Annotated in this window: 53 protein-coding genes (2 of these 53 only partly in view); 20 read left to right on the top strand and 33 right to left on the bottom strand. The window is 58.8% G+C overall.

Annotated features, from left to right (window positions below):
- Nucleotides 1–17, bottom strand: partial view of a 23S rRNA pseudouridine(1911/1915/1917) synthase RluD gene (rluD, locus tag AC1RKH_RS17080; RefSeq protein ID WP_123423611.1) — the 5' end (the start) only. The gene continues 946 nt to the left of window position 1, outside the view; only the first 17 of its 963 coding nucleotides appear in the window; its start codon is at nt 15–17; the stop codon falls past the left edge of the window.
- Between the two features lie 151 nt (nt 18–168).
- Between rluD and AC1RKH_RS17085 the strand changes: the two genes are divergently transcribed.
- From AC1RKH_RS17085 to AC1RKH_RS17100, 4 genes are all read left to right on the top strand, one after another.
- A complete protein-coding gene (locus AC1RKH_RS17085; protein ID WP_493064443.1) occupies nt 169–1,185 on the top strand; it encodes an outer membrane protein assembly factor BamD in 1,017 nt (338 codons plus the stop codon).
- Nucleotides 1,186–1,311: 126 nt separating this feature from the next.
- Complete coding sequence (locus AC1RKH_RS17090) at nt 1,312–1,548, top strand: PP0621 family protein (RefSeq protein ID WP_493064444.1); 237 nt, start codon at nt 1,312–1,314, stop codon at nt 1,546–1,548.
- Entirely contained in the window at nt 1,538–3,127 is a 1,590-nt protein-coding gene (locus AC1RKH_RS17095; protein WP_493064445.1) for a sensor histidine kinase, read from the top strand. The genes AC1RKH_RS17090 and AC1RKH_RS17095 overlap by 11 nt, the downstream gene beginning before the upstream one ends.
- Nucleotides 3,124–4,470, top strand: coding sequence for a sigma-54-dependent transcriptional regulator (locus tag AC1RKH_RS17100; RefSeq protein WP_493064446.1), 1,347 nt, complete (start codon nt 3,124–3,126; stop codon nt 4,468–4,470). The genes AC1RKH_RS17095 and AC1RKH_RS17100 overlap by 4 nt, the downstream gene beginning before the upstream one ends.
- 118 nt (nt 4,471–4,588) lie before the next feature.
- Here AC1RKH_RS17100 and thiO read toward each other — a convergent pair whose 3' ends face one another.
- From thiO to AC1RKH_RS17135, 7 genes are read right to left on the bottom strand one after another with little or no spacing between them, the layout of a single operon-like run.
- Nucleotides 4,589–5,689, bottom strand: coding sequence for a glycine oxidase ThiO (thiO, locus tag AC1RKH_RS17105; RefSeq protein WP_493064447.1), 1,101 nt, complete (start codon nt 5,687–5,689; stop codon nt 4,589–4,591).
- 57 nt (nt 5,690–5,746) lie between these two features.
- On the bottom strand, nt 5,747–6,148 hold the full coding sequence (locus tag AC1RKH_RS17110) for a type IV pilin protein (protein WP_123423605.1): 402 nt from the start codon (nt 6,146–6,148) through the stop codon (nt 5,747–5,749).
- Nucleotides 6,149–6,163: 15 nt separating this feature from the next.
- Entirely contained in the window at nt 6,164–9,325 is a 3,162-nt protein-coding gene (locus AC1RKH_RS17115) for a pilus assembly protein (RefSeq protein ID WP_493064448.1), read from the bottom strand.
- Nucleotides 9,312–9,797, bottom strand: coding sequence for a pilus assembly PilX family protein (locus tag AC1RKH_RS17120; protein WP_404942505.1), 486 nt, complete (start codon nt 9,795–9,797; stop codon nt 9,312–9,314). The genes AC1RKH_RS17115 and AC1RKH_RS17120 overlap by 14 nt, the downstream gene beginning before the upstream one ends.
- A 5-nt stretch (nt 9,798–9,802) precedes the next feature.
- On the bottom strand, nt 9,803–10,513 hold the full coding sequence (locus tag AC1RKH_RS17125; protein WP_493064449.1) for a PilW family protein: 711 nt from the start codon (nt 10,511–10,513) through the stop codon (nt 9,803–9,805).
- Nucleotides 10,510–10,953: a type IV pilus modification protein PilV gene (gene pilV, locus AC1RKH_RS17130; RefSeq protein WP_493064450.1), complete on the bottom strand. Its 444-nt coding sequence runs from the start codon at nt 10,951–10,953 to the stop codon at nt 10,510–10,512. The genes AC1RKH_RS17125 and pilV overlap by 4 nt, the downstream gene beginning before the upstream one ends.
- Nucleotides 10,950–11,423, bottom strand: a complete 474-nt coding sequence (locus AC1RKH_RS17135) for a GspH/FimT family pseudopilin (RefSeq protein ID WP_123423600.1) — start codon at nt 11,421–11,423, stop codon at nt 10,950–10,952. The genes pilV and AC1RKH_RS17135 overlap by 4 nt, the downstream gene beginning before the upstream one ends.
- 123 nt (nt 11,424–11,546) lie before the next feature.
- Between AC1RKH_RS17135 and AC1RKH_RS17140 the strand changes: the two genes are divergently transcribed.
- Nucleotides 11,547–12,095, top strand: coding sequence for a GspH/FimT family pseudopilin (locus AC1RKH_RS17140; RefSeq protein ID WP_493064451.1), 549 nt, complete (start codon nt 11,547–11,549; stop codon nt 12,093–12,095).
- Here AC1RKH_RS17140 and ispH read toward each other — a convergent pair.
- From ispH to murJ, 6 genes are all read right to left on the bottom strand, one after another.
- Nucleotides 12,072–13,019, bottom strand: coding sequence for a 4-hydroxy-3-methylbut-2-enyl diphosphate reductase (gene ispH / locus AC1RKH_RS17145; RefSeq protein ID WP_493064452.1), 948 nt, complete (start codon nt 13,017–13,019; stop codon nt 12,072–12,074). The two genes, AC1RKH_RS17140 and ispH, sit on opposite strands and share 24 nt — an antisense overlap.
- 192 nt (nt 13,020–13,211) lie before the next feature.
- Nucleotides 13,212–13,649, bottom strand: coding sequence for an FKBP-type peptidyl-prolyl cis-trans isomerase (fkpB, locus tag AC1RKH_RS17150; RefSeq protein ID WP_185015279.1), 438 nt, complete (start codon nt 13,647–13,649; stop codon nt 13,212–13,214).
- 7 nt (nt 13,650–13,656) lie between these two features.
- Nucleotides 13,657–14,169 (bottom strand): signal peptidase II, encoded by a 513-nt coding sequence (gene lspA / locus AC1RKH_RS17155; protein ID WP_019691622.1) that lies wholly within the window; start codon nt 14,167–14,169, stop codon nt 13,657–13,659.
- A complete protein-coding gene (gene ileS, locus AC1RKH_RS17160) occupies nt 14,162–16,993 on the bottom strand; it encodes an isoleucine--tRNA ligase (protein WP_493064453.1) in 2,832 nt (943 codons plus the stop codon). Before ileS ends, lspA begins: the two co-directional genes overlap by 8 nt.
- 13 nt (nt 16,994–17,006) lie before the next feature.
- Nucleotides 17,007–17,945, bottom strand: a complete 939-nt coding sequence (gene ribF / locus AC1RKH_RS17165; RefSeq protein ID WP_493064454.1) for a bifunctional riboflavin kinase/FAD synthetase — start codon at nt 17,943–17,945, stop codon at nt 17,007–17,009.
- A 118-nt stretch (nt 17,946–18,063) separates the two neighbouring features.
- Nucleotides 18,064–19,602 (bottom strand): murein biosynthesis integral membrane protein MurJ, encoded by a 1,539-nt coding sequence (gene murJ / locus AC1RKH_RS17170; RefSeq protein WP_493064455.1) that lies wholly within the window; start codon nt 19,600–19,602, stop codon nt 18,064–18,066.
- A 250-nt stretch (nt 19,603–19,852) separates the two neighbouring features.
- Between murJ and rpsT the strand changes: the two genes are divergently transcribed.
- Nucleotides 19,853–20,131, top strand: a complete 279-nt coding sequence (gene rpsT / locus AC1RKH_RS17175) for a 30S ribosomal protein S20 (RefSeq protein WP_003185593.1) — start codon at nt 19,853–19,855, stop codon at nt 20,129–20,131.
- 186 nt (nt 20,132–20,317) lie between these two features.
- Here the strand turns inward: rpsT and AC1RKH_RS17180 are convergent, their stop codons facing one another.
- The 5 genes from AC1RKH_RS17180 to rplU form a co-directional block, all read right to left on the bottom strand.
- Nucleotides 20,318–20,782 carry a CreA family protein gene (locus AC1RKH_RS17180; protein WP_493064456.1) on the bottom strand — a complete coding sequence of 155 codons (465 nt, stop codon included), beginning with the start codon at nt 20,780–20,782 and terminating at the stop codon, nt 20,318–20,320.
- Between the two features lie 11 nt (nt 20,783–20,793).
- Entirely contained in the window at nt 20,794–21,912 is a 1,119-nt protein-coding gene (gene proB, locus AC1RKH_RS17185; RefSeq protein ID WP_123423591.1) for a glutamate 5-kinase, read from the bottom strand.
- Nucleotides 21,913–22,120: 208 nt separating this feature from the next.
- Nucleotides 22,121–23,344: an Obg family GTPase CgtA gene (gene cgtA / locus AC1RKH_RS17190; protein WP_123423590.1), complete on the bottom strand. Its 1,224-nt coding sequence runs from the start codon at nt 23,342–23,344 to the stop codon at nt 22,121–22,123.
- Between the two features lie 195 nt (nt 23,345–23,539).
- Nucleotides 23,540–23,797, bottom strand: a complete 258-nt coding sequence (gene rpmA / locus AC1RKH_RS17195; RefSeq protein ID WP_003176049.1) for a 50S ribosomal protein L27 — start codon at nt 23,795–23,797, stop codon at nt 23,540–23,542.
- Between the two features lie 35 nt (nt 23,798–23,832).
- The gene (rplU, locus tag AC1RKH_RS17200) at nt 23,833–24,147 is read right to left on the bottom strand and encodes a 50S ribosomal protein L21 (protein WP_003176051.1); all 315 of its coding nucleotides are present in this window, start codon (nt 24,145–24,147) and stop codon (nt 23,833–23,835) included.
- A gap of 240 nt (nt 24,148–24,387) precedes the next feature.
- Here rplU and AC1RKH_RS17205 point away from each other — a divergent pair, with 240 nt between their 5' ends.
- The 3 genes from AC1RKH_RS17205 to AC1RKH_RS17215 all read left to right on the top strand — a co-directional run bounded on the left by AC1RKH_RS17205 (nt 24,388) and on the right by AC1RKH_RS17215 (nt 26,345).
- A complete protein-coding gene (locus AC1RKH_RS17205) occupies nt 24,388–25,356 on the top strand; it encodes a polyprenyl synthetase family protein (RefSeq protein ID WP_123423589.1) in 969 nt (322 codons plus the stop codon).
- Between the two features lie 183 nt (nt 25,357–25,539).
- Complete coding sequence (locus AC1RKH_RS17210) at nt 25,540–25,881, top strand: zinc ribbon domain-containing protein YjdM (protein WP_078050159.1); 342 nt, start codon at nt 25,540–25,542, stop codon at nt 25,879–25,881.
- A 206-nt stretch (nt 25,882–26,087) separates the two neighbouring features.
- Nucleotides 26,088–26,345: a PA4570 family protein gene (locus AC1RKH_RS17215; RefSeq protein WP_493064457.1), complete on the top strand. Its 258-nt coding sequence runs from the start codon at nt 26,088–26,090 to the stop codon at nt 26,343–26,345.
- A 130-nt stretch (nt 26,346–26,475) separates the two neighbouring features.
- On the opposite strand, the gene bamJ is transcribed toward AC1RKH_RS17215, so the two are convergent.
- The 3 genes from bamJ to AC1RKH_RS17230 form a co-directional block, all read right to left on the bottom strand.
- Nucleotides 26,476–27,093: a BamJ family beta-barrel-assembly machinery protein gene (gene bamJ, locus AC1RKH_RS17220; protein ID WP_054595509.1), complete on the bottom strand. Its 618-nt coding sequence runs from the start codon at nt 27,091–27,093 to the stop codon at nt 26,476–26,478.
- Between the two features lie 130 nt (nt 27,094–27,223).
- Nucleotides 27,224–27,514, bottom strand: a complete 291-nt coding sequence (locus tag AC1RKH_RS17225; RefSeq protein WP_123423586.1) for a DUF6482 family protein — start codon at nt 27,512–27,514, stop codon at nt 27,224–27,226.
- A 134-nt stretch (nt 27,515–27,648) separates the two neighbouring features.
- A complete protein-coding gene (locus AC1RKH_RS17230) occupies nt 27,649–28,137 on the bottom strand; it encodes a TIGR00645 family protein (RefSeq protein WP_123423585.1) in 489 nt (162 codons plus the stop codon).
- A gap of 161 nt (nt 28,138–28,298) precedes the next feature.
- On the opposite strand from AC1RKH_RS17230, the gene AC1RKH_RS17235 reads away from it, so the two are divergent.
- On the top strand, nt 28,299–30,128 hold the full coding sequence (locus AC1RKH_RS17235; protein WP_493064458.1) for a hypothetical protein: 1,830 nt from the start codon (nt 28,299–28,301) through the stop codon (nt 30,126–30,128).
- 3 nt (nt 30,129–30,131) lie between these two features.
- Here AC1RKH_RS17235 and AC1RKH_RS17240 read toward each other — a convergent pair whose 3' ends face one another.
- Nucleotides 30,132–30,473, bottom strand: a complete 342-nt coding sequence (locus AC1RKH_RS17240) for a PA4575 family protein (protein WP_123423583.1) — start codon at nt 30,471–30,473, stop codon at nt 30,132–30,134.
- Between AC1RKH_RS17240 and AC1RKH_RS17245 the strand changes: the two genes are divergently transcribed.
- Entirely contained in the window at nt 30,472–30,633 is a 162-nt protein-coding gene (locus AC1RKH_RS17245; protein WP_185015276.1) for a hypothetical protein, read from the top strand. The two genes, AC1RKH_RS17240 and AC1RKH_RS17245, sit on opposite strands and share 2 nt — an antisense overlap.
- 129 nt (nt 30,634–30,762) lie before the next feature.
- On the opposite strand, the gene AC1RKH_RS17250 is transcribed toward AC1RKH_RS17245, so the two are convergent.
- Entirely contained in the window at nt 30,763–33,213 is a 2,451-nt protein-coding gene (locus AC1RKH_RS17250; RefSeq protein ID WP_493064459.1) for a Lon protease family protein, read from the bottom strand.
- Nucleotides 33,214–33,491: 278 nt separating this feature from the next.
- On the opposite strand from AC1RKH_RS17250, the gene AC1RKH_RS17255 reads away from it, so the two are divergent.
- The 3 genes from AC1RKH_RS17255 (at nt 33,492) to AC1RKH_RS17265 (ending at nt 36,572) form a co-directional block, all read left to right on the top strand.
- Nucleotides 33,492–33,980, top strand: coding sequence for a DUF3015 domain-containing protein (locus tag AC1RKH_RS17255; protein ID WP_123423581.1), 489 nt, complete (start codon nt 33,492–33,494; stop codon nt 33,978–33,980).
- 91 nt (nt 33,981–34,071) lie between these two features.
- Complete coding sequence (locus tag AC1RKH_RS17260; RefSeq protein ID WP_493064460.1) at nt 34,072–35,925, top strand: Lnb N-terminal periplasmic domain-containing protein; 1,854 nt, start codon at nt 34,072–34,074, stop codon at nt 35,923–35,925.
- 155 nt (nt 35,926–36,080) lie between these two features.
- The gene (locus AC1RKH_RS17265; RefSeq protein WP_493064461.1) at nt 36,081–36,572 is read left to right on the top strand and encodes a GreA/GreB family elongation factor; all 492 of its coding nucleotides are present in this window, start codon (nt 36,081–36,083) and stop codon (nt 36,570–36,572) included.
- A 79-nt stretch (nt 36,573–36,651) separates the two neighbouring features.
- Here AC1RKH_RS17265 and ettA read toward each other — a convergent pair whose 3' ends face one another.
- On the bottom strand, nt 36,652–38,316 hold the full coding sequence (ettA, locus tag AC1RKH_RS17270) for an energy-dependent translational throttle protein EttA (RefSeq protein WP_493064462.1): 1,665 nt from the start codon (nt 38,314–38,316) through the stop codon (nt 36,652–36,654).
- A 285-nt stretch (nt 38,317–38,601) separates the two neighbouring features.
- Here ettA and AC1RKH_RS17275 point away from each other — a divergent pair, with 285 nt between their 5' ends.
- The 5 genes from AC1RKH_RS17275 (at nt 38,602) to AC1RKH_RS17295 (ending at nt 47,033) form a co-directional block, all read left to right on the top strand.
- Nucleotides 38,602–42,450 (top strand): sensor domain-containing protein, encoded by a 3,849-nt coding sequence (locus AC1RKH_RS17275; RefSeq protein ID WP_493064463.1) that lies wholly within the window; start codon nt 38,602–38,604, stop codon nt 42,448–42,450.
- Between the two features lie 222 nt (nt 42,451–42,672).
- Complete coding sequence (gene glyA / locus AC1RKH_RS17280) at nt 42,673–43,926, top strand: serine hydroxymethyltransferase (protein ID WP_493064464.1); 1,254 nt, start codon at nt 42,673–42,675, stop codon at nt 43,924–43,926.
- Nucleotides 43,927–44,179: 253 nt separating this feature from the next.
- On the top strand, nt 44,180–45,493 hold the full coding sequence (locus AC1RKH_RS17285) for a C4-dicarboxylate transporter DctA (protein WP_493064465.1): 1,314 nt from the start codon (nt 44,180–44,182) through the stop codon (nt 45,491–45,493).
- A 67-nt stretch (nt 45,494–45,560) separates the two neighbouring features.
- Entirely contained in the window at nt 45,561–46,262 is a 702-nt protein-coding gene (locus AC1RKH_RS17290; RefSeq protein WP_123423574.1) for a FadR/GntR family transcriptional regulator, read from the top strand.
- 48 nt (nt 46,263–46,310) lie between these two features.
- Complete coding sequence (locus AC1RKH_RS17295) at nt 46,311–47,033, top strand: GntR family transcriptional regulator (RefSeq protein ID WP_493064466.1); 723 nt, start codon at nt 46,311–46,313, stop codon at nt 47,031–47,033.
- On the opposite strand, the gene lanM is transcribed toward AC1RKH_RS17295, so the two are convergent.
- From lanM to AC1RKH_RS17320, 5 genes are all read right to left on the bottom strand, one after another.
- Nucleotides 46,996–50,076 (bottom strand): type 2 lanthipeptide synthetase LanM, encoded by a 3,081-nt coding sequence (gene lanM / locus AC1RKH_RS17300; RefSeq protein ID WP_493064467.1) that lies wholly within the window; start codon nt 50,074–50,076, stop codon nt 46,996–46,998. The two genes, AC1RKH_RS17295 and lanM, sit on opposite strands and share 38 nt — an antisense overlap.
- A gap of 58 nt (nt 50,077–50,134) precedes the next feature.
- Nucleotides 50,135–50,284 (bottom strand): hypothetical protein, encoded by a 150-nt coding sequence (locus AC1RKH_RS17305; RefSeq protein WP_493064468.1) that lies wholly within the window; start codon nt 50,282–50,284, stop codon nt 50,135–50,137.
- Nucleotides 50,285–50,573: 289 nt separating this feature from the next.
- Nucleotides 50,574–51,545, bottom strand: a complete 972-nt coding sequence (yjiA, locus tag AC1RKH_RS17310) for a GTPase (RefSeq protein WP_493064469.1) — start codon at nt 51,543–51,545, stop codon at nt 50,574–50,576.
- Between the two features lie 154 nt (nt 51,546–51,699).
- Nucleotides 51,700–51,897 carry a YbdD/YjiX family protein gene (locus AC1RKH_RS17315; protein WP_493138698.1) on the bottom strand — a complete coding sequence of 66 codons (198 nt, stop codon included), beginning with the start codon at nt 51,895–51,897 and terminating at the stop codon, nt 51,700–51,702.
- Nucleotides 51,898–51,912: 15 nt separating this feature from the next.
- Nucleotides 51,913–53,979, bottom strand: coding sequence for a carbon starvation CstA family protein (locus AC1RKH_RS17320; RefSeq protein ID WP_493184047.1), 2,067 nt, complete (start codon nt 53,977–53,979; stop codon nt 51,913–51,915).
- 158 nt (nt 53,980–54,137) lie between these two features.
- Between AC1RKH_RS17320 and AC1RKH_RS17325 the strand changes: the two genes are divergently transcribed.
- Nucleotides 54,138–54,539 (top strand): PilZ domain-containing protein, encoded by a 402-nt coding sequence (locus tag AC1RKH_RS17325; protein ID WP_493063617.1) that lies wholly within the window; start codon nt 54,138–54,140, stop codon nt 54,537–54,539.
- A 139-nt stretch (nt 54,540–54,678) separates the two neighbouring features.
- On the opposite strand, the gene radA is transcribed toward AC1RKH_RS17325, so the two are convergent.
- The 3 genes from radA to katB form a co-directional block, all read right to left on the bottom strand.
- Complete coding sequence (gene radA, locus AC1RKH_RS17330) at nt 54,679–56,046, bottom strand: DNA repair protein RadA (RefSeq protein ID WP_019691594.1); 1,368 nt, start codon at nt 56,044–56,046, stop codon at nt 54,679–54,681.
- Between the two features lie 45 nt (nt 56,047–56,091).
- The gene (locus AC1RKH_RS17335) at nt 56,092–56,646 is read right to left on the bottom strand and encodes an ankyrin repeat domain-containing protein (RefSeq protein ID WP_493063616.1); all 555 of its coding nucleotides are present in this window, start codon (nt 56,644–56,646) and stop codon (nt 56,092–56,094) included.
- Nucleotides 56,647–56,709: 63 nt separating this feature from the next.
- Nucleotides 56,710–57,671, bottom strand: the 3' portion of a protein-coding gene (gene katB / locus AC1RKH_RS17340; RefSeq protein ID WP_493063615.1) for a catalase KatB. Its footprint extends 580 nt past the window's final position; the window shows 962 of its 1,542 coding nt (coding positions 581–1,542); the start codon falls outside the window, past its right edge; its stop codon occupies nt 56,710–56,712.

Here is a 57,671-nt window from a genome sequence, read left to right on the forward strand (position 1 = left end):
TCAATTTTATCGGACATGCTCAGACTAGGCGTCGGCACAGCCTTTGGTTTCGGCTGCGCGCTTGTGGTTAAATACGGCGTCTTTTGCCCCGAGGCTTTTCAACGGGGTACTCATCATAACAGGACGGCCCCGCCCAAGACAGCGGCCGTCATAGGGACGCAAGCCGCCATGCAAGTGAAACACCTGCTGCTGATCGCCATCCTCGCATTGACCGCTGCTTGCTCATCGAAGGAAGTCGTCGACGAAAACCTCAGCGAGGTCGAGCTGTACCAGCAGGCTCAGACCGACCTGAACAACAATAGCTATACCAGCGCCACAGCCAAGCTGAAGGCTCTGGAATCGCGTTATCCGTTCGGTCGCTACGCGGATCAAGCTCAACTCGAGCTGATTTATGCGAACTACAAGAACGCCGAGCCTGAGGCTGCCAAGTCTGCCGCCGAGCGTTTTATCCGTCTGCACCCGCAGCACCCGAACGTCGATTACGCGTACTACCTCAAGGGCCTGACCTCCTTTGATCAGGACGTCGGTCTGATGGCGCGTTTCCTGCCGCTGGACATGACCAAGCGTGACCCGGGTGCCGCACGTGACTCCTACAACGAGTTCGCCCAGCTCACCAGCCGCTACCCGAACAGCCGCTACGCGCCTGACGCCAAGCAACGCATGATTTATCTGCGTAACCTGCTGGCGTCCTACGAAATCCACGTGGCCGACTACTACCTGACCCGTCAGGCTTATGTCGCAGCGGCCAACCGCGGTCGTTATGTGGTGGAAAACTTCCAGGAAACCCCTTCGGTCGGTGACGGCCTGGCGGTGATGGTCGAGGCCTACCAGCGTCTGCACCTGGACGAACTGGCCAACAGCAGCCTGGAAACCCTGAAGCTCAACTACCCGAAGCACCCGACCCTGGTCGACGGCCAGTTCGTGCCGCGCGTTGCCGAAGCCGACAACCGCTCGTGGTTGAGCAAGGCCACCCTGGGTCTGATCGAATCCCGTCCACCGCTGCCGCCGGGCGAAACCCGCGCCAACCAGGACGTGATGAAGCAGTTCCAGGATGCCAAGGACGCGATCCCTTCCGACCTCAAGCCTAAGGAAGGCGATGCAGTTGAAGAACCGCAGCACGAGGCCGAAGGTACCCACAGCGACCGCTCGTGGTTCAGCCGCCTGACCTTCGGTGTGTTCGACTGACACCCGCCAGGTACCAAAAAGGGAGACTTTCGAGTCTCCCTTTTTTATTTCCGCGTTTTATTGCGCTGTGCGCGTCCGTAGTCCTTGGCTAAACTGCCTGATTACTCATCGCAAAGCGGCCTCACCATGCTTCGTTTACTGTTCTGGATTGCCCTGATTGCTGCTGCCGTATGGTTCTGGCGCAAGTTCAAACGCCCCGTCGACACCGCCTCCCGTACGCCCAGCGAACAAGATGCGCCGCCCATGGTTCGCTGCGCCCATTGCGGTGTTCACCTGCCACGCGACCGCGCGCTGAGCCTTCAACAACAGTGGTATTGCAGCCAGGCTCACCTTGAGCAAGGCCCGAGCTCACGTGATCGCTGAGACCTCAAGTCCCGGCGGCAAACAGGCCCAGCGACTGCTGCGTCTCTATCATCTCTACCGTTTAAGCATCGGCATCCTTCTGGTGCTGTTGATCTCCAGCAACCTGGACAGCCAGTTGCTGGAGTTCGCCAACGACGACCTGATGCGCACTGGCAGCTGGGGGTATTTGATTCTGAATATCCTGCTGCTGGTGTTTCTGCAGAACCCCAGACAATCCGCACAAATCTTCAGCCTCGCGCTGGCCGATATCCTTCTGCTGTCGGTGTTGTTCTATGCCGCCGGTGGCGCGCCCAGCGCCATCGGCAATCTGCTGATTGTGTCGGTGGCCATCAGCAATGCGCTGCTGCGTGGGCGCATCGGCCTGCTGCTCGCGGCCGTTGCCAGTATCGGCATCCTCTCCGTGAGTTTCTACCTGAGCGGCAGCCATCCGACCGGCGCCAATCACTACTTGCAAGCCGGCACCCTCGGCGCACTGTGCTTTGCCGCAGCGTTGCTGGTGCAGGGTCTGACCCGACGAGTGGAGATCAGCGAGAGCCTGGCCGAGCAACGCGCCAGCGAAGTAATGGGCCTGGAAGCGCTCAATGCGCTGATCCTGCAACGCATGCGCACCGGCATCCTGGTGCTCGACAGCGAGCGCCGGGTTCAGTTGGCCAATCACAGCGCCTTGAGCCTGTTTGGTCAGGAACGCCTCGACGGCCAGCTCATCGACGATTACTCGACAGCCCTGGTCGAGCGCCTGCAACTCTGGTTCAACAACCCGACCTTGCGCCCACAAAGCCTGAAAGTCGCCCGTACAGGCCTGGAGCTGCAACCGAGTTTTATTGCACTGGGCCTGAACGAACAACGTCAGACCCTGGTATTTCTCGAAGACCTTGCCCAGGTCGCGCAACAAGCCCAGCAACTCAAGCTCGCAGCACTGGGCCGACTGACCGCCGGGATTGCCCATGAAATCCGCAATCCATTGGGCGCCATCAGCCATGCGGCGCAGTTGCTGAACGAGTCTGAGGAACTGATGGGCGCGGATCGGCGTCTGACGCAGATTATTCAAGACCACTCTCAACGCATGAACCGAGTGATAGAAAACGTCCTGCAGCTTTCACGCCGCCAGCAAACCGTAGCGCAACGGCTCGACTTGAAGTCGTGGCTGGAGCAGTTCGTGCGCACGGTGCGCGAGGGTGCGACAGATCGGCAGCACATTCATCTGAGTACCGGCGCAGGGCCGTTCACCACATTGATGGACCCTGACCAACTGACTCAGGTGCTCGACAACCTGCTGCGCAATGCCTGGCGTCACAGCGCCCTTGTGCACGAGCAGGCCGAGGTCTGGCTCAGGCTTTTTGTTGACCCTGACAGCCAGCTTCCCACCCTTGATGTGCTGGACAACGGCCCCGGCGTTTCAGCGGAGCAGCAAGCGCATCTGTTCGAACCTTTCTTCACCACCAGTAGTCAGGGCACTGGCCTGGGTCTCTATCTGTCCCGTGAGCTGTGCGAAAGCAACCAGGCCCGCCTAGACTTCAAACCACGCCAAGGCGGCGGCTGCTTTCGCATCACCTTTGCTCACGGACGGAAACAAAGTTGAAGACAAGCCCACGGCAAAAAGTCCTGATCGTCGATGACGAACCGGATATTCGCGAACTACTGGAAATCACCCTCGGCCGAATGAAGCTCGACACGCTGAGCGCGCGTAATGTCGACGAAGCGCGGAGCCTACTGGCCAATGAACGGTTCGACCTGTGCCTGACCGACATGCGCCTGCCCGACGGCAACGGCCTGGAGTTGGTGCAGCACATTCAGCTGAGCCATCCACAAGTCCCCGTGGCGATGATCACCGCTTATGGCAGCCTCGACACCGCCATCAACGCGCTGAAAGCCGGGGCCTTCGATTTCCTGACCAAACCAGTGGACCTGACTCGGCTGCGGGAGCTGGTGGTCAGCGCCCTGCGCCTGCCGGTCGCCAGCGGCGCTACCAGCGCCATCGAGCGCCGCCTGCTTGGCGACTCATTGCCCATGCGCAGCCTGCGCAAACAGATAGACAAACTGGCGCGCAGCCAGGCGCCGGTGTACATCAGCGGCGAGTCCGGCAGCGGCAAGGAATTGGTCGCCCGGCTGATTCATGAACAAGGTCCACGCAGCAGCCAGCCGTTTGTGCCGGTCAACTGCGGGGCGATTCCGTCGGAATTGATGGAGAGCGAGTTTTTCGGTCATCGCAAAGGCAGTTTCAGCGGCGCCATCGAAGACAAGCCCGGGCTGTTTCAGGCGGCCAACGGCGGCACCCTGTTTCTCGATGAAGTGGCCGACTTGCCGCTGGCGATGCAGGTAAAACTGCTGCGAGCGATTCAGGAGAAGGCTGTACGCAGCATCGGCGGACAGCAGGAAGCCATCATCGATGTGCGAATACTCTGCGCCACCCACAGGGATCTGGACGCCGAAGTGGCCGCCGGGCGCTTTCGACAGGATTTGTATTATCGGCTGAATGTGATCGAACTGCGCGTCCCGCCGTTGCGCGAACGCCGTGACGACATCGAGCTGCTGGCCAGTCATGTACTCAAGCGTCTCGCGGCAGGCAGCGGCTTGCCGGCCGCCCATCTCCATCCGCAAGCCCTCGATGCACTCAAGCAGTACCGTTTTCCGGGCAACGTCCGTGAGCTGGAGAACATGCTCGAACGCGCGTACACCCTTTGTGAAAACAAGCAGATCGAAGCCAGCGACCTGCGTCTGACAGACGGTAATTGCAGTGCCGAAACCGGATTGCCGGACCTGACGAAAATCGACAATCTTGAGCAGTATCTGGAAAACGTCGAACGCAAACTGATTCTCCAGGCCCTGGAAGAAACCCGCTGGAACCGCACAGCAGCGGCCCAGAGGCTGAATCTGTCGTTTCGGTCGATGCGTTACAGGCTGAAGAAATTAGGGCTGGATTGAGGCCTTAAAAGATCGCAGCCTTCGGCAGCTCCTACGGGATTGGGGTCCATCCGCACCATTTTGGGTGTACCCGGTCGGCGTAGGAGCTGCCGCAAGCTGCGATCTTTTGATCTTCGACCTAAATCCGGCCCACTGGCGCATAAGGCGCCGGATCGATAACCGGTTCACGGCCGAGCATCACGTCGGCGAACAGTTGGCAGGAGGCTGGCGCCAACACCAGGCCATTGCGGTAATGCCCGCAATTGAGCCACAACCCGGCAAATCCGGGCACCGCGCCAATATACGGAATGCCTTCCGGCGAACCCGGCCGTAGCCCCGCCCAATGCCCCACCACCTCGGCCTGCGCCAGCGCCGGAATCAGTTCGACCGCCGAAGCCTTGAGGCTTTCCAGCGCCGACTCAGTCGGCGTCTTGTCGAACCCTTCGTGCTCCAGCGTGCTACCGATCAGGATGTGCCCGTCGCGGCGCGGAATGGCGTAACGGCCCTTGGCCAGAACCATGCTCGGCAGGAAGTCCGATGCGCATTTGTAGAGGATCATCTGCCCCTTGACCGGCTCCACCGGCAACGTCAGGCCCAGGGTTTTCAGCAAGTCACCGCTCCAGGCACCGGCCGTCAACACCACCTGATCGCCATGGATCGGGCCTTTTGAAGTTTCCACACCCACCACCGCATCGCCTTCACGAATGAACGCGCTAACCTCGCACTGTTCATGAATAGTCACGTTGGGCAGCGCCAGCAATGCCGCCTTGAGGGATTTCACCAGTCGCGGGTTGCGCACATTAGCCACATCGGCCATGTAGATCGCCCGCGAGAACCCCGGCCCCAACACCGGCACGGCATCGTGAGCGGTCGAGATATCCACTTGGCTCAGCGGACGGTTTTCCCGCTTGGCCCAGGCCAGCGCCTCGGCCTCGTCATCCAGATCCAGCCAATACAGACCCGTGGTATGAACCTCGGGATCGACTCCGGTGGCCGCGAACAAACGTTCGGCCAGTTGTGGATAAAAGTCCTGGGACCAGTGAGCCAATGCGGTGACCGCCGGGCTGTAGCGCCACGGGTACAGCGGCGAAACAATGCCGCCGCCGGCCCAGGACGATTCCTGGCCAACGTTCGAGCGATCCAGCAGAACCACGCTCTGCACGTGCGACGCCAGATTAAACGCGGTCAGCAGGCCGATCACCCCGCCGCCGACAATCACCACTTGCTGTTGTTTGGCCATCATCTGATCCAACAATAAAAAAGACAGAGGGCGCAAATCGCGCCCGAAGAAAGTTACTCAGCGACCCCAGCAATCTTTGGTGGTCAACCCGGTCGTCGCATTGTTCATGCCTCTGACGCCGGTGTTGGTGAGGGTGAAATCCCCGCATTTGTCACTGGCCATGGTTGACCCGGCTTTACGCGTGGCGGTCAGCAGGAAGGTCTGATCAGTCAGCGTCGGGGTGAGGGTGTAGTAGTCGTTGCCGGCACTCAGCCCCGTAGCGTTGGTGTACACATTGTTCTTCGAATAGAACCGCTCAAGGTTTTGCGCCTGCTCGGACAGCAGTCCGGCGATTTCGGTGCGATGGCTTTTCTTCACGTACTCGGTCAGGAGCGGAGCGGAAATAGTCACCAAAATCCCGATGATCGCGATCACGATCATGATTTCGATCAGGGTAAAACCTTGGTTGGATCTGCGCATTGCCTCAACTCTCACTTACTGTATTTGTCGCCACATGATTCGACGACTGCCGCCGCCGGATTTTTCAACCAGGGTGGTGATGCCGCCACTGGAGTCGTTCACGATTTTGCGGGCTGCACTGTTGACGATCGCGTTCAATGTCGGGATACCACCGGTAAAAATCACCCCGCTGGAGATCGTGTCGTTACTGTCGACCAGGGCATCGCCATTGGTGTCGAGCACCGCATAGTTGAGCATCTTACCGCTGAACGCATCGAGTTCGACCAGTTTGCCAGTGCCAAAACTTGAACACGGGTCCGTGGTATCGACGCCGGCCGTGGTAAACACAATCCGTCCGAGCACCAGAGCGGCCTGGTTGATCACCCGCTCACCGGTCAGGACACTGTTGTACACCAGCGGCAAGTACCAACCGTTCTGCGCAGGATAGGTCACGGGGTTCTGCGAGGTGGTGATGAACTGCCCCCCAGCGGTTCCCGTGAACACGCCCGTGACGGCCTGCGCCTGCAAGCTCGACACAGTGATCTGCCCCGAGCCGCCATCGGCATCCCACACCCCATAGAACGCTTGCAGATCCTTACTGAGCTTGTCAGCGGTCTCGTCGAATTTCCCTGTGCCGAAAAACACTTCTTTGCCATTAATGGGATGGTCCGCCAGCAACGGCTGTGCAGTGATCGGCTGAGTCGCACCACCCGGCGTGGTAAACAGTGGCTTGCCGGAAAAGGCCACGCCCCAACTGGTGGGATTCGAACTGCTCAAATCGAACTTCCACAATCGCCCTTTCAAATCGCCGCCATAGGCCGCCTGAACAATACTTTGCGAGTCGACCTTGAGCTTGACCGAAGACAGACCATTGGTGGTTTCGGTGCTGTCGATGACGATTTTCCTGATCAGCGAACCGTCGCGAATATCCACCACGTACAACGCGGCAACGCCCGAGTTGCTGCCATAGCCGTTGGAGATGAAGGCCGCCCAACGACCATCGGCCAAGCGTGCCACTTCCGGCCGCGCATAGGCATAACCCAGATCATTGAAAGCGTTCGCGGTGTTGGCGGTGGCAGGCGCGCTGATTTCCCACAAGGCATTGGTCACGTTTCCCACCGACGCATCGAAAAGCTGCACGGCGTAAAAAGTCTTGCCGCCCGCCCCCACCCCGCCCAAGGCCAGGGTTTTCCAGGCGCTGTTGAGCTGCGCATCGAACACACCAACCTGACCATCGTTGAGAAACTTGTGGCTGGAGCCATTGATATAACCGGTGTCGGCGATGAAGTGCAGCGATGGCAGTACGCTGGAGGGCATGTAGGCGTAACGCCGCGCGCCGTTGCCGGCGTTGATGACATTCACGAAGCCGTCGTTGGCATTCACCACCAGGCTGGTGTTCATGTTCGCGGCCTTGCTGGTCAGGAACGTGCTGTAACTGGTGCTGCCGGCCAGGTCAGAAGCAGTTTTATCGGTGGGTGATGCCAGCGCCAACGGCGAGTTGATGATATCCCCGAGCAGCACGCTGCGGGCCTTCAAGCCGGTTTTGTTGGTGCCCTTGCTCCACTCCACCAGATCGCTGCCGCTGATACCGGTCGGCAGGCTCTGGCTGAGACTGGTTTGCTGGGTGCTGGAGAAGTTGCCATAGGCCAGGGTGACCGCGGCGTTGGTTGCAGTGTTCCAGGACTGATAGGTCGGTGCCGTCGCACCGGGGACGATGGCTGTGTCGGTGGTCCACAGCACCGAGGTGGTGTCCACGGCTCCGCTTGAGGTGAAGCCATAGGCTTTGATCGTGCCGCGCCAGTCCTTGGGGTCGTAGCTGGTCTGAAAATAACTGGAGCCACTGGTCACCGTGTTGCTGCTGGCGACGCCGCTGCCACCCGAGCCGGCCTTGGTGGAGATGTCGCTCAAGGCTGCCGATAACGCAGTGTTGAGGCTGGCGCTGTCGGTTGCCTGATAGTACTTGCCCTGCCCGTAACGGGCGGCATCCGCCAACATCTGATTGGCGGTGGTAAAACCCACGGTGTAGGTGTTCAGGTTCTGCTTGGGGAAGTCTGGTGAACTCCAGCTTTTGCCCGCCAGATCCGTGCCGGTGGAGCGCATGTCGATGTCGAAGGCGAATTTGGCGATATCGTCCAGGTACAGGGTGTCACCCTCGTCATCACCGTGCAGGTCGTTACCGTCATTGTTGATCCCGTCCCAGTTGGGCAGTTGGGTGCCGCCGAGTGGATCGTCGTTCGGGAAAGTATGGTCGTAGGTCGGCAGACCATCGGTGATGACCACCCCGTAGTTCTTCTGGCAGCGGTACTGGATCGGGCTGGTGTAGATGGCTGGCCCTGAGTTGTAGTACGGCGTCATGCCGCGAAAATAGCGGGTGATTTCGTAGTAGGTTTCCGCCAGCGGTGTATTGGATATCGCCGTCAGGGCGCTGATGGCAGAGATCAGCGCGTTGTAGTTGGCGTCCGCCTGGGCTTGGGTCACGTTGCCACTGACCACCGTCAGATCACTGATCGCGTTGACGATGTAACCGCCATTACCCGCATTGTTGTTGCCGATACCATTGCCATTGCCGTTGCCATTGTTGCCATCGCTGTTGCCATGGGTGGTCGGCGAATTAAAGGTTGCCAGACCGAAACGCAGCCCACGATTGCTGGTGATCAGCGCGGTGGCTACGTTGCGCGCCACGTTGATTCGGTAGTCATTGGGTATCGAGCCATCGGTGAAGTCGCGATTGCTGCCATTGGCCAGGCTCACCAGGTAGGAGATGTAGTTATCGGAATAACGGGTGTTGCCGCTGCCCACCGGGTCAGGGAGCTTGAGGCACAACGGCGTCAGGCTGTTTTTGTAGAACGCGTAGTAACCGCTGGAACATCCCGACTGGGGCAAACTGGACAGCAGGATCGGATCGCCAACGATAGCGGAGCCACTCAAACACAAGCCCAAGAGCGCGTTACATTGCTGGGCCGGAGTTCGTGAGACGGTCGGGTCAAACCCCGGGGCATAGATGATGCTGTTCATGCTCCCCGAGTCATCGATCAGCAGCAACACGTTCGGCGCGACTGCCGATGCGCCGAGCAGCGGTGAATCCGATGGCGTGAAGGCATACGCCGGAACGGCCAGATAAAGACCCAGCAGCCAGCCGCAGACTAACTGCGTCAACCAACGGCATAGCTCCCGACGACGAGCCTCAGTATTTCGCATAGATGCTCTCCACCACACTGCGCGAGGTACCCGCCACCCCGACGGCGGTGACCCGATAGAGCGTCGCCGAGGTGTTGCTCGGGACATTCACGGCGCTCAGTGTGGTGCCGATGTTCTGTACACCATAAAAGCCGCTGCCGGCAGCGATCCAGGTCACCCCGGAGGTCGAATTGAACCCGGCAGCCGTGATCACCGAAGACTCCGCCGGCGGTGCACACTGAGTGGTATTGGCGCACGCCGCCAGGGTGTATGCACTCAACTGCACGGCGCTTTCACCGATACGCAACGCCGCTTCTGCGCCCTGGAAAGACTGATTGCGCAGTGTCACGCTGCCGGCCATTTTTTCCTGGAGCGTGGCGTTCTGCATCGAAGAAATGCCGATCAGCGTCAACAGCAGCAGAAACACCAGGCTCATCAGCAGCGCCATGCCGCGCTGAGCGTGTGCCTTGAGAGGAGAACGAATCATCGGCATCGCCTCTACATCAACCGGTTGCGCAAGGCGGCAACCACGTTGAAGGTCTGATTGCGCACGCGGTTGTTGGGATCCGTCAGGGTCAAGGTCAGGCGCACACTGCGGATTCGCGTCGGGTCGGTCGGGTTGCTGCTGTAACTCGATGCGGCAACGTCGGTGGCACTGGTGGCCATGCCGAAGGTCACGTTGAAAGCACTGACGTTGTTCACCAGTACCGCCGATGCGCCGCCGGTGCCCGTGGTCATCAGGATCTGGCCGTTGCTAAAGCTGTAGGCCAGCCGCCGGATCGGAAACGCCAATTGCCCGGCTGTCGGTGTGTGCGCCCCGGTGTAGGCCGTTGCGCTGGTTCGGCAGTCAGACACCACGGTCCAGGTGGGCCCGCCGCCGTTGCCGCCGACATCCGAAGTCACCAGGGTCAATTTGAGCGCGGTGTTATCCCAGCTGATCGGGGTGATCTGGTTGGCGTTGAAGTCACCGGCCGAGCTCGCATCGGTAATCGTCCCCAGGCAACCGAACATGCCGACCATGCGGATTTCCTGAATCATCTTGCTCAGGACAAAACGCGCATCCTCCTGCATCCCGGCAGAGGTGTTCTGGCTGACGTAAGTGCTTTTCGCCGAGATGAAAATTTGCGCGACGCCGAGCACCACGATCAGGCTGATCGCCAGGGCGATCATCAGTTCGATCAGGCCAAAACCTCGGGATGAACGGTTCATGGCGTCACCGGATCAACGGTGGCGCGACTGCTCAGGACAAAACTGCGAGTCGAAGTAGCAGCGGCGGCACGCGAGTCATCCCAGGTGATGGTGATGGTATACACCCGCTGATTCAGGGTAATGCTGCCCGTGGCGGTCGGGCCGCCGAAGCTGGTGATATTGGTGGTGAAGTCATACAGATCCTGATCCCGAGTGACATTCAAATTACCCGAGGTCGGCGGCGTGACGGTGTAGTCGGCTGCAGAATTGGCGCGAATCCGGTCCATCATGTCATAGGCGATAAAGCTCGCCTGGCTGCTCATCAGCGAGCTGTCGGTGTATTTCAGCGCATTGAGCTGAATCGCCGCTGCCCCCAGCAGCCCTACCCCCAGAATCAACAACGCAACCAACACTTCGATCAGTGTCATGCCGTCCTGTGCACGCGATCCCGATCCCGTCATCCGCAGCTTCCACCCAAGACAATCCTTCCGTTCAAACATACGCTGAGCGTCCGGCTCTGCGCCCCTAATACGTAATTGATCAGCACCGCCGTGGCCGGCGCCGACAACCCGCCGAGGTTGTTGAAATCGATGCTGGTCACTCCAGAGGTTAGCGTCAGAGTGGCGCCGCTGCTCATCGCCGGAACAACCCGCAATACATTCGCCGGTGTGCCGGTGCTGTCGTACACCGTCAACTCCCCGGTCCAGACGCTACCGCCGGCAGTTGGCCGGATCCTTGTGGTGATACCACGGTCGATCGCCTCCAGCCGGGCGTAATTGAGTCCTCGCTGCAAATCACTGATCTCGGTGTCGGCCTTGGCGTTTTGCACTGAGCGGGTAAACGCCGGCACCGCCAGGGTGATCAGGATTACCAGCACCGCGAGGGTCACTAGCAACTCGATCAACGTGAAACCTTTTGTACGATGATTCATCGCTGCCCTCCGCTGCCAACGACTACACCTAGCTGTATCAAGCTAGAACATTCAACCGGGGGCCGTCGGGTTGTTTTGACACTCATTGCACAAGCCAGCACCCTCTCCAGGGAAGGAGACGTCATGCATCAGAAGGGTTTCGGTCTGATCGAACTGCTTATCGGACTGGCAATTGCGGCGATCGTTCTGCAACTGGCGAGTCCGCTGCTCAGCGAGTACACACAATCGGTGCACCGCGAGAACGCAGCGCAAACGCTCGCCAGTGGCATGCGCAATGCCCGCACCGAGGCAATCCTGCGTAATCAGACCATCGTCATCCACGCGTTGAATGACGATTGGGGCCAGGGCTGGCGAATCATTCTGGACATCAATGGCGAGGGTCATCAGGACAGCAGCAACCCGCTGCTGATCGAACGTCAGGCAGACGCACGGGTGCCGATCGTGGGTAATCGGCCAGTGAAGAGTTTTGTACGGTTCAGCAGCCTCGGCGAGCCGCTGTTGCCCAGCGGCGCGTTTCAGGCCGGGACGTTGCACATCTGCGCGGGCCGCGAGCCGGTCAGCCATCACCAGGTGGTGCTGTCCCGAAGCGGCCGCGTCAGCCTGCGCAGCGACAAGGCCGAGCAGGCCTTGTGCGCGGGAGGTGAAGAATCAGAGCAGGGAGCGAACGCGTAGCTCTTTGGGCATGGAGAAGGTGACGTTCTCCTCGCGACCGGCCAGTTCATCGGCACCGGTAGCGCCCCAGGCCTGCAGTTGCTCGATCACGCCACGAACCAGCACTTCCGGTGCCGAAGCCCCGGCGGTGATGCCGATCCGCTCGACGCCATCGAACCAGCTGCGCTGCATGTCTTCGGCGCCGTCGATCAGGTACGCCGGGGTGGACATGCGCTCGGCCAACTCACGCAAGCGGTTGGAGTTGGAGCTGTTCGGGCTGCCGACCACCAGCACCACGTCGCATTCGTCAGCCAGTTGCTTGACCGCGTCCTGACGGTTCTGTGTGGCGTAGCAGATGTCGTCCTTGCGCGGGCCGCCAATGGCCGGAAAACGCGTGCGCAAGGCATCGATCACACGGCTGGTGTCGTCCATCGACAAGGTGGTCTGAGTCACGAAGGCGAGTTTTTCAGGGTCGCGTACGTTCAGCGCGGCGACATCTTTTTCGTCTTCGACGAGGTAGATCGCACCACCATTGCTGGCGTCGTACTGCCCCATCGTGCCTTCGACTTCCGGGTGACCGGCATGGCCGATCAGAATGCATTCACGACCGTCGCGACTGTAGCGCGCCACCTCGATGTGCACTTTGGTCACCAACGGGCAGGTCGCATCGAATACCTTCAGGCCACGGCCTGCGGCTTCAGTACGAACGGCCTGGGAAACCCCGTGGGCACTGAAGATCACGATGACGTCGTCCGGCACCTGATCCAGCTCTTCGACAAAGATCGCCCCGCGTGCGCGCAGGTCTTCAACGACGAATTTGTTGTGGACCACTTCGTGGCGCACATAGATCGGCGGCCCGAAGACTTCCAGGGCGCGGTTGACGATTTCGATCGCCCGGTCCACACCGGCGCAGAAGCCACGGGGGTTGGCGAGTTTGATTTGCATGCTGTGCCTCGTGTCTTGCGCGCAAGAAATAGTAATGCCTGCCTGTCATTCGAACACCAGGCTCGAAAACAGTGAAAACTTACTGTGGGAGCGAGCTTGCTCGCGATGAGCGCCTCACATCCAACATTGATGTTGAATGGTACTCAGCCATCGCGAGCAAGCTCGCTCCCACAGTTGATCCCATTGGATCAGTTACAGCGCTTTGACGTTGATGATTTCTACGTCAAAGGTCAATGTCTTGCCAGCCAGCGGGTGGTTGAAATCGATGGTCACCTGAGCATCATCGAAAGCTTTGACCACACCGGGCAGCTCAGTATTCGCCGCATCGTTGAAGATCACCAGCAGGCCTTCGGACAGTTCCATATCCTGGAACTGCGAACGCGGGATGATCTGCACGTTTTGCGGGTTGGGCTGGCCGAAAGCGTTTTCTGGCGCGATGCTCAGATTACGCTTGTCGCCCGCCTTGAAGCCAAACAGCGCGGCTTCGAAACCTGGCAGCAGGTTACCGTCGCCGACCTTGAAGGTCGCCGGGGCTTTGTCGAAGGTGCTGTCGACGGTGTCGCCGTTCTCCAGGCGCAATGCAAAGTGCAAGGTGACTTCCGTGTTCTGGCCGATGCGTTGCTCAGCCAATACCTGTTCAGTCATGAACGGCTTCTCCGGTCTTCTTACTTTTGAACATATCCAGCGCGAGCATCACAGCCCCGACGCTGATGGCGCTGTCGGCAAAGTTGAACGCCGGGAAATACCAGCGGTTCTGCCAATGCACCAGAATGAAATCGATCACATGGCCCAGGGCAATGCGGTCGTACAGGTTGCCCAGCGCGCCGCCGAGCACCAGTGCCAGCGCAATCGCCAGCCAAGTGTCGTTGCGCCCCAGACGCTTGAGCCAGACCACCAGCACGGCACTGACCACGACCGCGATCAGGGCAAACAACCAGCGTTGCCAGCCGGAGCTGTCAGCCAGGAAGCTGAAGGCCGCGCCCGTGTTGTAAGCCAGGGTCCAGCTGAAGTAATCGGGGATCACCACGATTTGCTGGTACATCGTCAGCGAGCTTTCGAAGTGGAACTTGCTGGCCTGGTCGATGACCAGAACCAGCACGCTCAACCAGAGCCAGCTCAGCCGTCCGAAACGGCTAGCAGCATTAGGCATAGTGACGAACCTCGCCGGCACCGCTGATGTTGTCGACGCAACGACCGCAGATTTCCGGATGCTCAGGGTTCACGCCGACGTCTTCACGGCAGTGCCAGCAACGGGCGCACTTGGCGAAGCTCGACTTGACCACTTTGAGTTTCAGACCGCTGACTTCGGTTTCCACTGCGTCGGCCGGCGCTTGCACGAACGGTGCAATGCTCGCTGTCGAGGTGATCAACACGAAGCGCAGTTCGTTGCTCAGCTTGGCCAGGTCGGCGCTCAGCGCCTCTTCGGCAAACAGTGTCACTTCGGCTTGCAGGTTACCGCCCACGGCCTTGGCCGCGCGCTGGATTTCCATTTCCTTGTTGACCGCGACCTTGACCGCCATGATCCGCTCCCAGTAGGCGCGGTCCAGTTCGAAGCCTTCCGGCAACTCGCTGAGGCCTTCGTACCAGGTGTTGAGCATGACCGATTCGTTGCGCTCGCCCGGCAGGTACTGCCACAGCTCATCAGCGGTGAAGGCGAGGATCGGCGCGATCCAGCGCACCAGCGCTTCGGAGATGTGGAACAACGCGGTTTGCGCCGAACGGCGGGCCTTGCTGTTGGCGCCAGTGGTGTACTGACGATCCTTGATGATGTCGAGGTAGAAACCACCCAGCTCCTGCACGCAGAAGTTGTGGATCTTGGAGTAGACGTTCCAGAAACGGTATTCGCCGTAGTGCTCTTGCAGCTCGCGTTGCAGCAGCAAGGTACGGTCCACGGCCCAACGATCCAGCGCGAGCATTTCTTCTGCCGGCAGGATATCGGTGGCCGGGTTGAAACCGGTCAGGTTGGAAAGCAGGAAGCGCGCGGTGTTACGGATCCGCCGGTAGGCGTCCGCACTGCGTTGCAGGATCTGATCGGAAACTGCCATTTCACCCGAGTAATCGGTCGAAGCCACCCACAGACGCATGATGTCGGCGCCCAGGGTGTCGTTGACTTTCTGCGGCGCGATCACGTTGCCCAGGGACTTGGACATTTTGCGGCCGGCTTCGTCGACGGTGAAACCGTGGGTCAGCAGTTCGCGGTACGGCGCGTGGTTGTCGATGGCGCAACCGGTCAACAGCGACGAGTGGAACCAGCCGCGGTGTTGGTCGGAACCTTCCAGGTACAGGTCGGCACGCGGACCGTTGTCGTGGCCCATCGGATGCGAACCGCGCAGGACGTGCCAGTGCGTGGTGCCCGAATCGAACCAGACGTCAAGGGTGTCGCTGATCTTGTCGTACTGCGGCGCTTCGTCACCGAGCAGCTCGACCGCGTCCATCTTGAACCAGGCTTCGATGCCTTCGACTTCGACGCGTTTGGCAACCTCTTCCATCAGCTCAACGGTGCGTGGGTGCAGCTCGCCGCTTTCCTTGTGCAGGAAGAACGGGATTGGCACGCCCCAGTTGCGCTGACGGGAGATGCACCAGTCCGGACGGTTGGCGATCATCGAATGCAGGCGCGCCTGGCCCCAGGCCGGTACGAATTTGGTGTCTTCGATGGCTTTGATCGCGCGTTTGCGCAAGGTGTCGCCAGTCGTCGGCTGTTTGTCCATGCCAATGAACCACTGCGCAGTAGCGCGGTAGATCAGCGGGGTCTTGTGACGCCAGCAGTGCATGTAGCTGTGCTCAATGACGGTGGTGTGCAACAGCGCACCGACTTCCGTCAGCTTGTCGACGATGGCCGGATTCGCCTTCCAGATGAACTGGCCGCCGAAGAACTCCAGCGATGGCACGTAAACACCGTTGCTTTGCACCGGGTTCAGGATATCGTCGTTGACCATGCCGTAAGCTTTGCAGGTCACGAAGTCGTCTACACCGTAGGCTGGCGAGGAGTGAACCACGCCGGTGCCAGCGCCCAGTTCAACGTACTCGGCCAGGTAAACCGGCGACAGGCGATCGTAGAACGGGTGACGGAAGTTGATCAGTTCCAGCGCCGCGCCAGTGGCGGTGGCGATGACCGAACCTTCAAGGTTGTAGCGAGCCAGGCACGACTCGACCAGCTCTTCAGCCAGTACCAGCAGTTTGTCGCCGACATCGACCAGGGCGTAGTTGAACTCTGGGTGAACGTTCAGCGCCTGGTTGGCCGGGATGGTCCACGGGGTGGTGGTCCAGATCACGATCGAAGCCGGTTTGCCCAACGACGGCAGGCCGAAGGCGGCAGCCAGTTTGGCTTCGTCGGCGATCGGGAACGCCACGTCGATGGTCGAGGACTTTTTGTTCTCGTATTCAACTTCAGCTTCAGCCAGGGCCGAACCGCAGTCGAAGCACCAGTTCACAGGCTTGAGGCCTTTGAACACGAAACCACCCTTGACGATTTCGGCCAAGGCACGGATTTCACCGGCCTCGTTCTTGAAATCCATGGTCTTGTACGGGTTGGCGAAGTCGCCAAGCACGCCCAGACGGACGAACTCGGACTTCTGGCCTTCGATCTGCTCGGTGGCATAGGCACGGCACAGCTCGCGGGTTTTATCCGCGGTGAGGTTCTTGCCGTGGGTCACTTCGACTTTGTGCTCGATCGGCAGACCGTGACAGTCCCAGCCCGGAACATAAGGCGCGTCGAAACCCGAAAGGGTTTTCGAGCGGATGATCATGTCCTTGAGAATCTTGTTGAGCGCATGACCGATATGAATGGTGCCGTTGGCGTACGGAGGACCGTCGTGCAGAACGAACTTCGGACGATCCTTACCAATCTCACGCAACTTCTGGTACAGGCCAATGCTGTCCCAGCGCTGCAGAATCTGCGGTTCGCGCTGAGGCAGGCCGGCCTTCATTGGGAAGGCGGTGTCCGGAAGGTTTAGCGTGGCTTTATAGTCGGTCATTTAAGGCTCTTCATTAGCGATTGGCGCTAGGTGCGGCTAGGGCACGGGCGGCGGCGACATCCGCATTGATCGCCGTCTTAAGCGCCTCCAGAGAGGCGAAACGCTGCTCTTCGCGCAGCTTATGGTGGAAAACCACCGTCAAACGCCGGTCATACAGATCGCCGGCAAAATCTAGAATATGGACTTCAAGGTGGGCTTTGCCATCACCTTCAACCGTTGGCCGCACGCCAATATTGGCGACGCCTGGCCAGGTCTTGCCGTCGACTTCGACGCTCACCAGGTAAACCCCGGTCAGCGGTACACGACGACGCTTGAGTTGCACGTTGGCTGTTGGCGTACCCAATTGGCGCGCCAGCTTCTGCCCGTGCAGGACCCGTCCGGCAATCCGGAACGGATGACCGAGCAATCGCTCGGCCATGGCAAAATCAGCCGCGGCCAGGGCGTTACGCACCTGGGTGCTGCTGACACGCAACCCGTCCAGTTCAACGGTCTGGGCCGCTTCGACGGTGAACCCCTGAACTGTTCCGGCTTGTTGCAGGAAATCGAAATCCCCTACCCGATCACAGCCGAAACGGAAGTCGTCACCGACCTCCAGATGCTGCACGCCCAGCCCATCGACCAGAATCGTGTCGACGAACTCGGCGGCGCTGAGCTTGCTCAAGCGCTGATTGAATGCCAGGCACAGAACCCGGTCGACACCTGCGTCGGCCAGCAGCTGCAGCTTGTCGCGCAAGCGCGCCAGACGGGCCGGAGCCGTGTCCGGGGCGAAAAATTCACGCGGCTGTGGCTCGAAAATCACCACGCAGCTGGGTACACCCAACTCGAGCGCACGCTCACGCAGCCGGGCCAGGATAGCCTGGTGACCACGGTGAACACCGTCAAAGTTGCCAATAGTGGCGACACAGCCCCGATGCTGGGGGCGCAGATTGTGGAGGCCTCGAACCAGCTGCATAACGCGCTTCTTGCTCATAAAGTGGTCGATTATAACCACACCCGGCGGCCGACGACAGGCAACACCGTAACCCAAAGTGATCGAGCCGACAAAACCGACGCCCGACCCGTGATTATTGTCAGTCCAGCGCCTTGCGATTGAAGTCCCGCAGACGGAAGCCCATCAACGCCAGCATACCGAAATATGCCACCACACCGGCGCCTACCAAAGCCCCCAGACGCAGCAAGCGTTCCAGCATGTGCCCTTCGCCCCAGGCCGGCATGAAATGCATCAATCCCAGCAACACCGCGGACATCACCGTCACCGCGACCACCAGCTTGAGCCCGAACCGGCCCCAGCCTGGCTGCGGCTGATACATCTTCTGCTTGCGCAACTGATAGAACAACAGACCGGCATTGAGGCACGCGCCAGCACTGATAGCCAGCGCCAGACCGGCGTGTTTCAACGGGCCGATCAAGGCCAGGTTGAAAAGCTGAGTGACGACCAGCGTGAAAATCGCGATTTTTACCGGCGTGCGAATGTTTTGTTGCGCATAAAAGCCCGGCGCCAGCACTTTAATCACGATAATCCCGAGAAGACCGACCGAGTAGGCAACCAGTGCACGCTGAGTCATCGAAGCATCAAACGCGCTGAACTGACCATACTGGAACAGCGAAACGGTCAGCGGCTCCGCCAGAATCCCCAGCGCCAGCGAACACGGCAGCACCAGCACAAAGCACAGGCGCAGGCCCCAATCGAGAATTCGCGAGTACTCGTGACGATCCTTGCTGGCGTAGGTCTTGGCCAGTGTCGGCAGCAGAATCGTCCCCAGCGCCACACCTAGAACACCGGATGGCAACTCCATCAGGCGGTCGGCGTAATACATCCAGGACACCGAGCCAGCCACCAGGAACGAAGCAAAAATGGTGTTGATGATCAGCGAAATCTGGCTGACCGAGACCCCGAGGATCGCCGGCAGCATCTGTGTCATCACACGCCAGACACCGGTATCGCGCAGATTCAGGCGCGGCAGCACCAGCATGCCGATTTTTTTCAGGTGCGGCAGTTGATAGAGCAATTGCGCCAGGCCACCGGCCAGCACCGCCCAGCCCAGAGCCATTACGGGCGGATCGAAGTACGGTGTCAGGAACACCGCGAAGATGATCATGCTGACATTGAGCAGGGTCGGCACGAACGCCGGCACCGAAAAACGGTTCCAGGTATTGAGGATCGCCCCGGCCAGCGAGGACAGCGAGATCAGTAATATATAAGGAAAGGTCACTCGCAAGAGGCTGGAGGTCAGCTGGAATTTTTCCGGCGTATTGGTAAAGCCCGGGGCCGTGACCCAGATCACCCAGGGCGCCGCGATCATTCCGAGAATCGTCACCAGCGCCAGTACCAGCGTCAGCAAGCCCGAAACATAAGCAATGAAGGTTCGTGTCGCCTCCTCGCCCTGCTGACTTTTGTATTCCGCCAGAATCGGTACGAAGGCCTGGGAAAACGCCCCTTCGGCGAAGATCCGCCGCAACAGGTTGGGCAGTTTGAAGGCAATAAAGAAGGCGTCTGTGGCCATCCCGGCGCCAAATATGCGTGCGATGAGCGTGTCACGGACGAACCCCAGAACCCGGGAAAGCATCGTGATAGAGCTGACGGCGGCCAACGATTTAAGCAGGTTCATTGAAGAGTTTTTGCCTGTCGATAAACAGCAGGCGAACAAACCGCCCACTTATGCGATACTCCGCGCCGCAACAGCACAGAGCCAAAGCTCGCGAGTTTACAGGTCGCACGCCGGAAAGAAATATCCCGTCGCTCTCACCTACCACTTAGCGGAACGTCTCAACCGCCCTTGACAAGACTTCAACTCATCGGCATGATTCGCGGCCTATTTTGTTTGCTATTTCCTAAAAAGTCTTTCGAGGAGCTCGACGGTGGCCAACACACCTTCCGCCAAAAAACGTGCAAAACAGGCTGAGAAGCGTCGCAGCCACAACGCCAGCCTGCGTTCCATGGTTCGTACCTACATCAAGAATGTAGTTAAAGCCATCGACGCAAAAGACGCTGAAAAAGCGCAAGCTGCTTACGTTCTGGCCGTGCCAGTTATCGACCGTATGGCCGATAAAGGCATCATCCACAAGAACAAAGCTGCTCGCCACAAGAGCCGCCTGAATGGCCACGTCAAGGCTCTGAACGTTGCCGCTGCTGCCTAAGCGACACGCTCATTAAAAAACCGACCCTAGGGTCGGTTTTTTATTGCCTGCGATTTGGCGAGCGCATACCCAAAACCAATGTGGGAGCGAGCTTGCTCGCGATGAGGCCATAACATTCAACATCATTGCTGACTGCTACACCGCTATCGCGAGCAAGCTCGCTCCCACATTTCAATCCTCGTTAGATTACTGATTGTGCGTCCACGGCAAAATCGGAATCGCGGTCACCGCATTCTGCGGGCTGCCTTCGATCAGGCGGTCGCTGTAGACCAGGTACACCAGGGTATTGCGCTTCTTGTCGAGGAAACGCACCACCTGCATGGTCTTGAACACCAGGGACGTGCGCTCCTTGAACACCTCCTCGCCATCCTTGAGCTCGCCCTTGAAGCTGATCGGCCCGACCTGGCGACAAGCGATGGACGCTTCCGCCCGATCCTCGGCCAACCCCAGACCGCCCTTCACGCCGCCCGTCTTGGCTCGCGACAGGTAGCAGGTCACGCCATCGACCTTGGGATCGTCGAAGGCCTCGACGACAATGCGGTCATTCGGTCCGACGAATTTAAATACAGTCGATACCTGACCGATTTCTTCAGCCGAAACCAGCAGCGGCATCGCCAGCAGCAACCCCAACAATCCTTTTGCCATGCGCATTCGCGTTTTCCTTAAACCAGGATCAGGTTATCGCGGTGAACCAGCTCCGGCTCCGCCATGTAACCCAACAGACCGACAATCGCCTCAGACGATTGACCGATGATTTTTTGCGCTTCAAGTGCGCTGTAGTTAGCCAGCCCACGGGCAATCTCACGACCGTCCGGCGCCACGCACACCACCATTTCACCGCGACGGAAGCTACCTTGAACCAGCTTCACACCGACCGGCAGCAGACTTTTATTGCCCTGCGACAACGCCGTGACCGCACCCTCATCCAGCACCAGCGTGCCGCGGGTCTGCAAGTGCCCGGCCAGCCATTGCTTGCGCGCCGCCAGCAGGCCGCGCTCAGGCGACAGCAAGGTGCCGATGCGCTCGCCTGCCTTCAAACGATCCAGTACACGCTCCAGACGCCCACCCACAATGATCGTGTGAGCCCCCGAACGCGCCGCCAGACGCGCCGCACGCAATTTGGTCTGCATACCGCCACGACCCAATGCACCGCCGGTGCCGCCCGCCACTGCATCCAATGCAGGATCGTCAGCGCGCGCCTCGTAAATCAGCTTGGCATCAGGGTTGTTGCGCGGATCGGCATCGAACATGCCGTCACGATCGGTGAGGATCACCAACAGATCAGCTTCGACCAGGTTGGCCACCAGCGCTGCCAGCGTGTCGTTGTCGCCAAAACGGATTTCATCGGTGACCACCGTATCGTTCTCGTTGATCACCGGAATGACCTTGAGCTCGACCAGCGCACGCAAGGTGCTGCGCGCATTGAGGTAACGCTTGCGGTCGGACAAGTCATCGTGAGTCAGGAGAATCTGCGCCGTGTGCCGGCCATGCTCGGCAAAGCTCGATTCCCAGGCCTGCACCAATCCCATCTGACCGATGGCGGCAGCCGCCTGCAACTCGTGCATCGCACTGGGTCGTGCGGTCCAGCCAAGGCGACTCATACCTGCCGCCACCGCCCCCGAGGACACCAGCACCAGCTCGACACCCGCCTCATGCAGCGCGACCATCTGCTCAACCCAGACGCCCATTGCCGCGCGATCCAGACCCTTGCCGTCAGCCGTCAGCAAAGCGCTGCCGATCTTCACGACCCAACGCTGCGCACCTGTCACCTTGCTCCGCATCATCTTCAACCTATGCCGGCGAGCGGCGCGACCCAGCGCCACCCATGCGATTATTTGTATTACTGCGTTTTGCAGATACCAAAACGCCGCTCTAAAGAGCGGCGCCTTGGAATCTGGCTTGCGGACGATGATAACACTGCGCCCGACCAGATAAACCGTCATCGCGGGCAAGCCTTGCTCCTACAGGAACGAGGTTGCCGCAGATGAATCAGTCGCGGACGTAAATGATTTCCGGACCGTCTTCGTCATCCACATCTTCTTCGTCCCAGTCATCGTCACCGATGTCATGGACCGACTTCACGCCGCTGCGGCGCAGCGCACGCTGGTCATCCAGAGCCTGCAACTGGGCGCGGGCTTCGTCTTCGATGCGCTGATCGAGATCGGCCAGCTCTTCCTTGTAGACAGGGTCGTTAGCCAGACGATCGGCACGATCTTCCAGGTAACGCATGATGTCACGCGTCAGGCGCTCGGTGCCGTCTTTGGCGATAGCCGAGATCACGTAGACCGGACCAGTCCACTCCAGACGATCAACGATTTCCTTGACCCGCTCTTCGTGCTCTTCTTCAAGGATCTGGTCGCACTTGTTCAGCACCAGCCAGCGATCACGCTCAGCCAACGACGGGCTGAACTTGGTCAGCTCGCTGACGATCACTTCGGCAGCATCCGGAGCACTGGTGTCATCCAGCGGCGCCATGTCGACGAGGTGCAGCAGCAGACGAGTACGCGACAAGTGCTTGAGGAAGCGAATCCCCAGGCCCGCGCCGTCGGAAGCGCCTTCGATCAGACCCGGAATGTCAGCGATGACAAAGCTCTTCCAGCGATCGACGCTGACCACACCGAGGTTTGGCACCAGCGTGGTGAACGGATAATCGGCAACTTTCGGCTTGGCCGCCGAAACCGAACGAATAAAGGTACTTTTGCCAGCGTTCGGCAAGCCCAGCAGACCGACGTCGGCCAACACCTTCATTTCCAGCTTGAGGTCACGCTGCTCGCCCGGCTTGCCCGGCGTAGTCTGGCGTGGCGCGCGGTTGGTACTGGACTTGAAACGGGTGTTACCCAGACCGTGCCAGCCGCCATGAGCCACCAGCAGACGCTGACCAGCCTTGGTCAGGTCACCAATGACTTCTTGCGTAGCAGAGTCGATGACGGTGGTGCCGACCGGAACCCGCAGGACCAGCTCTTCACCTTTCTTGCCGGTGCAGTCAGTGCTACCGCCGTTGGCGCCGCGCTCGGCATCGAAGTGCCGGGTGTAACGGTAGTCGACCAGGGTGTTGAGGTTTTCGTCGGCGATCATGTAGACCGAGCCGCCGTCACCACCATCACCGCCGTTAGGACCGCCGTTTTCAATAAATTTTTCCCGACGGAAACTCATGCAGCCATTGCCGCCGTCGCCAGCTTTTACTCGAATCGATACTTCATCAACAAACTTCATAACAAAACGCCTCTCGCCATACGGACGAGCCGAAAAACACTAAGACATAAGACTCTTGCAAAAATGAGCGCAGCGACCTCAATCAACGACCGCACAATCCAGCGCCGGCAGCCCATACAAACAGTTTTGCAAGAGACTCACCCCACAAACGAAAAAGCCCCGTCGCAAGACAGGGCTTTTCCAGCGATCGCGCAATTAAGCCGCGACAACGCTCACGTAACGGCGGTTGAACGCGCCTTTTACTTCAAACTTGATCACGCCTTCGATTTTCGCGAAGAGGGTGTGATCTTTACCCATGCCAACACCGTAACCGGCGTGGAATTGGGTACCGCGCTGACGCACGATGATGTTGCCCGGAATGATTTTCTGGCCGCCATACATCTTCACGCCAAGGCGTTTGGCTTCTGAGTCGCGACCGTTACGGGTACTACCACCAGCTTTTTTGTGTGCCATGAGTTCAATTCTCCTAGTGAGGAATTAGGCTGAAATTAAGCCTGAATACCGGTGATTTTGATCTCGGTGTACCACTGGCGGTGGCCCATACGCTTCATGTGGTGCTTACGACGACGGAACTTGATGATGCGGACTTTATCGTGACGACCTTGGGAGATCACTTCAGCCACAACGGTAGCGCCAGCAACAACTGGAGCACCGATATTCACGTCATCGCCATTGGCGACCAACAGAACGCGATCAAAAGTTACGGATTCGCCGGTAGCGATTTCCAGTTTCTCGATCTTCAGGTATTCACCTGGGGCGACCTTGTATTGCTTGCCACCAGTAACGATTACTGCGTACGACATGGTATTTCTCCGATAATCCTGCTCACCCAGCTCTTTATAAGAAGAGGTATTGGCTGGCATGGCTGCATGGGATGGAACGACCCAAATGCAATTGCGTAAGGCAGGTGCTGCCCAGGAAGTTCAGGGTGCGCGATTGTACGCAAGGCACGAGCACGTTGCAAGTGGCCGTCCATCGCGCCTTGACAGGCCCGGACGTGGGTCCTAGCATGCCGCGCAACCCTTCTGGAGCGACTGTCGCTGATGCAACCCCAAGCTTTCTACCGCGCGGTGGCGGACGATTTTAGCGCCGTCGACGGCATCATCAAGAAGCAGCTGACTTCCCGAGTGCCGCTGGTATCGAAAATCGGCGACTACATTACTTCGGCCGGCGGTAAACGCCTGCGCCCTTTGTTGGTGTTGCTGTGTGGCAAGGCCCTGGGTCGCGAAGGCGACGACATGCGCCTGCTGGCCGCCACCATCGAGTTCCTGCACACCGCAACCCTGCTGCATGACGACGTGGTCGACATGTCCGGCATGCGCCGTGGCCGCTCGACCGCCAACGCCATGTGGGGCAACGCCCCGAGCGTGCTGGTGGGTGACTTCCTGTACTCGCGTTCGTTCGAGATGATGGTCGAACTGGGCTCGATGCCGGTGATGAAGATTCTCTCGCAAGCCACACGGATCATTGCTGAAGGCGAAGTCCTGCAGCTGTCCAAGGTGCGCGACGCCAGCACCACCGAAGAAACCTACATGGAAGTCATCCGCGGCAAAACCGCGATGCTTTTCGAGGCTTCGACCCACAGTGCCGCGGCCCTGGCTGGCGCCACGCCAGAACAAAGCGAAGCCTTGCGCACCTTTGGCGACCACCTCGGTGTGGCCTTCCAATTGGTCGACGACCTGCTCGACTACCGTGGCGACGCTGAAACCCTGGGCAAGAACGTCGGTGACGACCTGGCTGAAGGTAAACCGACCCTGCCGCTGATCTACACCATGCGCGAAGGCACTCCGGAGCAAGCTGCCCTGGTGCGCCAAGCGATCCAGAAAGGCGGCATCGAAGACCTGGAAAGCATCCGCGCTGCCGTGGAAGCCTCGGGTTCGCTGGATTACACCGCACAACTGGCCCGCGATTACGTGGCCCGCGCGATCAAATGCCTCGAAATGCTGCCCGCCAGTGAATACCGGGATGCATTGGTCGAACTGAGCGAGTTTGCAGTCGCCCGCACGCACTAAGAGCCAACCTTTGTGGGAGCGAGCCTGCTCGCGATAGCGGACTGACAGTCGACAATTATGTTGAATGTCGGACCGTCATCGCGAGCAGGCTCGCTCCCACAGGTTTATCGTCGCTGTGCCCCCTCTCGTATAAAACCCTATACAATGTGCGCTTTTTAGCCATCCTGAATCCAAGGAGCCTTAGTGAGCACGTTGCCACCCTGCCCGAAATGCAATTCCGAATACACCTATGAAGACGGCGCCCAGCTGATCTGCCCAGAGTGCGCCCACGAGTGGTCCGCTAACGGTGAAGCCGAAGCCGCGTCCGATGACACCGTAAAAAAGGATTCGGTCGGCAATGTCCTGCAAGATGGCGACACCATCACCGTGATCAAGGACCTCAAGGTCAAGGGCACTTCGCTGGTGGTAAAAGTCGGCACCAAGGTCAAGAACATCCGCCTGTGTGATGGCGACCATGACATCGACTGCAAGATCGACGGTATCGGCCCGATGAAGCTCAAATCCGAGTTCGTCAGAAAAGTCTGAACCTGCTGTATTCCATCCCGCGCCCTGCGTGGGATGGAGCTTTACCCTCAGCTGATTCCCCCAACAATCCCGCCCAATAGCAAAACGCCAGCCGTTTTGATCTTCAGCAATTCCCGCACAGAAAACAGCAGAAACCGCCAATAGGTACTTGCTATTAATTGAATAGGAATTATTCTCATCAAACCATTCAAAAGGAGATGAGCATCATGACTTACTTGATCGATGCATGGCTGGACCGCCCACACCCTTACCTCAGGATCCTGCATCGGGAAACCGGGGAAGTTTGTGCGGTATTGGAAGAAGAAGCCTTGAATGAGCTGCAAGACCAGGGCGACCTTGACCTCAATGGCCTGAGCTCCAGCGAGCCGGTAGTGCTCAAGGAACTGGTGCGCAACCTGTTTCTGTTCTGCTACGCCCGGGCATTGCGCCCGATGAATGAACTGCACCACAAGATCGAACTATGAGACACCGCAAAAAACTGTGGGAGCGAGCCTGCTCGCGATGGCATCACCTCGGTGTCACAGGAAAACCGAGTTGACCGCATCGCGAGCAGGCTCGCTCCCACATTGGCCCGTCATAACAACAGGCCAGGTATTACAGAACGTCGAGCAGCTCGACGTCGAACACCAGAACGCTGTGCGGCGGAATGCTGCCAACGCCTTGTGCGCCGTAAGCCAGTTCGCTCGGCACATACAGGCGCCATTTGCTACCGGCGTTCATCAGTTGCAGCGCTTCAGTCCAGCCAGCGATCACGCCGCCAACCGGGAATTCTGCAGGCTGGCCACGATCGTAGGAGCTGTCGAACACAGTGCCGTCGATCAGAGTGCCGTGGTAGTGAGTACGCACTTGATCTTCACGGGTTGGCTTGGCGCCTTCACCTTGAGTCAGTACTTCGAACTGCAGGCCGGAAGCCAGAGTGGTGATGCCGTCACGCTTGGCGTTTTCAGCCAGGAATGCCAGGCCTTCGCCAGCTGCCGCTTCAGCCTTGGCAGCTGCTTCGGCTTGCATGATTTCGCGGATAACCTTGAAGCTGGCAGACATTGCTTCCTGGCCAACACGGCTTTCCTTACCGGCGAATGCGTCGGTAAGACCCGCCAGGATCGCGTCCAGGCTAACGCCCGGAGGCGGGTTGTCGCGCAGTTGGTCGCCCAGCTGACGGCCGATACCGTAGCTGACGCGGGTTTCGTCGGTGGACAGATTTACTTCGGACATGACACTGCTCCGCTGCATGGACGGCTCGGGAGGTTGCCGTGCGTACACAGCGCATCCCGGAGCGCCCGGAACCAAAAGGGCGAGCAGACTAGCACAGATGCCATTGCGGTGATCAGGGGTGTCGGTGCTATCAGGAGATGGGCACCTTCAGACTCTCTTCCACGCTGACGCCCAGACCGCACATCTCGTCGTGCACCGAGGTGTGAATCAGGTTGAATGTCAGCTTGGGGAAGGCATGAAGCACTTCACGGGCATGCTCCACCGAACGCAGGCGCAGTGTTTGCCCATGGGCGTCGTCGAGCGGATGAGCGGCGCCATGTATCCGTGCCTCCAACAGATAAATTCCGCCCTCCATCGAGATCAGGTTCAGCTCATCGACCTTCCCGGCGATGGCATAGGCGTTCAATTCTTGCAGGTTCATGAGCGCACCCCGCACGATGGCGAGCCAAGACACTTACAGGGATATGCCTCGGCGCACAAAAGCACAAGCCAGAAACGCCGCCGCCCGTCCGTTTCACAACGGCCGGGCGGCATGATTGCGTACTGGAGCGACTATCAGTGCTTGGTCAGCTTGTCCAGGTAACCCATGGCAAACGCCGAGATCACGAAGGTCATGTGAATGATCACGTACCACTTCAGGTGCTCGGGATCGACGTTCCTGGCATCCATGAAGATGCGCAGCAGGTGGATCGAGGAAATGGCCACGATCGAGGCCGCGACTTTCATCTTCAGGGAAGAAGAGTCCATCGTGCCTAGCCAGTTGAGCTTCTCCTTGCCGTCATCGATGTCGAGTTCGGACACGAAGTTTTCGTAGCCGGAAATCATCACCATTACCAGCAAGCCGCCCACCAGCGCCATGTCGATCAGCGACAACAGCACCAGAATCAGATCGGACTCGGCCATCGAGAACACGTTGGGGATAACGTGGAAGACTTCCTGAAAGAACTTCAGAGCTAAAGCCAGCAGGCCCAGGGACAAACCAAAGTAGATCGGCGCCAGCAGCCAACGCGACGCGTACATTGCATTTTCGACAAAACGTTCCATTGAATCTCACACAAGGGTTTTAAACGGCGGCGAGTATATCAGCCGCTCAAAACCCCATAAACCGCAGACAAATCCACAACCTGCGAGTCCGTCAAAGCGTTTTTCTGCTAGTGTCCAAAGCATTCGCATCGTTCACTTGCGCTGTAGAGGAAAACCGGAAAATGGATTTGCGATTGCCTTTAACGACTGTCGGACTTTGCCTTGTGGTACTGATCGGCGGCTGCTCACCCAGCGATGAGAAGCGCCCGCAGAGCCTCGAGGAGAAGACCGCACAGTTCGAGAAGTCGCTGGACGCGATTCAGGATCCCAGGCTCAAGGATGCCGTGGCCAATCTCGGCGGTTCGCTGCTGCTGCTTGAACGCGCACAGCAAAAGCTTGCCATCAAGCCGATCGCCACCGAATACGGTGAAGACGCCATGGCCCTGCTCAAGCACTACCCAACCCCGCAGGCCCTGGTCGACACTTACATCAACGGTCTGTTCGTGCTGCGCAAGGACTCCAGCTCCGACTACCTGACCGACTTGCAACCGGTGTTCCCCTTCAACTTCAACATGCCCTCCGAGTTCCCATTCCCCCATGGGTTGGAATGGCAGTCGGTCACGCTGAGCAACAAAAAGGTCATCGCTTTCCAGCCCGAATGGTCGGAAACCGATCCCGGCATTCAGTTGAGTCCTTCAAGCTCCAACATGAGCAATCCGGATGACCTGACCGTGGCCTACCCTTTTGTCGAGGGCTTGGAGATCGATAACAAAAACCAGCCGCAACCAGCGACCCTGCAAGGCAAAATCGAAGTCATCGCGCCGCGCAAGGTATTCACCTTCAATCTGGCGAAAAAGGACGTGGGCCAAACGCGCACCGACGACAACATCAGCGTCACCCTGCGGGCCCTGGAAAAGAACTACGCCGAGGTTGAAGTCAACAACAGCGCGGCACTGGCGCCAGACGTCAGCGATACCCCGCTCAATCCGCTGATCGTCCAGGCCAGGGACACGACCGGACAGCTTCTCTCACGCTCGGGCTCGATCAACGAAGACGCCACGCAAATCGGGTTCTATCAAAAACAACTGGCCGAGATGCAGAAGCAGACCGCCTGGAGCGATGAGTTCGAAAAACAGCTCGACGACGAGCAGCAGGCGTTCGAGCGCAAGCAGACTCATCATTACACCAAGGTGTACTTCAACGGGCCCATCGACAGCCTCGAAGTCAATGTCCTCGACTTCTCGGCTGTCACCCTCACCCGCAAGGAACTGGACTTGCCGGTACGCCGCTTCGACCGCAATACCACCGATAAAACCATCCAGACCCTGAGCACGCCCGTGGTGGTGTATGACGATCAGGCCGCGACCTGGCTTAAAGGCGCCACACTGGATGAGGAGCAACTGAAAAAGAACGTCCATGTCAGCCAGTCCGTCGAGGACTCCAGTGCGGCACGCATCGAATTCGATCACCCGAAAAGCTTCAACGACGAACTGCTCGGTTCCTCATTCAGCCCGGGTGACACTCCCGTGACCTTCTTCACCCAGGACGACAAGGGCAAACGCGGCGAGCCCATCGAGCTGCCAGCCGAGGCTTTCGAAATCGACCCGCTGCACGCCACCATCACGTATGACCTGACCCTGTTCCCCGAAACACCAGCGTATGCGGTTGGCTCGATGCCGCTGTTTTTGGCCAATATTGCAAAAGGCAGCCTCGACACCCAGAAGCTGCCCAAAGGTCTGGAGCTCAGGGGTAATGCCTTGGTGGTTGACCAGAAAGTATTCCCCGCCCAGGACTGGCGTTTCTTCGCCAAGGACGCGAGCGGTAACTACCTGAAGGAGATTCTTGCTGTCAGCCATGACGCCAGCACAGACGGCCCGGCGGTGTTCGAGGTGCATTATTTCTACGGCCAGCCGACCAGCCTGGAAACCTACCAGCGCACCAACCTCAATACCGTCGAATATGGATTCGAGGTCAAACTCGACAAGGCCGAAAACCCGAACCCTGTCGAATAGCCGCTAATGCTCGGGGTTGAACTCAAAACCACTCGGATTGCGGCAGCGTCCACCATTGATTTCCCGCAGTTGGGCTTGCAGGTGCAAACACCAGATTTGCGGGTCATCGGCCAGTTGATAACCGTGCAGGGTCAGGCTTTCAACGATGGTTTCAAGTATCGATTCAGCCACGAAAGGACCATGAAACGGGCCCTGGGCTTTGATGGCGGAAGGTTGCTCGCCGGCCATTCCGGCGGCAAACAACAAGGTCCACATACCGGTGTCCCCCGCGAGCGGGCGAATACTGCATTCGATACGGGTAACCAGACCCAGGCATTGGCGGGTGAGGCAGAGGTTGCGCGGCATGGCGGCGACCCTCGGTAAATCGGGTATTCAGCCTCCACGCGAAGGCTGTCTCGATCCAGTGATGACTGTCGATGTCCTTGACCTGAGCATAGAAGAAAAGTCGAGTCAGCAAGTTGACGGGGGGCTAGAAGGCGCCGAATGGTCGTTGTTGGATTTTTGACGTCATCCACCCAACAAAAATGACCGCCATTTATTGCATGCACATGCCCCCGCAGGAGCCTGCGATCTTTTGACGTTTGAACATCAAGATCAAAAGATCGCAGCCTGCGGCAGCTCCTACGCAGTGTAATCAGGCGGGCTTGGCCGCGGCCAATGCTTCCAGGGCCTGCGCCTGGGCCTGCTCCTTCTCGGCCTCTTTCAGGTCATCTTCGCTGATCATTTCCGCGATCACCCGCAAACGCTCCACCACGCGTGCGTTGACGCTGCCCTCCTGGAACTGACCCTCTTCGTCCGGCTCGCCGGCAGGCTCGCCCACCAGCAGGCTCAATGCCTCATCGGCCTGACGCACCGCGTAGACATGGAACTGCCCGGCACGCACGGCCGCCAGCACCCGCTCATCGAGCATCAGCGTGGCGACGTTGGCGTGAGGAATGATCGCGCCCTGCTCACCGGTCAAACCGCGCGCCTCGCAGAGACGGAAGAAGCCCTCGATCTTCTCGTTGACCCCACCCACCGCCTGCACTTCACCGAACTGGTTGATCGAGCCGGTAATCGCGAAGCACTGCTTGAGCGGGGTTTTCGACAACGCCGAAATCAACGTGCAGGCCTCGCCCAGCGATGCACTGTCGCCATCGACGTAACCGTAGGACTGCTCCAGCGCGATACTCGCCGAGATCGCCAACGGGAATTCCTGGGCGTAACGGCTGCCCAGATACCCGGTGAGGATCATCACGCCCTTGGAGTGGATCGGCTGCCCGAGGTTGACCTCACGCTCGATGTCGACGATGCCGCTGCCGCCGGGGTAGACCGTGGCGGAGATCCGCGCCGGTATCCCGAAGGCCGAGTCACCGACCTCCAGCACTGTCAGCCCGTTGCACTTGCCGACCGCCGCGCCCGCGGTGTCGATCAGGATGATCCCGGCCAGCATGTCATCGAGAATTCGCGCCGACACACGCCCGGTACGCGTGGCCTTGGCCTTGAGCGCACGCTCGATGTGCCCGGCATCGGTCATCTCGTCGCCGGCCAGATCGCGAATGAAGTCCGCCTCGCTGACCAATTGGAACAGATCGCCAATGCGCGCCGACAAACGGCCTTGGTGCTCGGCCAGTCGCGCACTGTAAGTTGCCAGACGCGCCACCGCATCGGCGGTCAGCGGCGCCATGCCTTCTTCCGAGGTACGGGTTTTGAGCAACTGAGCGAACTGCTCGAGGCTCTCATCGACCATCGGGATGTCTTCATCGAAGTCCACCAGCACCCGGAACATCTCCTGGAAGTCCGGATCGAGGTCTTGCAGCGTGTAATACAGCTGGCGTGCGCCGATGATGACGACTTTGACCTGCAACGGAATATGTTGCGGTGTCAGGGTCACGGTGGCCAATCGGCCCAGCTCGCCCAGCGGCGATTCCATTTTCAGTTTGCGTGACTGCAAGGCCCGCTTCAGCGCATCCCAGACAAAGGGCTCGCTGAGCATTTTTTCGGCTTCCAGAATCAGGAAGCCGCCGTTGGCCCGGTGCAGCGCACCCGGACGCAACTGCCGATAGGTGGTGTAGAGCGCGCCTTGATCGGTGCTGTATTCGATACGGCCGAACAGGTTGTCGTAGGTCGGATGCGGTTCGAACACCACTGGCGCACCGCCGCTGAACGGATGGCCGACCACCAGGCTCGGGCCGTATTGTTCTTCGAGCAATTTACGGGCGATCGCGTCGGTCTTGCTGTCATCGACCAGTTGCTCGACTACCGTCTTGAGCAGATACACCTGCATCGCTTGCAGGTAACCGCACACCGCAGCGTTTTCTGCGTATTTTTCCGACAGCGGTGAAAGTAATGGCTGCAAGGCCAGGGTGATGGTTTCTTCGTTGAGCTGACGCAGTTGATTGCTGGATTCGCGCTTCCACTGCGGCAGGCTGGCCAATTCTTCGTTCAGCCGTTCTTCCAGTCCGGAAATGTCTTCGTGGAAACGCTCACGAACGGCTTCCGGCAGCTGGGCGAACTCAGCCTCGTCCAGCGCCTTGCCTTCACTCATCGGGGTAAAGGCGATGTTGGTGCTGTCGCGGTACAGAGCGACTTCTTTCTCCAGCGCCAGGCGCTCGATCACGTCCAGTGCACGGTCGTAGCGCTGGTTGAAGGCGCGGTCAATGGCACTTTTCTTTTGCTGGTAGGACGGATGCTCGAAGACCGCTGGAAAAGTCGCCAGCAGGTTGTCGATAAGACCATTGATGTCGGCGATGAACGCACCGGCCGTCCCGGACGGCAACTCCAGTGCGCGAGGTTCGCGCGGCTCATCGAAATTGTTGACGTAGACCCAGTCCGCCGGGGTCTGCAGGCGTTTGCCTTCGGCTTTCAGGTAGCGTTTTACGAACGAAAACCGGCCAGTGCCGGGCTCACCCATGACAAACACGTTGTAACCGGGGCGTGGCATGGCCACGCCGAACTGCAAGGCTTCAACCGCACGTTCCTGGCCGAGCACACCGCGAAAAGGCTCCAGTTCATTGGTGGTAGAGAAGCTGAACTGTTCAGCGGAAAACGGACGGGTCAGCGCTTCAGGCGCTAGACGCAAGCTGGCAGCAACAGGATCAGGCATCGGGCTTCCTTACATCAGGCGGGGCAGTTGAAGGCATTCTGGCGCTGCCCATACCGACTGGCAAGGCGCGCCTTGGGTAAAAGCATAGTCAAGGCTCAAACCCCAGGCGGGCCAGGTGTGAATCAATGGTATTGGGGAATGTTTTGCAAAAAATCACGGAACCGCAGGATCGTGCCTAAACTCCAAACTGCGCGGCTGGACTAATAACCGGCCCTATGGCGTCAGAACGGCGCCAGAACCCCCTGTCCATTGGTACGCACACAAAAGAGAACACAGCTATGAAACGGATTCTTCTTGGTACTCTCTTCACCGTTGCATCACTCAACGCCATGGCTCAGGCGCCAGGCGGACCGGATTGCGGTTGGGGCAACATGCTGTTCAACGGTCAGCGTGGCACCCCGGCACACTTCCTGGCATCCACCACCAACGGTACCTCCGGCAACGCCACCTTCGGCATGACGTCCGGGACCAACGGTTGCGCAACCAACGCCGCACTGACTTATGGCGGCAAGTCCTGGATTGCCATGAACGGCATGATGAACGAACTGTCCGAAGACATGGCCAAAGGTCAGGGCGAAGCGCTGACCACCTATGCCGTGGTACTGGGCGTCGCACCGCAAGACCGTGCGTATTTCGCCACCGTCACCCACGAGCACTTCCAGCAGATCTTCAGCAAGGCTGACGTGACCGCTGACGACGTGCATACCAATACCCTGGCCGTGCTCAAAGGCGATGCTCGCCTGGCCAAATATGCCACCCCGGCTTAAGCTCGGCCTCACCTGCCCCTTTACCGGGGCAGGTTTTGTTTTTTTTGGACCCGACCTGCTTTGGGTCTTTTTTTGAATTAAGTAGCTCACCATGCTCAAACGCCTTGTCTGTCTGGCGCTGTTTGTCTGCGCCCCGCTGTCCGCCGCGCCTCGTATCGACAACCAACGTTTGCAGCAACTGGCCAACGACCCGTTCTGGATTTCCCTGGGCCACTACGAAACCGCAAAGCTCGGCGGCTGGCGCAGCTATGTCAGCGACAAGAAGTTCTTCCTGGCGGCCAATGGCGCCGAGCATCCCGACGCAGAACTGGCGGCCACCGTACAAGCGCTCTACGCCCCGGCCAGCAAAGGCCAGCAACACGCGCAATGTGTTTACCCCGCGCGTACCCGCTGGTTGAAAGCGCAACTGAACCTGAACGATTTACCGACGGTGGACTGCAGCGAATTCAAACAATGGTTCAAGGACGTGTCGCCCCACAGCGCGGTGATGATCTTTCCGGCGGCTTACCTGAACAGTCCGTCGTCGATGTTCGGCCACACCTTGTTGCGCATCGATCAGGCGGACGTGCAAAGCGACCACACCGCCCTGCTCAGCTACGCGATCAATTTCGGCGCCTACATCGAAGGCTCGGACAACAGCATTCTGTATGCCTGGAAAGGCCTGATGGGCGGCTATCCGGGGTTGTTCGCGCTGGTGCCCTACCAGGAAAAACTCTCGGAATACCGCAGCCTGGAGAACCGCGATCTGTGGGAATACCGGCTGAACCTGACGCAGGCAGAAACCGAACGCATGGTCGAGCACATCTGGGAGCTCAAGCAGATTCAGTTCGATTACTTCTTCTTCGATGAGAACTGCTCCTACCGCTTGCTGGAGTTGCTGCAAGTGGCACGACCGAGCCTCAGGCTCACCGAACAATTCCCGCTGACCGCGATTCCCACCGACACCGTCAAAGCCGTGAAAGACGCAGGACTGGTGGAAAAAATCGATTATCGTCCGTCCCGCGAACGTGAACTGCTGAGCCGCGCCAAAGCGCTCACAGACGACGAGCAACAATGGGTGCTGAAGGTCAGCGCCGACCAGCAGCAACTGCAGGCGCCGACCTTCAAGGCCCTGCCACTGGATCGTCAGGCGCTGATCATCGACGCGGCCTATCGTCTTGAACGCTACCGCGCCAATGGTCAGGAGCGCGACCCACAGCGTGCACAACGCAGTTTCGAACTGTTGCGGGCGATCAATCAAAACCCGCCACCGGAGCTGTCCATCGAACGCCCAGGCCTGCCGGAAGACGGTCACGAATCGCGAACCTGGCAGGCCGGTGTCGGCACCCGTGGCGACAAAGCTTTTGGTGAATATGGCCTGCGCATGGCCTATCACGACCTCAACGACAACGCCGAAAGCTTCCCCCTCGGCGCACAGATTGAAATCCTCCAGATGAAACTGCGCCAGTACGAAGGCAATCACTGGCAGTTGCAGCAACTGGACCTGGCGACCATCCGCTCACTGACCCCACGCAACGAGTTGCTGCAACCCTGGTCCTGGCAGGTGACCGGCGGCCTGGAACGGGTACCGGGCAAACATGCCGACGAAACCCTGGTCAGCCACGTCAACGGCGGCGCCGGCGGCACCTGGCAATTGGCCGACGACGTGCTCGGCTTCGCCCTTGGCACCGTGCGCATCGAACACAACAACGACTTTGCCGGTTTCATCGCCCCGGCTGCCGGTTTCAACAGCGGTGTACTGTGGAAGAACCCGCTGGGCAATCTGAGCCTGGAAACCAAAGGTGATTACTTCACCAACGGCGAAGTACGACGCAGCCTGAGCCTGAACCAGCAGTGGGAACTGTCGCGCAACCTTGGCCTGCGCCTGAGTGCCCAGCGTGAGTTCAGCCACCTCGCGTCCCCCGAAAATGAAGTTATGCTTGAGATGAAGTGGTATCACTACTAAAGCTGCAAGCTTTAAGCTGCAAGCGTCAAGGACGGACATGGCTTGACTTGCAGCTTAAAGCTTAAGGCCTATCGCTCGCAGCAGGTCGTTTTCGGACAACCTTCGAAACCAAAAGACTGCGACGATGGCCGAAACCCCATTCAGGGAGAACCGCCATGAGCCGCGCTTTCGTCAATGAAGATAACGCCACCCCACAAGCCGACCAGCCGGTAGAACGCCAGGTCAGCACGCAGCCCAATTACGTCACGCCCGAAGGGCTGGCCCTGCTGCAGGCCAAAGTCGCCGAGTTGCAAACCCTGCACGGCGAACAGTCAGCCCGCGAGGAGGCTGATCCACAGTGGCTGGCCGATCTCGAGCGCGATTTGCGTTACTTCAATCAACGCCTGCAAAGCGCTCAAGTGGTGACACCGGCCACTTCCACCAAGAAAGTGCAGATTGGCAGTTGGGTGACATACGCCGATGAACTGGGCACCGAACGACGCGTGCAACTGGTCGGCGAAGATCAGGCCGCTGCCGCCAAAGGCCTGATCAACTGGAGCTCACCGCTGGGGCGAGCGCTGCTCGGCGCACAGCTGAACGACGAAGTGCTTTGGCAGCGACCGGCCGGTGATCAGTTGATCGAAATCATCCGCATCGAACCGAGCTGAACCGCACCCATAGCCTGGGAATGACGCGCAAAAAAAAAACGGAGCCCGAAGGCCCCGTTTTTTTATGCAACCAGCCTGATCAGGCCAGTTTCTTGTGACGCACCCGGTGCGGCTGGGAAGCGGCATCGCCGAGACGCTTTTTGCGGTCGGCTTCGTACTCGGTGTAGTTACCTTCGAAGAACACGGCTTGCGAGTCGTCTTCGTACGCCAGGATGTGAGTCGCGACGCGGTCAAGGAACCACCGATCGTGAGAGATCACAATGGCGGCGCCCGGGAAGTCCAGCAGGGCTTCTTCCAGCGAACGCAGGGTTTCAACGTCGAGATCGTTGGACGGTTCGTCGAGCAGCAGGACGTTGCCGCCCTCTTTCAGGGTCAGTGCCAGGTGCAAGCGACCACGCTCACCACCGGACAGGTCCTTGACGAACTTCTGCTGATCGCCACCCTTGAAGTTGAAGCGACCGACATAAGTGCGCGACGGGATCTCGTAGTTGCCGATGCGGATCTGGTCGGAACCGTCGGAGATCTGCTGGAACACGGTCTTGCTGCCGTCCAGGTCTTCGCGGCTCTGGTCGACGCAGGCCAGTTGCACGGTTTCACCGACTTCGATGTTGCCAGAATCCGGGGTTTCCTTGCCCATCAGCATGCGGAACAGCGTGGATTTACCCGCACCGTTACCGCCGATCACACCGACGATGGCGCCTTTCGGCATGGAGAACGACAGGTTGTCGATCAGCACGCGATCGCCATAGCCCTTGGTGACGTTCTTGAACTCGATGACCTTGTCGCCCAGGCGTGGACCGGCCGGGATGTAGATCTCGTTGGTTTCGCTGCGCTTCTGGAATTCCTGCGATTGCATTTCTTCGAAGCGTTGCAGACGAGCCTTGGATTTCGACTGACGAGCCTTGGCGCCTTTGCGCACCCACTCCAGCTCTTCCTTCATGGCCTTTTCATGGGCCGACTGCTGCTTGGATTCGGCGGCCAGACGATCGGACTTGGCTTCCAGCCAACCCGAATAGTTACCCTCGTACGGAATACCGGCACCACGGTCGAGTTCCAGAATCCAGCCGGCGACGTTGTCCAGGAAGTAACGGTCGTGCGTGATCGCAACCACGGTACCCGGGAAGTCGTGGAGGAAATGCTCCAGCCAGGCCACGGAGTCGGCGTCCAGGTGGTTGGTCGGTTCGTCGAGCAGCAGCATGTCCGGCGCGGACAGCAGCAGACGGCACAGGGCCACACGACGTTTTTCACCACCGGACAGGAATTCGATCTTGGCGTCCCAGGCTGGCAGACGCAGCGCATCGGCGGCGACTTCCAGTTGGCGATCCAGGTTGTGACCGTCGCCCGCCTGCAGGATGGCTTCGAGTTTGGCCTGTTCAGCGGCCAGTTTGTCGAAGTCGGCATCCGGGTCAGCGTATTCGGCGTAGACCTGATCCAGTCGCGCCTGCGCGTCCTTGATCACGCTGACTGCTTCCTCGACTACTTCACGCACGGTCTTGGTCGGATCCAGCAACGGCTCTTGCGGCAGGTAGCCGATGTTCAGCTCCGGCATCGGACGGGCTTCGCCGTCGAACTCGGTGTCGACGCCAGCCATGATTTTCAGCAGAGTGGACTTACCCGAACCGTTGAGGCCGAGTACGCCGATCTTGGCGCCAGGGAAGAATGACAGCGAAATGTTTTTCAGGATTTCCCGCTTCGGCGGAACAACTTTGCCCAGCCGATGCATGGTGAAGACGTATTGAGCCATGGAGAACCTAGGGTCAGTGACTGATGAATATAAGCACGGGCGAAGCCCGGGCCAGGCCATACACGCCGCCAGCGATTGATTGTTATCAATACGTGCGCGCGAAAAAAGCCTGAGTCTAAGAGCTGGAACGCTCCCGCGTAACCGGCAAAGCTACCTTAATGATGAAAGGCAGTCCAGCCGAGAGGGGCTGGCACTTTGCCACAACTCAAGGCATGCTAGCCGCCCTCCGGGCGTCCGGCTTATAGTGCACGTCGCGCCAATCCAGCCAAACCGCAGGATCACAGTTTGTCCAATGTCACTCCGCCTTCGTCCGTGAGCGCACTGCACCCTGCGACCGGATCGCCCCTGCGCGGCACCTTGAAAGGTGCATTGGCGACGCTCGTCCTGCTGTTGATCGGATTGCTGCTCTGGCAGTTGTTCGATCAACTGAGCGAAACCCAGAAAAACCAGCGCCAATACACCATCGACTACACCGCCGATCTGGGCGCGCAAGTCAGCCTGAACATGGCGCTTAACGCGCAGATCGCGCTGAATCTGCTACCGATCGTCGAACAACCGCAAACCGCTGATCAGCAACAGGCGTTGTTGCGCAAACTGCAGCAGTCCTTGCCTGACTTGCTCAGCCTGGCACTGCTCAGCCCCTCGGGGAAAATCCTCAGTGACAGCGCCAGCGACAGCCAGGATGCCGATTACCTGGGCGATCTGGTCCGGCGCAGTCACGCCCAGGCACATTACTTCAGCAACGCCAACGACGGCTCGGTGGTGCATCTATTGCTGCACCAGGCCAGCGGCAGCACTCGCGGCTATTGGATCTTGCGTCTGCGGCCGACGTTTTTCTCTTCATTGACCAAACAGAGCGACACAGGAATCCGTCCGCTGTGGGTGGTGGAAAATCGCGTCAATCATCAGATCGTCAGCCGTGACGACGGGCTACCCTCGAATAATCCGGGCGTGCTCACCGCCGATGACCTGGCCGACAGCGTGCTGATCGTTCCTCTGAGCAGCAGCGACTGGCAGTTACGCGGGCTGTTTGACCGGCAACGGGTATTCGAGCAACTGCTGCCGGCGTTTATCGGTAAATGCCTGCTGGGTTTGGCCTTCTCGCTGCTACCGCTCATCGCATTGTTGAATATGCGCCGACGCCAGCGTCAGGTACACGACGGGCGTCGGCGCTATCGGGACATCTTCGACGGCACCGGCGTTGCGCTCTGCGTACTGGATCTCTCGGGGCTCAAAGCCTGCCTCGACAAGGCGCAACTGCAAACCAGCGAGCAACTGCGGTTGTGGCTGGAGAACGCCGAGCAACGCCGGCAGCTGCTGCAGGAGTTGCGCATCACTGAAGTCAATCAGGTCGCCTTGCACCTGCTCAGCGTCCAATCCAGCGAGCAAGCCTGGAAGCTGTTGATCGAAGGCGGGCCACTGGATGGCAATGCCATCGGCAACCAGTTGCTCGACGCGGTGATCAACCAGCAGAAACAGCTGGAACTGGAAATCAAGCTCACGGACACGCAGGGCCGCGACCAGCATCTGTGGCTGGTGCTGCGCTTGCCGGAAGAACAGCAGGACGCCAAGGCGGTAATCCTCAGCATCACCGACATCACCAGCCGCAAAATTGTCGAGCTGTCGTTGCTGGAGCGTGAAGGTTTCTGGTCGGATGTCGTGCGCACCGTCCCGGATCACCTTTACGTGCAGGACGTGATCAGCCAGCGGATGATTTTCAGCAACCATCACCTGGGCCAGACCCTGGGTTACAGCAAAGCCGAGCTGCACCAGATGGGCGAGTACTTCTGGGAAATTCTGCTGCACCCCGAAGACGCCGATCACTACCACCGTTTGCGTCAGGAACAGCGCCAGGCCGGTTATACCCAACTGATGCAGTGTCAGTTGCGCTTTCGCCACCGCGACGGCAAATGGCGGCGTTTCGAAGTCCGCGAGCAAGCGCTGGCGCGGGACAAGCACGACCAGGTTACCCGCATCATTGGCGTGGCCAAAGACATCACCGATCAGATCGAAGCCAGTGAGTCCTTGCGCGACAGTGAACAGCGCTACCGGATGCTCGCCGAAAGCATCAGCGACGTGATTTTCTCCACCGACAGCAAACTCTCGCTCAATTACGTCAGCCCGTCGGTGAACGCCGTGCTCGGCTATGACGTTGACTGGATCTTCCAGAATGGCTGGCAATCAACCATCGCCAACCCGCAACAATTGACCGGCATCTACAGCCTGATGGACCGGGTCAGCAAAGCCTTGGATAAACCCGAACAACTGGCACAATTGCGCAGTCAGGTGCAAACCCAGTTGTTCCTGTTCGACTGCTTGCGCGCCGACGGACGCAAAATCCCGATCGAGCTGCGCCTGGTATTGGTCTGGGATGAACATGGCGCGTTCGAAGGCGTGCTCGGGGTCGGTCGCGATATCAGCCAACAGCGTCGCGCCGAGAAGGACCTGCGCATGGCGGCCACGGTATTCGAGCATTCGACGTCGGCGATTCTGATCACCGACCCGGCCGGCTACATCGTGCAGGCCAACGAAGCCTTCAGCCGCGTCAGCGGTTATGAAGTGGCGCAGGTCCTCGACCAGTTGCCGAACATGCTGACCGTCGATGATCAGCAAGAAGCCCACCTGCGCTATGTGCTCAAGCAACTGCATCAGCACAGCACCTGGGAAGGTGAAGTCTGGCTCAAGCGCCGCAACGGTGAACACTACCCGGCGTGGGTCGGCATTACGGCAGTACTCGATGACGAAGGCGACCTCGCCAGCTACGTGTGTTTCTTCAGTGACATCAGTGAGCGCAAGGCCAGTGAACAGCGAATTCACCGCCTCGCCTACTACGATGCCCTGACCCACCTGCCCAACCGCACCTTGTTCCAGGACCGGCTGCACACCGCGCTGCAATCGGCGGAGCGGCAGCGGTCATGGGTGGTGCTGATGTTCCTCGACCTCGACCGTTTCAAACCGATCAACGACTCCCTCGGCCACGCCGCCGGCGACCGCATGCTCAAGGAAATGGCGACCCGCCTGCTCGGTTGCGTCGATGATGACGACACGGTAGCGCGCATGGGCGGCGACGAGTTCACCTTGCTCCTGCAACCGCGTGCCAGCCGTGAGATCGCGCTGAACCGGGCGATTCATGTCGCCGAGCAGATCCTTGCCAGCCTGGTGAAGCCATTTGTCCTCGAAGGCCGCGAGTTCTTTGTCACCGCCAGTATCGGCATCGCCTTGAGCCCGCAGGATGGCAACGAGCTGAGCCAACTGATGAAGAACGCCGACACCGCGATGTACCATGCCAAGGAGCGCGGCAAGAACAACTTCCAGTTCTATCAGGCCGACATGAACGCCAGCGCGCTGGAGCGTCTGGAGCTGGAAAGCGACCTGCGCCACGCCCTTGAGCAAAACGAATTCGTTCTTTACTACCAACCGCAATTCAGCGGCGACGGTAAACGCCTGACCGGTGCCGAAGCCTTGCTGCGCTGGCGTCATCCGCGTCGCGGCCTGGTACCGCCGGGAGACTTCATTCCGGTGCTCGAAGAGCTCGGGCTGGTAGTGGATGTCGGCGACTGGGTGATCAGCGAGGCCTGCCGTCAACTCAAGAGCTGGCACCAGAGCAAGGTCCGCGTACCGAAAGTCTCGGTGAACATCTCCGCCCGGCAGTTCTCCGACGGCCAACTCGGCACGCGCATCGCCACCATCCTCAAGGAAACGGGCCTGCCACCGGCGTGCCTGGAGCTGGAACTGACCGAAAGTATCCTGATGCGCGAAGTCAGCGAAGCCATGCAGATTCTCGCCGGGCTGAAAAACCTTGGCCTGAGCATCGCGGTCGACGACTTCGGCACCGGTTATTCTTCGCTGAACTACTTGAAGCAGTTCCCGATCGATGTGCTGAAAATCGACCGGACCTTCGTCGACGGCCTGCCGTCCGGTGAACAGGACGCGCAGATTGCCCGGGCGATCATCGCCATGGCCCACAGCCTCAACCTGGCGGTAATCGCCGAGGGCGTGGAAACCCACGAACAGCTTGAGTTCCTGCGCGAACACGGTTGCGACGAGGTGCAGGGTTATCTGTTCGGGCGGCCGATGCCGGCGGGTCGCTTCGAGGCGCAGTTCAGCAATGATGCGTTGTTCATGTTCGATTGAGATTTGCGGTGCGGCGTATGACGCCATCGCGAGCAGGCTCGCTCCCACAGGGAACGCATTTCAAATGTGGGAGCGAGCCTGCTCGCGATGAGGCCTGCACAATCACCGCCAATCCCGTCATGAACACCACTTGTCTGCGACATGATGTCCTTTCATATGCCAGACAAAACCCATTGAGTTAGAATGCCTTCCTTTTCTGCCCCCCGATCCTTGAGGACCGCCATGTTCAGCCGTGATTTGACTATTGCCAAGTACGACGCCGACCTTTTTGCCGCCATGGAGCAAGAAGCTCAGCGCCAGGAAGAACACATCGAGCTGATCGCTTCGGAAAACTACACCAGCCCAGCGGTGATGGAAGCTCAAGGCTCGGTTCTGACCAACAAGTACGCCGAAGGCTACCCAGGCAAGCGCTACTACGGTGGTTGCGAGTACGTCGACATTGTTGAGCAGCTTGCAATTGATCGAGCCAAGGAACTGTTCGGCGCCGATTACGCCAACGTTCAGCCACACGCCGGTTCGCAAGCCAACAGCGCCGTTTACCTGGCCCTGCTGCAAGCTGGCGACACCATCCTGGGCATGAGCCTGGCCCACGGCGGTCACCTGACCCACGGCGCCAGCGTTTCCTCCTCCGGCAAGCTGTACAACGCCGTGCAGTACGGTATCGACAGCAACGGCCTGATCGACTACGACGAAGTCGAGCGTCTGGCGGTAGAACACAAGCCAAAAATGATCGTGGCCGGTTTCTCTGCCTACTCGCAGATTCTGGACTTCCCGCGCTTCCGTGAAATCGCTGACAAGGTCGGCGCCTACCTGTTCGTCGACATGGCTCACGTAGCCGGTCTGGTCGCCGCTGGCGTCTACCCGAACCCGGTTCCATTCGCTGACGTGGTCACCACCACCACCCACAAGACCCTGCGCGGTCCACGTGGCGGCCTGATCCTGGCTCGCGCCAACCCCGACATCGAGAAGAAGCTGAACTCCGCGGTATTCCCGGGTGCCCAGGGCGGCCCGCTGGAACACGTGATCGCCGCTAAAGCGATCTGCTTCAAGGAAGCACTGCAGCCTGAGTTCAAGACCTACCAGCAACAAGTGGTCAAGAACGCTCAGGCCATGGCCGGTGTGTTCATCGAGCGCGGTTTTGACGTGGTCTCCGGCGGTACTGAAAACCACCTGTTCCTGCTGTCGCTGATCAAGCAGGAAATCTCCGGTAAAGACGCTGACGCAGCTCTGGGCAAAGCGTTCATCACCGTGAACAAGAACTCGGTACCGAACGATCCACGCTCCCCGTTCGTCACCTCCGGTCTGCGCTTCGGTACTCCGGCTGTGACCACTCGCGGCTTCAAAGAGGCTGAGTGCAAAGAGCTGGCCGGCTGGATCTGCGACATCCTGGCGGACCTGAACAATGACGCCGTCATCGACGCCGTTCGCGAGAAGGTCAAGGCCATCTGCAAAAAGCTGCCGGTATACGGCGCTTAATCAGCCCGCTAAATCGCAGTAAAAAGAAACCGGCCAGTGATGGCCGGTTTTTTTTCGCCTGCGGCTCCTTGCAGCCCGGCTTTGGCCACCGGTCAGACCGGTCATGCCAATTTTCACCTACCCTCTTGTAACTCTGCCAAATTCGAGCCTAAACTGCGCCTGCACTGGACATACCGGTAAGACCACAATAATTAAGTCCTGAATCTGATGCGCACAGCGCACAGCACCCAGGACACTCACCAGGATTCCTCCCATGCTCAGATGGTGCTCGCGCTCAATTTTCCTTCAAGTTGTCCTTGGACTGGTGCTTGGCATCATCTGCGGACTGGTCCTTCCCGAATACTCCGCCCAGCTAAAACCTCTCGGCGACGGCTTCATCAAACTGATCAAAATGCTCATCGGCCTGATCGTGTTCTGCGTGGTAGTCAGCGGCATTTCCGGCGCTGGCGATCTGAAAAAGGTCGGGCGCATCGGCCTCAAATCGGTGATTTACTTCGAAGTGCTGACCACTATCGCCTTGGTGATCGGTCTGGTGTTCGCGTTCAGCACCGGCATCGGCAGTGGTGCGAATATTCATCTGGAGCAGCTTTCCGCCGCCGACATGGGTGACATCGCCCAGCGTGGCCAGCACATGCACACTACCACCCAGTTCCTGATGGATCTGATTCCGACCTCGGTGATTGGAGCATTCGCCGACAACAACATCCTGCAAGTGCTGCTGTTTTCGGTGTTGTTCGGCAGCGCGCTGAACCTGGTAGGTGAGGCGGCTTCGGGCATCTCGCGACTGATCAACGAGCTCAGCCATGTGATCTTCCGCATCATGGGCATGATCGTGCGTCTGGCACCAATTGGTGTGTTCGGTGCGATTGCCTTCACCACCAGCAAATATGGCCTGGATTCTCTGCAACACCTGGGCAGTCTGATCGGTTTGTTCTACCTGACGTGTGCGGTGTTCGTGTCACTGGTCCTCGGTTTGGTGATGCGTCTGTCCGGCCTGCGGATGCTGCCGTTTCTCAAGTACCTGCGCGAAGAGTTGCTGATCGTTCTGGGCACCGCCTCCTCCGACGCCGTGCTGCCACAAATCATGCGCAAACTTGAGCACCTGGGCATCGGCAGTTCGACAGTGGGCCTGGTGATTCCCACCGGATACTCATTCAACCTCGATGGTTTTTCGATCTACCTGACCCTGGCCATCGTGTTCATCGCCAATGCCACCGGTACGCCGCTGGCCATGACCGATTTGCTGACGATCCTGCTGGTCTCGCTGATCACCTCCAAAGGCGCCCACGGCATTCCAGGCTCGGCACTGGTGATTCTGGCGGCGACCCTGACTGCGATCCCGGCGATTCCGGTGGTAGGTCTGGTGCTGGTACTCGCGGTGGACTGGTTCATGGGCATCGGCCGGGCACTGACCAACCTGATCGGTAACTGTGTCGCCACCGTGGCCATCGCCCGCTGGGAAAAAGACATCGATGTCCAGCGTGCCAACAAGGTACTGTCCGGCGAGCAGGGTTACACCTTCCAGCCGCGTAAAGCCCCACCACCGGCGCATCAGCAAGAGTTTTGACCCAACCTTGTGCCTGTCATTGGCAGGCACAATAACCAACGCCTTACCGACTCTCATGGAGCGAACAGTGATCACCTCGTCAACAGTTGTAAATTCAGTGGTTCAAAAGCTTCGCGCCGCGTTGGCGCGTGGGCAGTGGCGCTCTGGCGATATGTTGCCGGGGCAACGCGAACTGGCTGAACAACTGGGCATCAGTCGGCCGAGCCTGCGTGAAGCGGTAATTGTGCTGGAGACCCTCGGCCTGGTGCGTTCCATGCCCGGCAAGGGCGTGGTGGTACTGGAAGCCAGCCTCGATGATGCGCCAACCACTGACAGTGGCGTGGCCGGCGCCAGCCTGGAGGATGTACTGCAACTGCGTTACACCCTCGAACCGTTCATTGTCGGGCTGGTTGCCCAATCCATCAGCAGCAAGGAAATCGGCCAACTGCGCCTGACGCTGATGGACATGCGCGAAGCCCTCGAAGCCAATGACAGCGAAGCCGGGATGAACGCCTACATCGACTTCCACGAAGAGCTGTTCACCCTGACCTCGAACCCGATCTTCCAGAACGTCGTGCAGCAAACCAGCAACGCGCTCAAACAGAGCGCCGAGATGCTGCGCAATTCGCCGGAGCATTTGGCCGAGCGCCTGGAAGAAAACGAAACCGTAGTGCGTGCGATCCGCAGCAAAAACAGCGCCCTGGCCAGCGCCGAAATGCGCCGGCACATCCTTCAGGAAGGGAAACGCATGGGCATTGAACTGAACATCCCGGACGACAATCTGGGCTAATAGCTGTAGTAGAAAAAACCCTATCGGCAACCGGACTGGAGACAGGCCATGAGTTCCTACGCCTTGAAGAATCCCGTTTTCTCGATTTCTGCCGCCCTGCCCCTGCGCCGCCAGAGCGAAAAGAAGCGTTGCGTCGACGACATCTATCCGCAGATTTTCGACGCCATTCTCGAACAACGCATTGCCCCGGCCAGCCGTTTCACCGAAGAAAGCCTTGGCCAGGCATTCGGTGTCAGCCGCAGTATCATCCGCGAGGTACTGGCGCGGTTGTCCCATCAGCAGGTGGTCATCCTGCGGCCCAATCATCGCCCGCAAGTCGCGGCCCCCGATGCCGAACAAACTCGCCAGATACTCCACGCCCGAAGGCTGACAGAAACCACCCTGGTGCGACTGGCCTGCCAACAACCAACTTCCCGGCACCTGCCGCAGTTACGCGAACTGATCGACCGCGAACGCCGCTGCATCGAACAAAACCAACGCGGGTCGGCGATTCGCCTGTCGGGTGAGTTCCATCTGCAACTCGCGCAAGTCGCCGGCAATGCACCGCTGGCCCAATTCCTCGGAAGCCTGGTGCCGCTGACTTCACTGGCTATCGCCTGCAACGAAGAACAGTCGTGCAGTCATTGTGCGTGGCAGGAGCATGCGGCGATTGTCGAGGCGGTGGAGCGCGGAGATGCCAAGGCTGCCGAAGGGTTGATGACCGAGCATCTGGATCATCTGGAACAGACACTGCTTATGCCGCGCCCTGGAGCTCCAGAGACAGAACATTAGGCAAGCTTGCATCCAGGGCATGAAGCAATGCCTGACCGACACCGGTTATGCCCAGCATCATCCCGAGATCGGGAATGCTGTCTTCACCGATGAAGCTCTCACTGAAGAAGTTATGCGCAGCCTCTGAAAACGCCTGCAAGACACGGGCGACACCGAGCCCGTTTGCGTCACGACGGTACAGATCCAACAAGCACACCAGGTTCCCGAAATCACCATGGCACAGGCTGTAACCGCTTCCCAGGCCATGACCCCAGATATTGTTTTCGCAGGTTCTGATATCAGCGTTGATCACCGTCCTCACATCATTGCTCAAGGCGTTTCCCAGCGCTTTGGTCAGCTGTAGTCGGGAGATCAAAATACCTGCGTCCCCGTGGCACCATTTATTCATATAACCCTGCTGGGAGGGATCACGCAGATCGAGCCAGAAGCCTTGGACGGTGAGACGATTTTCGGCCTCTAGTAACTGCGTGATCAACGCAATGAGCGACGGGTCCTGAGTGATCTCATACACCTTGGCAAGCGCATGGAGGACGCCGGACATGCCATGGGAGAACCCCGTCAGCAGCGGCGCTCGAGTGGCTGTGTGGACAAACGTTCCGTCTTCGTACGACAGGCAGGACTTGATGGTATCGGTGAGTGTTTCGATGAGGGGCAGTAGCGTCGCGCGCTTCTCCAGCAGATAGAGATTCGCTAGCATTGTCACCGTACCGCACCAGCCATTGAGGAAGTCGAACTCGTCATCCGCACGTGGGAAGTTGGCGAGTTTGGCGAGTAACTCGTCAATGGTCCGCTGGTGATTTCCTTGCCCTGTCACTCGCTGATAATTGACCAGGACGTAAACATAGGACGCCAGCCCGAAATAGGCGCTGACCGTCATGTCACTATCAAAATGCCCATGGGACCTGGCCATCGAACGCAGGATCTCATCAGCCTTGTCCCTGTAATGTTTCTGGCCACTGACCCGGAAGAGACTCAAGTAAAAAACCGCGAGCCCGCCCATGCCGTTGTACAGGCTGTTGCCCATCGCAGAGATGTATTTGCGCCGGGTCCGTGGATGAGTATTCAAGAACATCCACCCCACATCTCCCTCCTCACCTTTGATACGCAACTGCTCGATCATCCTTGCGATAATCACCGCACCGTCAAGGTACTGCGGCGTGGTCAGGCCCGGCGCACCGATAAACCGATGCTTGCGGTTCAAGGGCAAAGCATCATTGGAAACAGGAAACAGGCATTCTCGAAGTATGTACTTCTGAAAGGCCTTGTCGTCGGGCGACAGCGCCCTCAGCTTGCGCCGGCAACTGTCGAAGGGCGTTTCGATAGCCAGTAGCGTCAACTCCACGCCTGCGGCACCGACTATCTGGCTTGAACCGATCGGCATGGTAAAACAAGGAATGTTCGCCTTCTGAAGCTCATTCAGCTCATACCGCGGGAGATGATGGCCGGTGAGCGTCTCGTTCAATTCCGACCACAACGTCGCCAGCAACAACTCACGCTGAACCATGCACTGCATAAAGCGCGGATGAAGGGACAGCTCGATGAAATCGGCGTAGCGCTGAGTGTTTTTTATCAGTACGCGGGTTTTCAGCTGGCTGACATGCAGGGTAATCAGCTCCTGTACCGCTTCGCTATGCTTCGTTACCTCATCGTAGGCATCTTCGAACCCTTGAAAAAAAACATCCTGATATTCATCGACTGAACGCGGCTCCCCCTTGAAGAGCGGCAGGTGTCTGATCACGGGAGCTCTGTCGATCCTGAGCGGCTTCAACCGATAAAAACCTTGTTCACGAATCAGATGCTTTTTTTTCGAAATGAATGTTTTCTGCCGAGTCAGGCCGCTGGTGTCATTGTCGGCGTCTGGCGAATAAGCGACAAAACCGGTCGAGAAGACCGACTGGCTATTGCGCTTGAGGGTTTTGAACAATGCACTGGTGTGTGGAAGGTTGATTTTCAGATCAACCATGGCGGCCGTGAACAGACACTCCAGATCGATCATCACCGGACTGCTACCGCAGGCAATAATGTTTTCGTAGTGAAAGTCGATGCCGTTCAAGGCGTGAACGACCGCAATCTGTGCACCCATCCGCCGATAGAACAACGGCAGGTCGGCCTCTGTCTCGCAGGGCAGATTCTCGATTTTTTCGATCCAGCAACGCCCCACCCTGGATAGAGTTACCGGCGCGTAGACAGCAAAACAGTCATCGCCAGTGCGCTCATGAAGTAGCTTGAGCAGAGCGTTATAGAACAACGCCTCATGGTTGCTCCGAGGCTTGTAGACCAGTGATTTATGACCGACCTGTATTGAACAGACCGTTTCCCCATCGGCATGGGGATCACCCAACCCGAGATTAATCGCGTCAATCCGCTTGCAGGACAGCAAAAATGTTCGCTGAAGAAGGTCAGCATCGTCGGCAAAATGAAAAACGACCTTGTACAGATACGCTACCGTGCTCTTGATCTGCTCGATCAACAGACGGGTCAGAACCGGATACGACTTCAGAACCGTGCCTGTTAACCCGGTTTTCAATTGCTGATTGAAGGTCTCCAGATCCAGATCGGCCTCTTCGGATATCCGCGTGTTCAGCGCATGGACAAGAGACTTTTCCGATAAACGTTTGACGCCTGCAATGACGTAAGGCTTGACACTCGACAGCAAACTTTCAACGCTGGCGCAATTGCAAACTGCAAGGTATCGCCGATTTTCCTCAAAGCGCTTCTTGAAGTAACAGTAAAAACGATAATAAAACCAATAAAAATTTTCCTGATCGGCTTCTTCCGTCTGCCCACCCAGTGACAGCGACTCGATAATGCCAACTTCATGTTTCAAAGATACTATCACCGGTGATTCTTTGGACCACCCGGAAGATCTGTTTTTGCTTTCAATTCGCTGGACCAGATGCTGTCGATCCAGACCAAAATAATGCAGGAGGGCGTTATCATTTTTATGCAGTTGTTCAATAGCCTTGCGCAACAGGTCTACATCTATCGACGTGCCTGCTCCCGCGGCTTCACGTTCTTGAAACGTCAGTACATCAGCCAACATTTGATGACACCTATAACGAATATGGCGAGTCATCGACCCGCCATATATGACTACCTGCTTAGCAGCCGATAACGGTGCAGCCCAGAGTGCCGCACGACACGGTGGTCGCCATAACCTCTGCGCCTGCGACCTGGTTGTCGCCCGCTTTCACGTAGGCTTCAAATTCCGCGTCGAATTCACCCGACAGATCCATGATTTGCTCTTTCATATAACTCTCCAGACTAAACAAGTTGACGCCATCATCGGCGTCAAAAAACAGTATCACTTGCGTCGAATAATGGAACTTTAAAAGCCAAACCAAATGTAACTTACAACCCTCTCCGCCCCCTCAAGACAAACCAGAAACAGCCACCCATCGCGATCAAAACATGCAGTAAAAATTTAACCTCCCACAACAACAGGAAGAAACATTAATTCAGCGCTTCAACAAGAAACCTTCAGTCATCATTGCAACGACCATTAAGCAAAGAGCGCCCAATGTAACGGGCACTGCCCTTTCAGTCCGCGGCCACTCGTGCAAACCCCTCGCGGATCTTTTCTTCCGGCAATTCATCGGCGATAAACACGATCACGCTCTCGCGCGCTTCGTCTTCGGCCCACTCGGTGTCCCAGTCAAAACCATACAACTTCAGCACGCCCTGAAACACCATGCGCCGAGGTTCATCGACAATATTCAGAACACCTTTGTAGCGCAGCAGTTGCTTGCCGTGGTCTTCCAGCAGTTCGTTCATGAACTCGCTGAGCTTGTCGATATCCAGCGCTTTGTCGGTACGCAGCACCAGGCTGGAGATGCGGTCGATGGAAGGCGCCTTGCTCACCGGGCGCAGGCTTACACCGCCGCCGAGGTCGGCGTTGAGATTGAAGCCACGCACATCGAGCAACTCGGCCAGATCGATCTTGCCGTGTTCGACCACGCGGATCGGCGCGCGACGATTGATCCGGGTCAGACGTTCGCTCAGAGCGTTAAACGTCGCCTCGTCGACCAGATCGCGCTTGCTCACCAGCAAGCGGTCGGCAAAACCGATCTGCGCCTGAGCGATGGTCTGGGTCAGGTGCTGCTCGGCGTGAGCCGCATCGACCAGGGTGATGATGCCGTCGAGGATGTAGCGCTCGCGCAGCTCTTCATCGATAAAAAAGGTTTGCGCCACCGGCGCCGGATCGGCCAGGCCGGTGCATTCGATCACCAGACGGTCGAAGGCGATTTCACCGCTGTCCAGGCGCTCGAGTAACAGGTACAGGGCTTTGGTCAGGTCGGTGTGAATGGTGCAGCAGACGCAGCCGTTGGACAGCGTCATGACTTGCACCGGCTCATCGCCCAGTAGCTGGGTGTCGATGCCGGCGTCGCTGAATTCGTTTTCGATCACGGCAATTTTCAGGCCGTGCTCGGCTTTGAGCAGGTGGCGCAGCAACGTGGTTTTGCCGGCGCCGAGAAAGCCACTGAGGACTGTTACCGGAATGGGAGAGGGCAAAGGCAGTACTCCTGATGACTGAAGGAACACAAAACAAATGTGGGAGCGAGCCTGCTCGCGATGGCGGACTGTCAGTCAACACGAATGTTGAATACAAGACCGTCATCGCGAGCAGGCTCGCTCCCACAGGGATCGCGTTAACCCGGCAGCCGGGTCAACAGCACTTCGGCCCACCCTTGCCACCGTAACGAGCCTCCTGGCGTTCCCGAAAGAACGCCTCGTAGCTCATCACCGGTTTGTCCGGGTGTTGGGTTTGCATATGCTCGACGTAGGTGTCGTAGTCGGGCATGCCGACCATCAGGCGCGCGGCCTGACCGAGGTATTTACCGAGGCGACTCAGGTCATTGAACATAGTTGCAATCCTCGATTACGCGTCCGGAACAGCCTGGAATGGCGATTCTTTATCCGTGCGTTCCTTGCTGCCCCAGGCGGAAATGCCGACCTTGAGCGCATAGAACAGGATGCTGAAGACCACGAACAGAAACAGCGCCGTCAGTGTCGCGTTGGTGTAGGCGTTGTAGATCACGTGCTGCATCTGCGTGATGTCCTTGGCCGGTGCGAGGATCTGACCGTTGGCCAGGGCATCGCTGTATTTTTTCGCCAGCGACAGGAAGCCGATCGCCGGGTTGGCGTCGAACAGCTTGATGAAACCGGCGGTGGTGGTGCAGATCAGCAGCCATGCCGCTGGCAGCAAGGTCACCCAGATGTAGCGTTGGCGTTTCATTTTGATCAGCACAACGGTGCCAAGCATCAGCGCGATACCGGCCAGCATCTGGTTGGAGATACCGAACAGCGGCCACAAGGTGTTGATGCCACCCAGCGGGTCGATCACGCCCTGGTACAGCAGGTAACCCCACATCGCTACGCAACCACCGGTCGCGATCAGGTTCGCAGTCCAGGATTCCGTGCGCCTGAGCGCTGGCACAAAGGAGCCGAGCAAGTCCTGCAGCATGAAACGCCCGGCACGGGTGCCGGCGTCGACCGCGGTCAGGATGAACAGCGCTTCGAACAGGATCGCGAAGTGGTACCAGAACGCCATGGTGTTTTCACCCGGCAGAACACTGTGCAGGATCTGCGCGATACCGACCGCCAGGGTCGGCGCACCGCCGGCGCGAGCCAGGACGGTGGTTTCACCGATGTCCCTGGCCACCGCTTGCAGGGCTTCCGGGGTGATCGCAAAGCCCCAACTGCTGACGGTTTGCGCAACTTGCATCACATCACCGCCGACGATCGCCGCCGGGCTGTTCATCGCGAAGTACACGCCCGGTTCGATCACCGAAGCGGCAACCATCGCCATGATGGCCACGAAGGATTCCATCAGCATGCCGCCGTAACCGATGTAACGGGCATGACTTTCGCTGGCCAACAGCTTGGGCGTTGTCCCCGAAGCGATCAGCGCGTGGAAACCGGAGACCGCGCCACAGGCGATGGTGATGAACAGGAACGGGAACAGCCCGCCCTTCCACACCGGCCCGGTGCCATCGATGAACTGGGTCAGTGCCGGCATTTTCAGCTCGGGCATGGTGATCAGGATGCCGATCGCCAAAGCAACGATGGTGCCGATCTTGAGGAAGGTCGACAGGTAGTCGCGTGGCGCCAGGATCAGCCAGACCGGCAGTACCGCGGCAACGAAACCGTAGCCGATCAGCATCCAGGTGATCTGGATCCCGGTGAAGCTGAACGCCTTGGCCCAGACCGGATCAGCGGCAATCTGCCCACCGAGCCAGATCGAACCGAGCAACAGCAGCACACCGACGATGGAGATTTCACCGATGCGGCCCGGGCGGATGTAGCGCATGTACACGCCCATGAACATCGCGATCGGGATGGTCGCCATCACCGTGAAAATGCCCCACGGACTTTCGGCCAGGGCCTTGACCACGATCAGCGCCAGCACCGCGAGGATGATGATCATGATCAGGAAGCAGCCAAACAGCGCGATGGTCCCGGGGATACGGCCCATTTCTTCACGGACCATGTCGCCCAGGGAACGGCCATTGCGGCGGGTCGACATGAACAGGACCATGAAATCCTGAACGGCACCGGCCAGCACTACACCGGCGATCAGCCAGAGCGTACCGGGCAAATAGCCCATCTGCGCCGCCAGTACTGGGCCGACCAATGGCCCGGCGCCCGCGATGGCGGCGAAGTGGTGACCGAAAAGGATGTGTTTGTTGGTCGGCACATAGTCCAGACCATCGTTGTTGAGCACTGCGGGGGTAGCTCGCAGTGGATCGAGCTGCATCACATTGTTAGCGATGAACAGACTGTAGTAACGGTACGCAACCAGATATATGGCGACTGCCGCGACCACAATCCACAAGGCGTTGATCGCCTCGCCGCGGCGCAAGGCCACAACTCCCAAGGCGCATGCGCCTACGACTGCCAGCACCAGCCAAGGTAAGTGGCGTAGCAGGCTATTATTATTTTTCATTTTTGATTCCAGCCAGAGTGGACAAAAAAGACAGCCACCCCGAGTTTAGCGCTACTGGCGCCAAAGACCATACCCCGACATAGGTCTAGAGTCATACCGACAGTGGCAGCCTGTGCAGATGCGGGTCTATAGTCAGCGAACACCCAGAGGATTGCGCCATGAGGGACCACCCCGCCAATCGCCGCCGCTTCAAACGCATTGCATTCGATGCCAGAACCGAGCTCAGCCAAGGCGAGCATCGCTGGCCGGTGAAATTGCTCGACCTGTCACTCAAGGGCTTGTTGATCGAACGTCCCGAGCCGTGGCTTGGGGACAAGGAGAAGATGTTCTCGGTCGACATTCACTTGAGCAAGGACACCGAGATCCGCATGGACGTGCAACTGTCCCATGACAATAACCACCAGCTGGGCTTCGTCTGTCGGTACATAGGCCTGGAGTCCGTCAGCAGCCTGCGACGGCTGGTCGAACTCAATACGGGTGATCACGCCGAACTTGAACGGGAGCTGGGCGCGCTGATCGACCTCTGGCCGACCTCTGACCGACCTCTGACCGACCTCTGACCGCTCTCGTAGGAGCTGCCGCAGGCTGCGATCTTTTGATCTTCAGCGATTCGACTGATGCTACACATCAAAAGATCGCAGCCTGCGGCAGCTCCTACGAGGGCTGTGTTTATTCGATTAGGGCGTCCAGGGATTGTGCTTATTCAAATAGTGCGTCGAGTGCCTGTTCCAGTCGGGTCACCGCGATGATCCGCAAACCGGCAGGCGCTTCTTTCGGCGCATTGCCCTTGGGCACGATCGCGCGTTTGAAGCCGTGCTTGGCGGCTTCCTTCAAGCGTTCCTGACCACTTGGCACCGGCCGCACCTCACCGGACAAGCCGACCTCACCAAACACCAGCAGATCGTGAGGCAATGGCCGATTGCGCAGGCTGGACATCACGGCCGCCATCAACGCCAGGTCGGACGCCGTTTCCAGCACCTTGACCCCACCGACCACGTTGAGAAAGACGTCCTGGTCGTGGGTCGGAATACCGCCGTGGCGGTGCAACACCGCCAACAGCATGGCCAGACGATTCTGATCCAGGCCCAGGGTCACACGGCGCGGGTTGGCCAGGTGGCTGTCGTCCACCAGTGCCTGAACTTCCACCAGCATTGGTCGCGTGCCTTCCCACGTCGCCATCACCACGCTGCCCGGTACTTCTTCCTGCGCACGCGTGAGGAAAATCGCCGAAGGGTTTGAGACTTCCTTCAGGCCCTTGTCGGTCATACCGAACACGCCCAATTCATTGACGGCACCAAAACGGTTTTTCACCGCCCGCAGCAGACGCAAGCGTCCATCAGACTCGCCTTCGAAATACAGCACCGTATCGACCATGTGCTCCAGCACTCTTGGCCCAGCCAATGCACCTTCTTTAGTCACGTGGCCAACGAGGAAAATCGCCGTGCCGCTTTGTTTCGCATAACGCACCAGCAACGCCGCGCTTTCGCGAACCTGCGACACGCCGCCCGGCGCCGATTGCAGTTGCTCGGTGAAAATCGTCTGGATCGAGTCGATCACCATGACCTTGGGTTTTTCCACCCGGGCCGTGGCAATGATGGTTTCGATGCAGGTTTCGGTCATGACCCGCAGTTGATCTTGCGGCAAGCCCAGACGTCGAGCGCGCATGGCCACTTGCTGCTGGGATTCTTCCCCCGTGACGTAGAGCGCCGGCATGCGGGTCGCGAGGTTGCAGAGGGTTTGCAGGAGGATGGTCGACTTGCCGATACCCGGATCACCGCCGATCAGCACCACCGAGCCGTCGACCAGACCGCCACCGAGCACGCGGTCCAGCTCACCGGACGCGGTGGAGAAACGTGGAATCTCTTCGACGCTGACTTCGGCCAGCGTCTTGATCTGCGCCTGCTGCCCGGCCCAGCCAGTGCGACCGCTGGGGGCTGCGGCACCGCCACTTTCCACCAGGGTTTCGGTCAGGGTGTTCCAGGCCCCGCATTCACCGCATTGGCCGGCCCACTTGGGGAAGGTCGAGCCGCACTCGGTGCAGCCGTACATGCGCTTTGCCTTGGCCATCTGAACTCCCGGAAAAAACCGCGATGATAGCTCAGCTGGACACAATCAGCGCGGCGCCGCGGTACGGATTTCGCCCTCGGCCAGACGCGCGGCGCTGTTGCCCAACGGATCCTCGGCATTCAGGTCGGCGCCCTTGGCTGCCAACGCGTCGAGCAACTCGACTCGTTTGAACAGGCCCGCATACATCGCCGCTGTCTGGCCCACGCCATTACGTTGGTCCGGGCTGCAATCGGTCGCCAACAGACGTCGGGCGATTTGCACTTCGCCCTTGAAGATCGCCCCCATCAGCGCCGTGTTGCCACGCAGGTCCTGGGAACAGGCATTAGCCCCGGCGCCGAGCAAACGCTCTACCGCCGCAGACTGACCGTGGTAAGCCGCCAGGATCAAAGCGGTGTAACCCTTGCTGTCGCGAGTATCGAGGGAATAGCCCGCCTCGATGAACGTCTCGAGCATCGGCACGTCGCCGCGACGGGCGGCGTCGAAGTAGTAATCCTGCAATTGCGCCTTGAGCGCTACCGGATCCTTGGTGAGGTCGGCACCTGGCTCTGCGTAAACGCTGAACGCCAGGCTGGCCAGAAACAGGTAAAGATAGATTCGCATGGCACAGCTCCTGGGTTCTCGCACAACACTGAGTCGTGCGAGAACCGGTTGAGACAATGACGATCAGTCGACCAGTTTGTCCGCGAGCGTCTTGACGCGACTCAGATCCCCCTTGGCGACCTTGGTCACGCCAGTGCCGTATTCAGGGTCAGCCTTATAAAGGAAGGACAGAATGATGTGCTTGCTTTCGTCATCCGTGGTGGCCAGCGAGCCACCAAAACTTTCGATCAGGTCGCTGCGCTCCTTCTTGCTGAACGAGCGATACAGATCACCGGCCTGCTTGAAGTTTTGCTCGCGCTGGATCTTCGCCTGCTGGGTCGTACCCGACAGCGCCGACTGGCTGTAGCGTGCCGCTTGAGGTTCCTCACGCGACTCCAGACGACTCGGCTGATAGTTCACACCACCGCTGCTGTGACCGGCGTTCATCGCACCGTCCTGATTACCGTTGTTCACCGTTGTTTTTGGCGCATTGATCGGTAACTGCAACGCATTGGCGCCCAGGCGATACAGTTGCGTATCGGCATAAGAGAACACTCGACCTTGCAACAAACGATCTTCCGAAGGTTCGATTCCCGGAACTAGATTGGCCGGTGCCATGGCAACTTGTTCGGTTTCCTGAAAGACATTCGCAGGATTACGATTGAGCACCATTTGTCCAACTTTTCGCTCAGGGATACCCGGCCAGATCTTGGTAGCATCCAATGGATCGAAGTCAAACTTGTACACGTCTTGCGGTTTTAGAACCTGAATGTACAAATCCCACTTTGGAAAGTCGCCTTTATTAATATGAGCCACCAAGTCATTGGTCATATGACTGTAGTCTTGACCCTGAACGTTGGTAACGGCTTGCGGGTCGAGATTATTAATACCCTGCAAACTTTTCCAATGAAACTTTACATAACTGACTTCGCCTTTGGCATTCACCAATTTATAGGCGTGAACTCCATTACCGTCCATTTCCCGGTAACTCGCCGGCGTACCGGAGTTGGAATACAACTCGGTCAGGGTGCGAGTGGCTTCCGGGA

The organism is Pseudomonas sp. GW822-FHT06B12 (assembly GCF_058799675.1).

Excerpts from the sequence above, each read along its gene's own strand:
- AC1RKH_RS17085 (WP_493064443.1), top strand. The coding sequence starts at position 169 with ATGCAAGTGAAACACCTGCTGCTGATCGCCATCCTCGCATTGACCGCT.
- AC1RKH_RS17090 (WP_493064444.1), top strand. The coding sequence starts at position 1,312 with ATGCTTCGTTTACTGTTCTGGATTGCCCTGATTGCTGCTGCCGTATGG.
- thiO (WP_493064447.1), bottom strand. The coding sequence starts at position 5,689 with ATGGCCAAACAACAGCAAGTGGTGATTGTCGGCGGCGGGGTGATCGGC.
- AC1RKH_RS17110 (WP_123423605.1), bottom strand. The coding sequence starts at position 6,148 with ATGCGCAGATCCAACCAAGGTTTTACCCTGATCGAAATCATGATCGTG.
- AC1RKH_RS17115 (WP_493064448.1), bottom strand. The coding sequence starts at position 9,325 with ATGCGAAATACTGAGGCTCGTCGTCGGGAGCTATGCCGTTGGTTGACG.
- AC1RKH_RS17120 (WP_404942505.1), bottom strand. The coding sequence starts at position 9,797 with ATGCCGATGATTCGTTCTCCTCTCAAGGCACACGCTCAGCGCGGCATG.
- AC1RKH_RS17125 (WP_493064449.1), bottom strand. The coding sequence starts at position 10,513 with ATGAACCGTTCATCCCGAGGTTTTGGCCTGATCGAACTGATGATCGCC.
- pilV (WP_493064450.1), bottom strand. The coding sequence starts at position 10,953 with ATGACGGGATCGGGATCGCGTGCACAGGACGGCATGACACTGATCGAA.
- AC1RKH_RS17135 (WP_123423600.1), bottom strand. The coding sequence starts at position 11,423 with ATGAATCATCGTACAAAAGGTTTCACGTTGATCGAGTTGCTAGTGACC.
- AC1RKH_RS17140 (WP_493064451.1), top strand. The coding sequence starts at position 11,547 with ATGCATCAGAAGGGTTTCGGTCTGATCGAACTGCTTATCGGACTGGCA.
- ispH (WP_493064452.1), bottom strand. The coding sequence starts at position 13,019 with ATGCAAATCAAACTCGCCAACCCCCGTGGCTTCTGCGCCGGTGTGGAC.
- lspA (WP_019691622.1), bottom strand. The coding sequence starts at position 14,169 with ATGCCTAATGCTGCTAGCCGTTTCGGACGGCTGAGCTGGCTCTGGTTG.
- ileS (WP_493064453.1), bottom strand. The coding sequence starts at position 16,993 with ATGACCGACTATAAAGCCACGCTAAACCTTCCGGACACCGCCTTCCCA.
- ribF (WP_493064454.1), bottom strand. The coding sequence starts at position 17,945 with ATGCAGCTGGTTCGAGGCCTCCACAATCTGCGCCCCCAGCATCGGGGC.
- murJ (WP_493064455.1), bottom strand. The coding sequence starts at position 19,602 with ATGAACCTGCTTAAATCGTTGGCCGCCGTCAGCTCTATCACGATGCTT.
- AC1RKH_RS17180 (WP_493064456.1), bottom strand. The coding sequence starts at position 20,782 with ATGCGCATGGCAAAAGGATTGTTGGGGTTGCTGCTGGCGATGCCGCTG.
- proB (WP_123423591.1), bottom strand. The coding sequence starts at position 21,912 with ATGCGGAGCAAGGTGACAGGTGCGCAGCGTTGGGTCGTGAAGATCGGC.
- cgtA (WP_123423590.1), bottom strand. The coding sequence starts at position 23,344 with ATGAAGTTTGTTGATGAAGTATCGATTCGAGTAAAAGCTGGCGACGGC.
- rpmA (WP_003176049.1), bottom strand. The coding sequence starts at position 23,797 with ATGGCACACAAAAAAGCTGGTGGTAGTACCCGTAACGGTCGCGACTCA.
- rplU (WP_003176051.1), bottom strand. The coding sequence starts at position 24,147 with ATGTCGTACGCAGTAATCGTTACTGGTGGCAAGCAATACAAGGTCGCC.
- AC1RKH_RS17205 (WP_123423589.1), top strand. The coding sequence starts at position 24,388 with ATGCAACCCCAAGCTTTCTACCGCGCGGTGGCGGACGATTTTAGCGCC.
- AC1RKH_RS17215 (WP_493064457.1), top strand. The coding sequence starts at position 26,088 with ATGACTTACTTGATCGATGCATGGCTGGACCGCCCACACCCTTACCTC.
- bamJ (WP_054595509.1), bottom strand. The coding sequence starts at position 27,093 with ATGTCCGAAGTAAATCTGTCCACCGACGAAACCCGCGTCAGCTACGGT.
- AC1RKH_RS17225 (WP_123423586.1), bottom strand. The coding sequence starts at position 27,514 with ATGAACCTGCAAGAATTGAACGCCTATGCCATCGCCGGGAAGGTCGAT.
- AC1RKH_RS17230 (WP_123423585.1), bottom strand. The coding sequence starts at position 28,137 with ATGGAACGTTTTGTCGAAAATGCAATGTACGCGTCGCGTTGGCTGCTG.
- AC1RKH_RS17235 (WP_493064458.1), top strand. The coding sequence starts at position 28,299 with ATGGATTTGCGATTGCCTTTAACGACTGTCGGACTTTGCCTTGTGGTA.
- AC1RKH_RS17245 (WP_185015276.1), top strand. The coding sequence starts at position 30,472 with ATGGCGGCGACCCTCGGTAAATCGGGTATTCAGCCTCCACGCGAAGGC.
- AC1RKH_RS17240 (WP_123423583.1), bottom strand. The coding sequence starts at position 30,473 with ATGCCGCGCAACCTCTGCCTCACCCGCCAATGCCTGGGTCTGGTTACC.
- AC1RKH_RS17250 (WP_493064459.1), bottom strand. The coding sequence starts at position 33,213 with ATGCCTGATCCTGTTGCTGCCAGCTTGCGTCTAGCGCCTGAAGCGCTG.
- AC1RKH_RS17255 (WP_123423581.1), top strand. The coding sequence starts at position 33,492 with ATGAAACGGATTCTTCTTGGTACTCTCTTCACCGTTGCATCACTCAAC.
- AC1RKH_RS17260 (WP_493064460.1), top strand. The coding sequence starts at position 34,072 with ATGCTCAAACGCCTTGTCTGTCTGGCGCTGTTTGTCTGCGCCCCGCTG.
- AC1RKH_RS17265 (WP_493064461.1), top strand. The coding sequence starts at position 36,081 with ATGAGCCGCGCTTTCGTCAATGAAGATAACGCCACCCCACAAGCCGAC.
- ettA (WP_493064462.1), bottom strand. The coding sequence starts at position 38,316 with ATGGCTCAATACGTCTTCACCATGCATCGGCTGGGCAAAGTTGTTCCG.
- glyA (WP_493064464.1), top strand. The coding sequence starts at position 42,673 with ATGTTCAGCCGTGATTTGACTATTGCCAAGTACGACGCCGACCTTTTT.
- AC1RKH_RS17285 (WP_493064465.1), top strand. The coding sequence starts at position 44,180 with ATGCTCAGATGGTGCTCGCGCTCAATTTTCCTTCAAGTTGTCCTTGGA.
- AC1RKH_RS17295 (WP_493064466.1), top strand. The coding sequence starts at position 46,311 with ATGAGTTCCTACGCCTTGAAGAATCCCGTTTTCTCGATTTCTGCCGCC.
- lanM (WP_493064467.1), bottom strand. The coding sequence starts at position 50,076 with ATGTTGGCTGATGTACTGACGTTTCAAGAACGTGAAGCCGCGGGAGCA.
- AC1RKH_RS17305 (WP_493064468.1), bottom strand. The coding sequence starts at position 50,284 with ATGAAAGAGCAAATCATGGATCTGTCGGGTGAATTCGACGCGGAATTT.
- AC1RKH_RS17315 (WP_493138698.1), bottom strand. The coding sequence starts at position 51,897 with ATGTTCAATGACCTGAGTCGCCTCGGTAAATACCTCGGTCAGGCCGCG.
- AC1RKH_RS17320 (WP_493184047.1), bottom strand. The coding sequence starts at position 53,979 with ATGAAAAATAATAATAGCCTGCTACGCCACTTACCTTGGCTGGTGCTG.
- AC1RKH_RS17325 (WP_493063617.1), top strand. The coding sequence starts at position 54,138 with ATGAGGGACCACCCCGCCAATCGCCGCCGCTTCAAACGCATTGCATTC.
- radA (WP_019691594.1), bottom strand. The coding sequence starts at position 56,046 with ATGGCCAAGGCAAAGCGCATGTACGGCTGCACCGAGTGCGGCTCGACC.
- AC1RKH_RS17335 (WP_493063616.1), bottom strand. The coding sequence starts at position 56,646 with ATGCGAATCTATCTTTACCTGTTTCTGGCCAGCCTGGCGTTCAGCGTT.